This window comes from Paracoccus sp. SSK6 (genome assembly GCF_039770665.1).
Taxonomy (GTDB): Bacteria; Pseudomonadota; Alphaproteobacteria; order Rhodobacterales; family Rhodobacteraceae; genus Paracoccus.
In genome coordinates this window covers 1-55,722 of the sequence record NZ_JBDPNJ010000003.1, presented here as the reverse complement: position 1 = coordinate 55,722, position 55,722 = coordinate 1, and the positions used below count along the sequence as shown (strand labels likewise).

Sequence of the window (55,722 nt, the reverse complement as noted above, 5' to 3'; positions counted from 1 at the left end):
ATCTTGCCCGCGTCGTCCGATTTCAGCGATTCCTCCAGCGCACCGATGGCCAGCTCGATCGCCTCGACCGTCGAGCCATCGACCTTGTCGCCATGTTCCTCCAGCGATTTCCGGGTCGAATGGATCAGGCTTTCGGCCTGGTTCTTCGCCTCGACCAGTTCGCGGCGGGACTTGTCGGCGTCGGCATTGGCCTCGGCGTCCTTCACCATCCGCTCGATATCCTCGTCGGTCAGACCGCCCGAAGCCTGGATGGTGATGTTCTGCGTCTTGCCGGTGCCCTTGTCCTTGGCGCTGACGGACACGATGCCGTTGGCGTCGATGTCGAAGGTCACCTCGATCTGCGGCAACCCGCGCGGCGCGGGCGGGATGTCCTCAAGGTTGAACTGGCCCAGCAGCTTGTTGTCGGCCGCCATCTCGCGTTCGCCCTGGAACACCCGGATCGTCACGGCGTTCTGGTTGTCTTCCGCGGTCGAGAAGATCTGCGACTTCTTGGTCGGGATCGTGGTGTTGCGGTCGATCAGCCGGGTGAACACGCCGCCCAGGGTCTCGATGCCCAGCGACAGCGGCGTCACGTCCAGCAGGACCACGTCCTTCACGTCGCCCTGCAGCACGCCCGCCTGGATGGCCGCGCCAAGCGCCACGACCTCATCGGGGTTGACGCCCTTGTGGGGTTCCTTGCCGAAGAACTCGCTGACGGCCTCGATCACCTTGGGCATCCGGGTCATGCCGCCGACCAGGACGATCTCGTCGATGTCGGATTTCGACACGCCCGCGTCCTTGATGGCGTCGGCCACCGGCTTCATGGTGCGCTTGATCAGGTCGCCCACCAGGCTTTCCAGCTTGGCGCGCGTCAGCTTGATGACCAGGTGCAGCGGCGTGCCGCTGTTCTTGTCCATGCTGATGAACGGCTGGTTGATTTCCGTCTGCGAGGACGAGGACAGTTCGATCTTGGCCTTCTCGGCGGCTTCCTTCAGGCGCTGAAGGGCCATCTTGTCCTTGGTCAGATCGACGCCGTGTTCCTTTTTGAACTCGTCCGCCAGATAGTTGACGATGCGCATGTCGAAGTCTTCGCCGCCCAGGAACGTGTCCCCGTTGGTCGATTTCACCTCGAACAAGCCGTCGTCGATTTCCAGGATGGTGATGTCGAAGGTGCCGCCGCCGAGGTCATAGACCGCGATGGTCTTGCTGTCCTTCTTGTCCAACCCGTAGGCCAGCGCGGCCGCGGTCGGTTCGTTGATGATGCGCAGGACTTCCAGGCCCGCGATCTTGCCCGCGTCCTTGGTCGCCTGACGCTGCGCGTCGTTGAAATAGGCGGGCACCGTGATGACGGCCTGCGTCACCGGCTCTCCCAGATAGGATTCGGCGGTTTCCTTCATCTTCTGAAGGATCATCGCGCTGACCTGCGCGGGGGAATACTTCTCGCCCTTCACCTCGACCCAGGCATCGCCATTGCCGCCGTCCACGATGTTGTAGGGGACCAGCTTGCGGTCCTTTTCCACGGCCTCGTCATTGACGCGGCGGCCGATCAGGCGCTTGACGGCGAAAACGGTGTTGGTGGGGTTCGTGACCGCCTGGCGCTTGGCAGGCTGGCCGACCAGGCGCTCGCCATCCGTGAAGCCCACGATCGAGGGCGTGGTGCGGGCGCCTTCGCTGTTCTCGATGACCTTGGGCTGGCTGCCGTCCATGATCGCGACGCAGCTGTTCGTGGTGCCGAGGTCGATGCCGATGACTTTAGACATACATGTTTCCTTCTTGCGGCGATTGTCTGGACTTCGGGTCCGTTGCGGCCCCCGAGGCCCGATCCCAAAAACTTCGGTCAGGTCCGGGAACCCGGACGCTTCGGGGCTGTATATAGGCATGGTTTTCAGGCCCGCAAGCGCCGGATGCGGGCAATTTGCGCGGCTTCAGTCAGCCGCGCTCCAGCTCAGCGATTCGTATTTGCGGGTGGTGAAGTTGATCAGAAGGCCCAGCATCATCGCGGCCAGCGAAAACCACAGCGCGTAAAGCGGGTCGGTCTTCAGCGGCGTGTAGTTGATGAACAGAAAGCCCCGCTGCTGGTCGATGATGTGGAACAGGGGGTTCCAGATGAACCAGGGCAGCAGCATGTTGGGCAGCACGTTCGCCACGAACATCTTGCCCGATCCGAACATGTTGATGCGCTGGAAGACCGTAGTCATCAGCTTGGACGCGCGCGGCGACCAGGGACGGATGCCCAGGAACACAAGCCCGATGCAGGCGCCGGAAAACCACGACAGCAGATACATCGCCAGGCAGCCCGGCCAGTAGTCGAAATGGATCGGCGCGATCACCACGTGATACAGCCACAGGATCGCGATGGTGCTGATCGTCTGGCGGTACAGCACCGCAAGCGCGGCCGAGGCGATCAGGATCGCGGGGTTCAGCGGTTCGTGCTTGATCAGCCCGCCCGACACCGAATGGCTGCCCGCCACCGCGCCCGAGGCCTGGACATGGACCATGAACATGAAGATGCCCGACAGCAGGTACATCATGAAATCGCCCCGGATCGGCGAATTGCGCACCCCCATGACCAGGTAGATCAGCAGGAAGGCCATCAGGAAGACGCCCGACTGCAGGATGGTCAGCAACAGGCCCAGGATCGCGTTGCGATGGTCGTTGCGCAGGTTGTAGACCGTCTGGTGATAGATCAAGGCCAGCGTCGTTCCCGCAGCCTGGATGATCGTGTCGTTCTTCCGCCCGTTGAACAAAGCCTGCGCCCACCTTTCGCCGTCCAGCCTGCGGGCGCTTGCCCAAGCCGGCCGCCCCGAGCATAAGGGGATCCGGCCCCCGTCACAATCGGCGGGGCGGTGCCAGGCCGGTCGTCGCGGAAGGAAACTGGATGCAATTTGAACGACTGACGGGGGAAATGCGGCGCCTGGCCTTGCAGGCCGGGGCGCGCATCATGGAGATCTACGAGGCCGAAGATTTCGATGTCCGCGCCAAGTCCGACGATTCGCCCGTCACCGCCGCGGACGAGGCCGCCGACGCCCTGATCGCCGAAGGGCTGCGCGCGGCCTTTCCCGATATCCCCCTGGTGACCGAGGAACAGGCCGCCAGCCACGGCCAGTCGGCGCGCACCTTCCTGATCGTCGATCCGCTGGACGGCACCAAGGAATTCGTGCAGCGGCGCGGCGATTTCACCGTCAACATCGCCTATGTCGAAAACGGCGTGCCCCTGCGCGGCGTGGTCTATGCGCCTGCCAAGGGGCGGCTGTTCTATACCACCGCCGACGGCCGCTCGGTCGAGGAGCAGGGGCCCTTTGGCGACACGCCCGGCCAGTGTGTTCCCATCGGCGTCAATCCGATCCCCGACAATCGCGGGCTGATGGTGGTGGCGTCGAAATCGCACCGGGACGCGGCAACCGACGATTACATCGCGCAATACGCCGTGCGCGACATGACCAGTGCCGGATCCTCGCTGAAATTCTGCCTGGTCGCCACCGGAGAGGCGGATCTCTATCCCCGCCTGGGCCGGACCATGGAATGGGACACGGCGGCGGGCGACGCGGTCCTGCGCGGCGCGGGCGGAGAGGTCGTGCGCTTTGACGACCACACGCCCCTGACCTATGGCAAGCCTGGCTTCGAAAACCCGTTCTTCATCGCCTATGCGCCGGGCGTGTTGCTGGTGCGGGCCTGACATGTCGGTGCTGATCGTCATTCCCGCCCGCCATGCCTCGACCCGCTATCCGGGCAAGCCGCTTGTGGACCTGCGCGGCGCGTCCGGCCAGGCGCGCAGCCTGATCCGGCGCAGCTGGGACGCGGCCATGGCGGTCAGCGGCGTGGACCGGGTGGTGGTGGCCACCGACGACACCCGCATCCGCGACCATGCGGAAGGCTTCGGGGCCGAGGTGGTGATGACCAGCACGGCCTGCCGCAACGGCACCGAACGCTGCGCCGAGGCCGTGGCCAACCTGGGGCTTTTGCCCGAGATCGTGGTCAACCTGCAGGGCGACGCGCCCCTGACCCCCGCCTGGTTCGTCGAGGATCTGGTGGCGGGTCTTCGCGCCGATCCCGCGTCCGACGTGGCGACCCCGGTGCTGCGCTGCACGGGCCGGATGCGCGCCGACCTGATCGCCGACCGCCATGCGGGCCGCGTGGGCGGGACCACGGCGGTCTTCGGCCATGACCGCCAGGCGCTTTATTTTTCCAAGGAAGTGATCCCCTTCGCGGCAGGGGATTTCGGGGAGGATGATCCAAGCCCGGTCTTCCACCATGTCGGCGTCTATGCCTATCGACCCGCCGCCCTGGCCAAATACGCCGCCTGGGACGAGGGGCGGCTGGAACGGCTGGAAGGCCTGGAACAGTTGCGCTTTCTGGAACGCGGCCGCCGGATCCTTTGTGTCGAAGTCGAATCGCGCGGCCGCCAGTTCTGGGAACTGAACAACCCCGAGGATGTCCCGCGCCTGGAGGCCATGATGGGGGCGATGGGGCTGGACTGAGGCCGCCAAACCCGCAAACGGCCGCATTTGCTGAAATTCAGCCGCGGATCCTGGCGATTGCATTGGCGCCAAGCTGCCGATCCCGCTATGATCCGGCTTGCGGCATGCAGCCTTTGTGGGTGACTTGGCGTTATGCTGCGTTCAGCCCTCTGGCTGCCGCAAGGATCGAACAAAGGTGTCACGCATGACTCGTAAGGTAACCAAGGCCATCTTCCCCGTAGCTGGTCTGGGCACGCGCTTTCTTCCCGCCACCAAGAGCATCCCGAAAGAGATCATGACGCTGGTGGACCGGCCGCTGATCCAGTACGCGATCGACGAGGCGCGGGCGGCGGGCATCACCGAGTTCATCTTCGTCACCTCGCGCGGCAAGGGCGCGCTGGAGGATTACTTCGACCACGCCCATGAACTGGAAAGCAGCCTGAAGAAATCCGGCAAGACCGACCTGCTGGAAACCCTGCGTGGCACCAACATGGAATCGGGCGCCATTGCCTATATCCGCCAGCACAAGGCGCTTGGCCTGGGCCATGCCGTCTGGTGCGCGCGCCGGCTGCTGACCGATGACGAACCCTTCGCGGTGGTCCTGACCGACGACGTGATCATGGGCGAGCCGCCCTGCCTGCAGCAGATGATCGAAGCCTATGGCGAGACCGGGGGCAGCATGGTCGCCACCATGGAAGTGTCGCCCGAAAAGGCCTCGGCCTATGGCGTCCTGGACGTGGCCGAGGACATGGGCGCCATCGTCAAGGCGCGCGGCATGGTCGAAAAGCCCCCGCTGGGCACGGCGCCGTCGAACCTGGCGGTGATCGGGCGCTATATCCTGGCGCCGACCGTCATGCGGAACCTGAACAAGCTGAAGGCCGGATCGGGCGGGGAAATCCAGTTGACCGACGCCATCGCCGACGAGATCGAGGCCGGGCGCGGCGTCTATGGCCTGCGCTTCCGCGGCCAGCGGTTCGACTGCGGGTCGAAGGCGGGCTTCCTGCAGGCGACCGTGGCCTTCGGCCTGGAACGGGACGAGCTGAAGGAGGAGTTTTCGGAATACCTGCATGACATCATGTCGATGCGCCGGGCGGCCGAATAACGCATGTCGCAGACGGTTCTGGTAACGGGGGGTGCGGGCTATATCGGCTCGCACGCCTGCAAGGCCCTGACGCGCGCGGGTTACGCCCCGGTGACGTTGGACAACCTGTCCACCGGCTGGCGCGACGCGGTGAAGTTCGGCCCCTTCGTGCAGGCCGACCTGCTGGACCGCGCGGCGCTGGATGCGGCATTTGCCGAATACAAGCCCGTGGCGGTCCTGCATTTCGCAGCCCTCAGCCAGGTGGGCGAGGCGATGGCTGAGCCGGGAAAATACTGGCGCAACAATGTCAGCGGATCGCTGAACCTGATCGAGGCTGCCATTGACGCGGGCTGCCTGGATTTCGTCTTCAGTTCCACCTGCGCCACCTATGGCGACCGCGACGGCGAGGTTCTGGACGAGGACACGCCCCAAGCGCCGCTGAACGCCTATGGCGCCTCCAAGCGCGCGATCGAAGACATGCTGGCCGATTTCGGCGCGTCCCACGGTTTGCGGTCGGTGATCTTCCGCTATTTCAACGTGGCGGGCGCCGATCCTGACGGAGAGGTGGGCGAACATCACCGCCCCGAGACGCATCTGATCCCGTTGATCCTGGACGCCGTCGATGGCAAGCGCGCCGCGCTGACCGTGCATGGCACCGATTATCCGACGGCGGACGGTACCTGCATCCGTGATTATGTCCATGTGATGGATCTGGTCGATGCCCATGTGCAGGGGCTGGAATGGCTGCGCGCGGGGCGCGGCAGCCGGATCTTCTGCCTGGGCACGGGAACGGGCTTCTCGGTCCGAGAGGTCGTGGACGCCACCCGCCATGTCACCAACCGCCCGGTGCCGATGGTCGATGGCCCGCGCCGGGGGGGCGACGCGATCAAGCTGGTCTGCGGCAGCACCCGCGCCAAGGCCGAGCTTGGCTGGCAGCCGCACAGATCCACGATGCCGCAGATGATCGCGGACGCCTGGCGCTGGCACCAGAACGGCGCCTATCGGGCGTGAACGGTGGCCGCCCAAGGCCCGTGCGGCGGGCATGGTCGGCCTGGCGGCAGCGGTGGAAGCGGCGCAAGCTGCTGTGGCGCTGCATCCGGGCGGGGGGCGCCCTGACGCCGATGGCCGACCGCACGGCAGCGATCCGGCGGGGCGACATCCTGTGCTTTGTGACGGTGCGCAACGAGATGCTGCGCCTGCCGCAGTTCCTGGACCATTACCGCAGGCTTGGCGTCCGGCATTTCCTGATCGTGGACAATGGCAGCACGGACGGGACCGACGGCTTTCTGCGCGGCCAGCCGGACGTGTCGCTGTGGCGGTCGGCAGGCCCCTATCGCGCGGCACGCTTTGGCATGGACTGGCTGGGGGCGCTGCTGATGCGCCACGGACATGGCCATTGGTGCCTGACCGTCGATGCCGATGAACTGCTGATCTATCCCGATTGGGACCGCCGCCCGCTGCCCGATCTGGTCGCCCATCTGGACGCCATCCGCCGCCCCGCCATGGGCGCGATGATGCTGGACCTGTACCCCAAAGGCCCCTTGGGCAGCGCCGAGGCCGGTCCTGAAGCCCCGTTGGCCCAGCAACTGCCCTGGTTCGACGCCGCGCCCTATCGCTGCGAAATCGTGCCCCCCAAGCGCAACCGCATCCTGCGGGGCGGGGTGCGCGAACGGGTGTTCTTTCCCGATGCGCCCGCACGCGGGCCGACGCTGAACAAGCTGCCGCTGGTGCGCTGGCATTGGCGATACGCCTATGTCAATTCGACCCATTCGGCTTTGCCGCCGCGCCTGAACGACGAATATGACGGTCCCGGCGATCCGCGCCTGTCGGGCATCCTTCTGCATGGCAAGTTCCTGCCCGACAGCGCCGCCCGCGCGGCCGAGGAACTGGGGCGCGGCCAGCATTTCATCGACCCCGGCGCCTATCGCGACTATCATGCCGCCGTCGCGAGGGCGCCCGTGTTGTGGCACGAAGGCTCGGCCCGGTATCGCGACTGGCGGCAACTGCTTGATCTGGGGCTGATGGGAACGGGGGATTGGCTGGACCCCAAGGGTTGAACAGGTCCGAACAGGCTTGCCAAATACGTGCAGTCGCTGCATTCCGGTCACCATGACAGGCACAGGAAACGGTTCTTGCGGGCAGGGGTGGCAATGCGGGGTCTAGGCGCGCATCCCATCGTGACCCGCTTTCGTCGCCGGGTCCAGCGCCAGCGCCTGATCGGGCGGGCCATCCGCCGCAGGCGTGCGCTGCGCCCTTTGTCCGACCGCACGAAACGGATCGCCCCCGGCGACATCCTGTGCCTTGCCACGCTGCGCAACGAACGCGCGCGGCTGCCCTGGTTCCTGGACTATTACCGCGCCCTGGGGGTGCGGCATTTCCTGATGGTGGACAATGCCAGCACGGATGGCAGCGCCGAATACTTGCGCGCCCAGCCGGATGTGTCGCTGTGGTGGACGGACCACAGCTACAAGGGTGCGCGCTTCGGCATGGATTGGATCAACTGGCTTTTGCTGCGGCATGGCCGGGGCCATTGGTGCCTGACCGTCGATCCCGACGAATTCCTGGTCTATCCGCACATGGATCAGCGCCCGCTGGCCGCGCTGACAAGCTGGCTGGACGCCACCGGCCGCCGGTCCTTTCCGGCCATGCTGCTGGACATGTATCCCAAGGGCCCGGTCGAGGACGCGGTCTGCGCCGAAGGCCAGAACCCGTTCGAGGTGGCCCGCTGGTTCGACCCCGCCAATTATTCCATCCAGAAGAACGACTATTTCGGCAACCTCTGGATCCAGGGCGGTCCCCGAACGAGGGCCTTTTTCACCCAGGATCCGCTGGCCGGGCCCGCGCTGAACAAGATCCCGCTGGTCAAGTGGCACTGGCGCTATGCCTATGTCAGCTCCACCCACATGCTGCTGCCGCGCGGGCTGAACCTGACCTATGAAGAGGATGGGGGCGAACAGATCTCGGGCTGCCTGCTTCACGCCAAGTTCCTGTCCTCCTTCGCGGTCAAGTCGGCCGAGGAACTGGACCGCCGCCAGCATTACGGGGGCAGCCAGGAATACCGCGCCTATCACGCGGGCCTGCATCGGGGCGTGCAGCTGTGGTGCAGCGAATCGCGTGAATACGATGGCTGGCAGCAGCTGGAAGACCTGGGCCTGATTTCCCGCGGGAACTGGGCATGACGGGGCCGGTGCGCCTTGGCGTGGTGCTGCTGTGCCACACGGACCTTCGCCTGGCGGCCCGGCTGGCGCGGGTCTGGACCGATGGGGGCGCGCGGGTGGCGGTCCATGTCGATGCCAAGGTCGGGGCCGCGCAACTGGCCGGGCTGCGGGATGCGCTGAAGGATTGCGGCGGGGTCGTCTTCAGCAGGCGCCACCGCTGTTCCTGGGGCCGCTTCAGCCTGGTCCGCGCGACCCAGGACGCGGCGGCGGAACTGCTGCGGCAATTTCCCGATACGACGCATGTCTATCTTGCCTCGGGCGCCTGCCTGCCCTTGCGGCCGATATCGGATCTGGTCGCCTATCTGGCGGCCGACCCGGACCGCGACCATATCGAAAGCGTCAGCGCCCATGATGTCGGCTGGACCGTCGGCGGGCTGAACGAGGAACGCTTCACGCTGTTCTTCCCCTTCGACTGGAAGAAGCAGCGCTGGCTGTTCGACCGCTTCGTGGACTGGCAGCGCAGGCGCGGCATCCGGCGGAAGATGCCCGCCGGGCTGTCGCCGCATCTGGGGTCGCAATGGTGGTGCCTGACGGCCCGGACCTTGCACGCGATCCTTGACGACCCGCGCCGGGCGGAATTCGACCGCTTCTTCCGCTTTGCCTGGATCCCCGACGAAAGCTATTTCCAGACCCTGGTGCGGCGTCATTCCACGCGGGTCGAAAGCTGGTCGCTGACCATGGCCAAGTTCGACCATACCGGGCGCCCCTATCTGCTTTACGACGACCATATCCCGATGCTGGCCGAATCGCGCTGCTTCGTGGCGCGCAAGGTCTGGCCCGGCGCCGCGCGGCTGCTGGCGCATTTCCCGCAGCCGGACGAAGGCCACCGCCAAGTCGATCCGCCGCAGCCCGCGCGGATTTCGCGCATCATTAACCAGACTGTGCGCCGCCGGGTGCTGGGCAGGCCCGGCCTTTACATGCAAAGCCGCTTTCCCCGGAAGGACGCGGAAAACGGCAAGACCTCGGCGCCTTACGCGGTCATCCAGGGGGCGGGCGACATCTTCCACGGGTTCGAGGGCTGGCTGCGCCGTCACCTGTCCTGCGAGGTCCATGGCCACCTGCTGGGGCCGGAAGGGGCCGAATTTGCCGGACGGACAGCCACCGGGCCGGGGGCGATCTCGGCGGACGCGCGGATACGCGACCGCGACCCGCAGGGATTTCTGACCTCCCTGATCCGCATCACCGAACGGATGCAGGTGTTCCAGTTCGGCCCGCGCGACAACCAGGCGCTGAACTGGTTCATGGCGACCGATCCCAATGCGCATATGCTGGTCGTGACCGGCGCCTGGAAGCTGCCGCTTCTGCATTCCGCGATGCCCTTCGACGACGTGCGCCGCATCTTCGCGCAGTTGCAGCGGATCGAGCTTGAGCATCTGGACGTGCTGAATTCCGTCTGGGTCCGCGCCCGGCTGCATCAATACGACCTGGGCGAGTTCCTGATGAACCCCAAGCCGATCCTGCAGGACTTCATGCTGCAGATCGACCCCCATTCCGCGCCCGTGACCACGCTGCCCGCGATGCGCGACCTGACGGGGCTGGACGGGATGCTGCGACGGCTGCGCAATTCGGGCCTGCGCCCGCGCCTGACGGGCGAGGATCTGCCCCCCATCGAACTTCTGACCAATGAAAGGGCGGCCGCAGAATGACGCAAGGCTTCCGCAGCTTCGTGATCTTTGCCGGGATGCGCACCGGGTCCAACCTGCTTGAGGCGACGCTGAACGCCGTCAAGGGCGTCACCTGCTTTGGCGAGGCCTTCAACCCCTACATGATGGGCTGGCCCGACAAGGACGAGATGCTGGGGGTCTCGCGCGCGGAACGCGAGGCCGACCCGCTGCCCCTGCTGGCGAAGCTGACCGACAGGCCGGGGCATCTGGCGGGCTTCCGCTATTTCCACGACCACGATCCCCGCGTGCTGGACCCGATCATCGGGGACCGGGCTTGCGCCAAGATCTTCCTGTCGCGCAATCCGCTGGACAGCTATGTCTCGACCCGGCTGGCCTGGGAAACGAACCAGTGGAAGCTGAACGAGTCGGAAACCCCGATCCCCGCGCGCATCACCTATGACGGGGAGGAATTCCGCCGGATGCTGTCGGCGGCGGATGAATTCCGGCTGCGCGTCGTCAACCGGCTGCAGGCCACCGGGCAGGCCGCGTTCCACCTGGATTACGACGACCTGCGCGACGCCGAGGTGATGACAGGCCTGCTGCACTGGCTGGGCCGCACCGATCTGGAACGGGTGGAGCCCGGCCGCGACCAGGTGCCCCAGAACCCCCAGGAACTGGCGCAGAAGGTCGCGAATTTCGACGCCATGCAGGACGACCTGCGCGAGATGGACCCGTTCCTGCTGCATCGCGTGCCGGTCTTCGAGCCCCGGCGCGGTCCCGCGGTGCCCAGCTTCATGGCCGCCGATGCGGGCCGGGGGCTGCTGTTCATGCCGGTCAAGGGCGGGCCGGAGCAGGCGATCCGCAAATGGCTTGGAAGGCTTGGGCCGGTCGAGGGCAGCTTCACCCAGTCCACCCTGCGCCAGTGGAAGCGCGCCCGCCCCGGCCATCGCAGCTTTGCCGTGCTGCGCCATCCCCTGCTGCGGGCCTGGGAGGCCTTCGATCATCTGCTGACGCGCGGCAATCCCGAGCAGCGCGAGGTGCTGCGCCGGTTGCACCGCGTGGCCCTGCCGCCCGAGGATGGGTGGGCCGGGCTGTCGGGCGATGCGCGCGTGGCCGTCTTTGCCGATTTCCTGGCCTTCCTGCGCCGCAACCTGAACGGCCAGACATCGCTGCCGACCCCTCCGATCTGGGCCAGCCAGACCGAGGTGCTGTCGGGCTTTGCCCGCTTTGTCACGCCCGACATGGTGGTGCGAGAAGACCGGCTGGCCGAGGATCTGGAGCATCTGACCCGCGCGGCGGGGATCAAGGACGCCAAGCTGGACGGGGTAAAGCCCGCCTCGGTACCGGACGCGCTGCGCGATCCGAAGCTGGCCGAGGCCGCGCAGGCGGCATACCTGCGCGACTACATCACCTTCGGGTTCGAGCTGATGCCTTAGGTCTGCTGGCAAAGGCCATCGCCTCCGCCAGATAAGGGCAGCATGCCCGGTTCTCCGGAGGGTGGGGTAGAACCCCACCCTACCAAGCTGGTAATCCAGTCACCGATTGGCGAAGGCGATTGCCTTCGCCGACTCGGCGTCAGCCCTGCAACAAAGCAGCCAGTTCCGCTTGCTTTTCGCGCACAAGGGCCGCGTCGCCGTCCGATTCCAGGTTCAGCCGCACCACGGGTTCGGTGTTCGATTTGCGCAGGTTGAAGCGCCAGTTGCCGAAATCCAGCGACACGCCGTCCAGGTCGTCGCGGCCCTGTGCCTGCGGTTCATACTTCGCAATCAGCCGGGCAATCGCCGCGTCGGGGTCGTCGATGTGATAGTTCGTCTCGCCCGAGGACGGATACAGCCGCATCCGCTCCTCCAGCAGTTCGGCCAGCGTCTGGCCCTTGCGGGACAGCAATTCGATCATCAGCAGCCAGGGGATCATGCCGCTGTCGCAGTAATAGAAGTCGCGGAAGTAATGATGCGCCGACATCTCACCGCCATAGATCGCGCCCACGTCGCGCATCTTGCGCTTGATGAAGGCGTGTCCGGTCTTGCTGACCACGGCCTCGCCGCCCGCTTCCTCGATCATGGCGCGGGTGTTCATGATGACGCGGGGGTCGTGGACGATCTTCTCGCCCGGGGATTTTTCCAAGAAGGCCGCGCCCAGAAGGCCCACGATATATTCGCCGGGGATGAAGCGGCCGTTCTCGTCGAAGAAGAAGCAGCGGTCGAAATCGCCGTCCCAGGCCACGCCCAGATCGGCGTTTTCGGATTTCACCTTTTCCACCGTCACCGGCTGGTTTTCCGGCAGCAGCGGGTTTGGAATGCCGTTCGGGAAACTGCTGTCCACGTTGTGGTGCATCCGCACGAAAGTCAGCGGGGCGCCGCGCTTCAGCAGTTCGTCGGCAATCGCGTCAAAGGTCGGCCCCGCCGTGCCGTTCCCGGCGTTCACCACGATCTTCATCGGCTTCAGCACCGAGACATCCACGAAATCCGCCATGGCCTTGGCATATTCGGCGCGGGCACCGCTGAAATCGGTCACGCTGCCCTTGGTGGCCGGCGCGAACTGGCCGCTGGTCGCAAGCTCCACGATCGGCGGCAGCTCGGTCGCCGGATCCAACGGCGCCGATCCGCGCCCCACGATCTTCATGCCGTTGTAGTTGATCGGGTTGTGGGACGCCGTGACCTCGATCCCGCCATCGGTGTCGTGGAATCCGGTGTGGAAATAGACCTCCTCGGTCCCCGCCAAACCCAGGTCCAGCACGTCGGCGCCGCCATCGGTCAGCCCCTCGATCAGCGCGGCGGCCAGTTCCGGCGAGGTTTCGCGGCTGTCGCGGCCCACTACCACGCGCTTGGCCGCGCGCGCCTGGGCGAAGGCGCGGCCGATCCGATAGGCCACGTCCGTGTCGAGGTTCTTGCCCAGTTCGCCGCGAACGTCGTAAGCCTTGAAGCAGGTGATCTCACGATGGCCAAGGTTGGATTTGTTGATCATGGGCGCGAATCCTTTATGCGCAATGGTTGGTTCAAGCGCTAGCAGCTTGGCCCGGTTTTTCAAGGGATTGGTCCCTTCGGACCAAGTGACGCGGGCCGCGCCTTGCGCTAGAGGATGGCAAACGCACGAGAGGGGCAAATGGACACAAAATCTTTGATCGCCGCCTATTACGATGCCTTCAACGCGGGCCGCACCGACGACATGCTGGCCTTGCTGCACGACGATGTGGAACACCACGTCAACGAAGGCGGCATCCGGCGCGGCAAGGCGCTGTTTTCCGAATTCAACGCCCATATGACCAGCAGCTACAAGGAAACCCTGACCGACATGGTGATCTTCGCCAACGAGGCGGGCGACCGCGCGGCGGCGGAATTCGTGGTGAACGGCACCTATCTGAAGACCGACGAAGGCCTGCCGCCCGCCAGGGGCCAGACCTATCGCCTGCCCGCCGGGACGTTCTTCACCATCCGCGACGGCAGGATCGCGCGGGTCACGACCTATTACAACCTGGCCGACTGGACGCGGCAGGTCAGCCAATGAGCGTCACGACGCGCGTCCTGACCGGAGAGGCGCTGGCCGCCGCGCTGGAAGATGTCGCGCGTCTGCGCATCCGGGTGTTCCGCGATTTCCCCTATCTCTATGACGGGGACCAGGATTACGAACGCGACTACCTGCGCGCCTATCAGTCGCCGGGCGCGGTGGTTGTGGCCGCGATGGACGGCACCCGTGTCGTCGGCGCCGCGACTGGCGCGCCCATGGCCGATCACGCCGCCGATTTCGCGGCGGCCTTTGCCGACCGTCCCGAACCCCTGGACCAGATCTTCTATTGCGCCGAATCCGTGCTGCTGCCCGACTATCGCGGCCAAGGCATCGGCCATGCCTTTTTCGACGCGCGCGAGGCCCATGCGCGCGACCTTGGCCTGACCTACAGCGCCTTTTGCAGCGTGATCCGCCCCGCCGATCATCCGGCGCGTCCCGAAGGATACCGCCCGCTGGACGATTTCTGGCGCAAGCGCGGCTATCAGCCCCTGCCCGGCGTCATCGCGCATTTCTCCTGGAAGGATCTGGGCGACGAGGCCGAGACCGAAAAGCCCCTGCAATTCTGGATGCGCCACCTGTGAAGATCGCCGCCGCCGCCTATCCGATCGACTGGTTCGACAGCTTCGCCGATTACGAGGCCAAGCTGGCCCGCTGGGTTGCGGATGCCGCAGGCGCCGACCTGCTGGTCTTTCCCGAATACGGCGCGATGGAGCTTGCATCGCTGGGCGGACGCGAGGTCGCGGGCGATCTGGAAGCCTCCCTGCACGAGGTGGCAGAGCATTGGGACGCGGTCCATGCGCTGCACCTGCGGCTGGCGGCGACGCATGACTGCCATATCCTCGGCGCCTCGGGCCCGGTCTTCGACGGGCCGCGCCCGGTCAACCGCGCGGTCCTTTACGGTCCCCAAGGCATGATCGGCCATCAGGACAAGCAGATCATGACCCGGTTCGAGCGCGAGGACTGGGATGTGACAGGCGCCCCTGGCCTGCGGGTCTTCGACACGGCCCTGGGCCGGATCGGCATCCTGATCTGCTATGACAGCGAATTCCCGTTGCTGGGCCGTGTGCTGGCGCAGGCGGGGGTCGAACTGTTGCTGGTGCCAAGCTGCACGGACACGGTCGCGGGCTTTAACCGCGTCCGCATCGGCGCCATGGCGCGTGCCCTGGAAAGCCAGTGTGTCGTGGTCCAGGCGCCCACCGTCGGCGCCTGCGACTGGATGCCCGCCCTGGATGAAAACCGGGGGCGGGGGGCGGTCTATGGCCCGCCCGACGGGTTCTGGCCGGAAACCGGGATCATCGCGGAAGGCGCGATGGACCAGCCGGGCTGGGTTTTCGCCGATGTCGATCTGTCCCGCGTCGCTAGAAGCCGCAACGACGGCGCGGTGCTGCCCTTTGCCCATTGGCCGGAAAGCTGCGGGGTCGGGCTGACGCCCTGACAGGGGCGCAACCCTTTCTTGACCAATTACGTTTCATGATGGGCGGCGCTTTTCACGCCGTCTTTTTTGCGCGATATTTCCCGGCCATGCTGCATGTCACCGACACCATCACCATCGAGGAATGGGAACTGACCGAACAGTTCACCAGATCCCAGGGACCGGGCGGGCAGAACGTCAACAAGGTCGAGACCGCGGTCGAACTGCGGTTCGAGGCCGCGCGGTCCCCCAACCTGTCCGATCTCGTCAAGCGCCGCCTGGAACGGCTGGCCGGGCGGCGCTGGACCCGCGACGGCGCGGTGGTGATCCTGTCGCAGGAAACCCGCAGCCAGGCGCGCAACCGCGAGATCGCGCGCGAACGGCTGGCCGAACTGATCGGGCGCGCGGCCGAACCCGTCAAGCGCCGCGTGGCCACCAAGCCCACCTGGGGCAGCCAGCAGCGCCGCCTGAAAGCCAAGGCCACGCGAGGAGAGGTCAAGGCCCTTCGCGGCCGGGTGGAGGACGGGGAATGAAGCCTTGGCGCCAATCGCTGCGCTTTCTGCTGGGCTGGCGTCCCCCCGCCATGCAGGTCGGCGCGCTCTGCCGCTGCCCGGCGACGGGCGATGTCCTGCTGATCACCAGTCGGGGCACCGGCCGCTGGGTCATCCCCAAGGGCTGGCCCATGAAGGGCAAGACCCTGCCCGGCGCCGCCGCCACCGAGGCTTGGGAGGAGGCGGGGGTTCAGGGCCGTGTCCATGACACCGAGATCGGCCGCTACCGGTATGACAAGGAACAGGACAGCGGCTATGCCATCCCGGTCGAGGTGCGGGTTTTCCTGATGGATGCCGACCGCCTGCGCCCCGACTTTCCCGAAGCCAGGCAACGCAGGCACCGCTGGTTTTCCCCGCAGGAGGCCGCGCGGTTGGTGGCCGAGCCGGGCTTGAGGGAAATCCTGCTTGCATTGCCGCCGCCGCCCGGCTGACATGCGGGGATGACCAGGCCAGACCGCGACTTTCGCACGCTCGACAAGGACTTGGGGCGGATCACGGTTGCCGAATCCGCCCTGTTTCATGCCGTGCGCCCGATCCTGCGCCTGGGGGCGGGCATCCTTCTGGCGGTGTCGCTGATCTTCCTGACCCTGGGCGTCACCGGCCAGCAGCCCGGCCTGGTCGCCATCGGCGGGGGCTTCATCGTGGCGGGCTGGCTGGGCCTGTCGATCGGGGCCAATGACATCGCGAATTCGCTTGGGCCTGCGGTGGGGGCGGGCGCTATCGCCGTCGGACCCGGCCTTGTGCTTGTGGGCCTGGCCGAGATCGCGGGCGCCACGCTGGCGGGCCAGGCCGTCACCCACCGGCTGGCCGAGGGAATCGTGGACATCGCGGTTCTGTCCGGCGCGGGCGGGCAGATTGTCATGCTGGCCGCGCTGATCGCGGCGGCGGGCTGGATCACGGTCGCCACGGCGGCGAACCTGCCGGTCTCGACCTCTCACTCCATCGTGGGCGCGATTGCCGGGGCGGGGCTGGCTGCGGCCGGGGCCCAGGCCATGTCCTGGGGCGGGATCGCGGCCATGGCGCTGGCCTGGATGCTGACGCCCCTGGCGGCAGCGGCCTTGGCCGGGGCGCTGCTGGCGCTCTTGCGCATCAAGGTGGCCGAGGCGCCGGATCGCGGCGCTGCGGCCCGCGCCTGGCTGCCGCCGATGATCGGCGCGATGGTCGGGCTGTTCGTGGCCTTTATCGTGACGCTGCTGCCCGTCCTGTCGCTGCGCCTGCCCGCGGCCCTGCTGCCCGGTGCGGTGGCGGGTCTTGCGACCGCGGCCCTGATGCGCCGCCGCGTCGGCCGCATCCTGGCCGAGGCCTCGGGTGACAGGCTGGGCATGAAGCGCCTGTTGCGCCAGCCCCTGCTGTTTGCCGCCGTGATGATGGCCTTTGCCCACGGGGCGGGCGATGCGGGCAATGTCGCCGGGCCGCTGCTGGTGATCCTGACCCCGGCGCATCAGGCGCCGCTTCCGGTGCCCTTGCTGCTGCTGGCGGTGGCGGGCACTTTCATGGCGCTTGGCGGGCTGCTGTTCGGGCGGCAGCTTGTGGGCGTCATCGGTGAGGGGATCACCCGGCTGAACCCGGCCCGCGCCTTTTGCATCACGCTGGCGACCGCGATGATCGTGCTGATCGCCTCCAGCCGGGGGTTGCCGGTGTCATCCACCCATGTGGCCGTGGGGGGCGTCTTCGGCGTGGGCTTCGTGCGCGAGATGCTGGACCGCCGGGCCGAGCGCAAGCGCGCCGACCTGCCGGTCGAGGAACGCCGCCGCCGCCAGCTGATCCGCCGCAGCCATGTGGTCACGATCACCGCCGCCTGGGTGGTCACCGTGCCGGTCACGGCCTTGCTGAGCGGGCTGTGCTGCCTGGCGATGCTGCGGCTGGCGGGGATCTAGCCCGTCAGACCACCACGTCCAGCCGCGCCTGCTGGTCCACGCCGAAAACCCGGCGATAGCGCGCGATTTCCGCAGCCGGGCCGGTCGCCTTGGCGGGGTTGTCCGACAGCTTGACCGTGGGGCGGCCATTGGCGGACACCGCCTTGCAGACCAGGCTGAAGGGCGCCAGCCCGTCGCCCGCGACAAGGCCCCGGAAGTCGTTGGTCAGCAGCGTGCCCCAGCCGAAGCTGACCTTGACGCGGCCGTGGAACTGGTGGTGCAGTTCGACGATCTTGTCCACATCCAGCCCGTCCGAGAAGATCACCAGCTTCTGGCGCGGATCCTCGCCGCGCTCCTGCCACCAGCGGATCGCGGTTTCCGCGCCCGCCGCCGGATCGCCGCTGTCGATGCGGATGCCGGTCCAGCCTGCCAGCCAGTCGGGGGCCCCTTTCAGGAAGCCTTCGGTCCCGTAGGTATCGGGCAGGATCATGCGCAGGTTGCCGTCATGCTCCTCGTGCCAGTCGGCCAGAACCTCGTAGGGGGCGCGGCGCAATTCCTCGTCCGTGTCGGCAAGGGCTGCATAGACCATGGGCAGTTCGTGCGCATTGGTGCCGATGGCCTCGATGTCGCGGCGCATGGCGATGAGGCAGTTCGATGTGCCGGTGAAGCGCTTGCCCAGGCCTTCGATCATGGCCTGCACGGCCCAGTCCTGCCACAGAAAGCTGTGGCGGCGGCGGGTGCCGAAATCGGCGATCAGCAGGTCGGGCAGGGTGCGCAGCACCTCGATCTTTTCCCAAAGGCGGGTCATGGCGCGGGCGTAGAGCACCTGCAACTCGAACCGCCCCAGGGTTTGCAGGACGGCGCGGGACCGCAATTCCATCAGGATCGCAAGCGCCGGGATTTCCCACAGCATCACCTCGGGCCAGCGGCCCTCGAAGGTCAGTTCATACTGCCCGTTGCGCTTTTCCAGGTGATAGGGGGGCAGGCGCAGGTTTTCCAGGAACTCCATGAAATCGGGGCGAAACATCTGGCGCTTGCCATAGAAGGTATTGCCGCGCAGCCAGGTCGATTCCCCGCGCGTCAGCGACAGATCCCGGACGTGATCCAGTTGCTGGCGCAGTTCGGCCTCGTCGATCAGGTCGGCCAGGCGGATGGACCTGGTGCGGTTGATCAGGCGGAACTGGACGGTCGTGTCGGGCCGGTTGCGAAAGATCGACTGGCACATCAACAGCTTGTAGAAGTCGGTGTCGATCAGCGACCGGATGATCGGGTCGATCTTCCAATGGTGGTTATAGACGCGGGTGGCGATATCGACCATCGGCTTACTCCAGAATGACGCCGGCGGCGCGCATGTCGGCGCGGGCGCGGTCGCGGCTGCCGTCCAGGTCGATGGCGCGGGTCGCGCCTTCGATCACCGTGGCGGTGAAGCCCAGCTTTGCCGCGTCGATCGCGCTCCAGGCGACGCAGAAATCTTGGGCAAGGCCCACGAAGGACAGATCCGTCAGGCCCCGGTCGCGCAGGTATCCGGCAAGGCCGGTGGGGGTCCGGCGGTCGTTTTCGAAGAACGCCGAATAGCTGTCGATCTGCGCCCGGAACCCCTTGCGGATCACCAGATCGGCGCGCGACAGATCCAGGCCGGGGTGGAAATCCGCGCCCGTCGTGCCGATCACGCAATGGGCGGGCCACAGCACCTGCGGACCATAGGGCATCTGCGTGACGCTGAACGGATCGGCGCCCGGATGGTTGGCCGCAAAGCTGGCGTGGTCCGCCGGATGCCAGTCCTGGGTCAGCACCACCGCGTCGAAATCGCCCATCAGCGCGTTGATCGGAGCCATGATCTCATCGCCCCCTGCCACGGCCAGGGCGCCGCCGGGGCAGAAATCGACCTGCATGTCGATCACGATCAATGCGCGTGCCATCCTGCCCCCTTACACGATTGTGACAATGCCTAGAAACTGATGCGCGCGGGGTCAATGGTCCTGTCTTGAAAGGGCAGGGATTGCTGGCTATGGCCCGGCCCATGCTGATCGTCGCCGCGCTGTATCACTTTACCCGCTTTCCCGATCCCGCCGCCCTGAAGGGCCCGCTGGCATCGGTCGCCTGCGCCTATGGCGTGCGCGGCACGCTGCTGCTGGCGGCTGAAGGCATCAACGGCACCATCGCCGGCCCGCGCGAGGGGGTGGACGCGATGCTGGCCCATATCCGCGCCCTGCCGGGCTGCGCGGGTCTGGACTGGAAGGAAAGCACGGCGGAAACCATGCCCTTCGGCAAGATGAAGGTGCGCCTGAAGCGCGAGATCGTGACCATGGGCCAGCCCGATGTGGACCCCCGCGGGGCGGTCGGGCATTACGTCGATCCCGCCGACTGGAACGCGCTGATCGCGGCGCCCGACGTGGCGGTGATCGACACCCGCAACGACTACGAGGTCGAGATCGGCACATTCGCGGGCGCCGTCGATCCCGGCACGCGGTCCTTCCGCGACTTTCCCGCCTGGTGGCAGGCCAATGCGGACCGTTTCGCGGGCAAGCGCATCGCCATGTTCTGCACCGGCGGCATCCGCTGCGAGAAATCGACGAACTGGCTGCTGTCGCAGGGGGTCGAGGAGGTCTTTCACCTCAAGGGCGGGATCCTGAAATACCTTGAGGACGTGCCCGAACAGGACAGCCTGTGGCAGGGCGAATGCTTCGTCTTCGATCAGCGGGTCAGCCTGACCCACGGCTTGCAGCAAGGCCGCCACGGGCTTTGCCACGCCTGCCGCCGCCCGCTGGCCCCCGAGGACCGCGACCGCCCGGAATACGAGGACGGCGTGTGCTGCCACCGCTGCGCTGGCGAATATGACGATGCCGACCGCGCGCGGTTCCGCGAACGCCAGCGGCAATTCGCGCTGGCCATGGCGCGCGGAGACGGGCGGCCGTGACATCCTGGCCGCTGCCCGTCGCGTCGTTCTGGGCCGGGGAAGACCTGTCCTTTGTCGAGCAGATGGTGATCCGGTCCTATCTGGACCAGGGCGCGGATTTCACGCTGTATCTGGGCCATCCGGTCGGCGGCATCCCCGAGGGCGTGCGCATCGAGGATGCGGCCACGATCCTGCCCACGCCGGGCTTCGCATCGGATGGGCCGGGGCGCAAGCAGCTTGCCGTCTGGTCCGACCTGTTCCGGGTCGCATTGCTGCGGCAAAGGCGGATGATCTGGGTCGATATGGATGCCTATTGCGTGGCGCCGTTCGCGCTCCGCGACGGCTATGCCCTGGGCCTCAACAACGAGGGCACGGTCCTGTCCGGCGTCATGGCGATGCCATCCGAATCGCCCGCGCTGTCCTTCATGGCGAATGTCCTGTCGCGTGACCGGATCGAGCCCCCCTGGGCGGACGAGGCCTGGCTGGCCCGCAAGCGCAAGCAGGACAGGCTGGGGCCGCAGGATCTGCCTTGGGGCGATACCGGCCCCCGGCTTCTGGGCCATGCGCTGCGGGAAAGCGGCGAAATCGCCCATGCCGCCCCGCCGCAGGTCTTCTATCCCCTGTTTCGCGCAAGCCTGCCCCTGCTGTGGCGCCCAGGCGTGCCGGACGCGATGATCCAGCATCCCGACACCCGGTCGGTCCATATCTTCGGCTATACCAAGCGCTATCTGTGGACCCACCATCGCGGGCTGCCGCCGGCCGGCACCTGGCTGGCCCGCGCCGCCGCGCGGCACGGGATCGATCCGGCCCAGGCCCCCGCCAAGGGCGAGCCTCTCGCCTGATCCGTCAGCGGGCCGTTCCCAGTCCGCCTGCCGAAATCGCCGCCATGTTCAGGATGTCGTTCACCGTCGAGGTGGTGGAACAGATCTGGATCGGCTGCGGCACGCCCGTCAGGATCGGGCCGATCACCGTGGCGCCCGCCATTTCCTGCATCAGCTTGACGCTGATGGATGCCGAATGCCGCGCGGGCACCACCAGCACGTTCGCCGGTCCCGTCAACCGGCTGAAGGGATAGCGCGCGGCCGATTCCATGTTCAGCGCCACGTCCACGGTCATCTCGCCCTCGTATTCGAAATCGACGACGCGGCGGTCCAGAACCTTCGGCGCCTCGGCCATCTTGATGGCGCGTTCGCTGATCGGGTGGCCAAAGGTCGAGAAGGACAGGAAGGCCACGCGCGGCTCCAGGCCCAGGCCCCGCGCCACGGCGGCGCCCCGGATGGCGATGTCGGCCAGATCCTCGGCCTCGGGCCATTCATGGACCAGCGTGTCGCCGATCAGCACGATCCGGCCCTTGTGCAGCACGGCGCTGATGCCCACCGCGCCATCCTGCGGGCGCAGGTCGAAGACATTGCCAAGCTGCGCCAGGACATGCGCGTTCTTGCGCGTGGCGCCGGTCACCAGCCCGTCGCCATGGCCATGGGCCAGCATGAGGGCGCCAAAGATATGGCGGTCGCGATTGGCCAGCTTCAGCACATCCTCGCGGTCCACGCCCCGGCGCTGCAGGCGGGCGTAAAGGAATTCGTGATAGGCATCCAGATGCCGGGAATTGGCGGCGTTCACCACCGTCAACTCACGGATGGCGTCCCCCAGGCCGGCGGCTTCCAGTTCGGCCTTCACCTCGGCCTCGCGCCCGACGACCAGGGCCTGGCCCATGCCGCCGCGCTGCCAGGCAACGGCGGCGCGCAGCACGCGGGGATCGTCGCCCTCGGCGAAGATCATGCGGGCCTGGCTCTGGCGGGCGCGGGCATGGATGCCCTGCAGGATCGCGGCTGTCGGATCCATGCGGTTCTTCAGCGCCTGGACATAGCCCTCCATGTCGATGATCGGGCGGCGGGCGACCCCGGTCTCCATCCCCGCACGCGCCACGGCAGGCGGCACCACATGGATCAGGCGCGGATCGAAGGGCGTCGGGATGATGTAGTCGCGCCCGAACTGCAGCTTGCGGCCATAGGCCACGGCGACCTCGTCCGGGACATCCTCGCGCGCCAGTTTCGCCAAGGCCTCGGCGCAGGCGATCTTCATCTCATCGTTGATGGCGCGGGCGTGGATGTCCAAGGCACCGCGGAACAGGTAGGGAAAGCCCAGGACGTTGTTCACCTGGTTCGGATAATCGGACCGGCCCGTGGCGACGATGGCGTCGGGGCGGACGGCATGGGCGTCCTCGGGCGTGATCTCGGGGTCGGGGTTCGCCATGGCGAAGATCACCGGGTTCTCGGCCATGCTTTCGACCATCGCCTGCGTCACCGCGCCCTTGGCGCTGACGCCCAGGAACACGTCGGCGCCCTTCATCGCGTCCTCCAGCGTGCGGGCATCCGTCACGACCGCATGGGCCGATTTCCACTGGTTCATCCCCTCGGTCCGGCCCTGGTAGATGACGCCCTTGGTGTCGGCCATGATGCAGTTCTCATGCCGCGCGCCCATGGATTTCAGCAGTTCAAGGCAGGCGATCCCGGCGGCACCCGCGCCGTTCAGGACGATCCGCACGTCCTCGATCTTCTTGCCCGACAGTTCCAGCGCATTGAGCAGGCCCGCCGCGCAGATCACCGCCGTGCCGTGCTGGTCGTCATGGAAGACCGGGATGTCCATGATCTCCTTCAGGCGCTGCTCGATGATGAAGCATTCGGGCGCCTTGATGTCTTCCAGGTTGATGCCGCCGAAGGTCGGACCCATCAGGCGGACGGCGTTGATGAATTCGTCGGCGTCCTCGGTGTCCAGTTCGATGTCGATGGCGTTCACGTCGGCGAAGCGCTTGAACAGAACCGCCTTGCCTTCCATCACCGGCTTCGAGGCCAGCGCCCCCAGGTTCCCCATCCCCAGGATGGCGGTGCCGTTGGAAATCACGGCGACCATGTTGCCCTTGGTGGTATAGTCATAGGCCGTCTCGGGCCGGTCGGCGATGGCCTGGACGGGAACGGCGACGCCCGGCGAATAGGCCAGCGACAGGTCGCGCTGCGTCGTCATGGGGGTGGATGCGACCACGTCGAATTTCCCCGGACGCGGCTCCATGTGATAGGCCAGCGCCTCTTCGGGGGTGATGCGGGCGCGGTTGCCGGTCTTTTCGCTCATGGGGATCCTCCGGGATGGTGGACCCGTTTAACGTCGCGTCACGCGCGGCTCAACAGGCTTTGCAGGCAAATCTGTGTTGCCGTGACGCGCGGAATTCAGATGCTGACCTTGACGAAGCTGTCGCGCAGGGCGGCAGACCAGGCCGCGCTCATCCTGGCGAAATCGGCATCGCCCTCCATGATGCGGCGGCGGCTGGTGACGGCGCAGGCGCCCGCCTCGATGACCGCCAGATCCAGCGGCATTCCGACCGACAGGTTCGACCGCAGCGTGGAATCCATCGACAGCAGCACCGCCTTTTGCGCGTCGGCCAGACTGGTCGCGGGCGTGACCACGCGGTCCAGGATCGGCTTGCCGTATTTGTGCTCGCCGATCTGCAGGAAGGGCGTGTCCTCGGTCGCCTCGATGAAATTGCCCTCGGGATAGATCAGGTACATGCGCATGTCGCCGCCGCAGCGCTGGCCCGCGACGATCATGCTGGCCGAGGCCTGCTGGCGCAGGTCGCGGCATTGTTCCGCGATCTCGCGCCGGGTGCGCGACAGCGTGTCGCCGATGATCGTGGCGACCTGCAGCATGGTCTGCGCCTTCATGATCGAGGTCGTCTCGTCCGCCATCTCGTCGTTGATGGCCTCGTTCAGCCGGGCCAGGGTGGTCTGGGTGACGGACAGCGATCCGGCGGTCATCACCACGATGGCGCGTTCGCCCGGCTGTTCGAAGAAGAACATCTTGCGATAGCAGGCGATGTTGTCCAGGCCCGCATTGGTGCGCGTGTCCGACAGCAGCACCAGTCCGGCATTCAGCTTCAAGCCGACGCAATAGGTCATGGCTGCGTCTTTCCCGTTCTCGATCGGCCCGCAATCTAGTCGGCACGGGGCCGGGTCGCAATCATGCTTTCGCCGGACGCGACTGCCTGCGCGTCAGCTTTGTGTCTGACTCTGGCTCTGGAAACGCTCGACCTCCTCGACATTGACGGCCACGTCCAGCGTCTCGGTCCCCCGGCCCGCCGCGATACCCCGGATGGGGGCCGCGTCGGACGCATCCAGCCCCGATCCCAGCCGGACATAGCGTTCGTCGGGACAGCAGCGGTTCGCGGGATCGAAGCCCACCCAGCCAAGCCCTTCCACATGGATCTCGGCCCAGGCATGGGCGGCCTCATGCGCCTGCCCCGAAGCATCGGCGTGCAGATAGCCCGACACATAGCGCGCGGGCAGGCCGCGCTGGCGGGCCACCGCGATCAGGGCATGGGCATGGTCCTGGCAGACGCCTTCGCCCTGCGCCAAGGCCTCGGCCGCCGTGGTGTGGAAGCCGGTCTGGCCGGGCACATAGGCGATGGCATCCGCCACGGCAGCCGACAGCCTGTGCGCCAGGTCCAGCGGATCGGCGGCATCCGTGACCGATGCCGCCAGTTCGCGCAGCGCCGCGTCGGGTCGGGTCGCGGCCGTATCGCGCCCATAGGCCAGCGGGTGGATCAATTCGCGGTGGCCGCGCAACACGCCCGCCGTGTCGCGCGTCTCGACCCGGCCGGTGATGGTGACGACGACCTCCTCGGTCGGGCCGCGCAGGGTCCAGCCCTCGATCCAGTCGCCGGCGCCGTCGCGGAAGCCGGGGCCGCGGAGGCCGCCGGTCACGTCGATCGCCCAATCATGCGTCCGCTGCCCTTCGAAGACCGAGGGCGTCAGCCGCAGGCTTTGCACCAGGTTCCTGACCGGCCGGTCATAGCGGTAAACCGTCTGGTGAACGATGCGCAGCTTCATCACGATCCCCCCAGCAGGTAATCCTCGTGCACCAGGTTCGAGATCGTGCCGATCTCGGTAATGAACCAGGTCAGGAATTCGTGCAGCCCTTCGTCGAAGATCATGTCGATGTCATGGGCCTGCAATCGGCCCAGCACCTCGCGCGCCTTGTCCCGCGCGGTGGTGGGCACGGTTTCCCCGTATCGCTTGGCGAGGCCCTCCAGGTTCCAGACCGCCTCGTAAAGCGAGGTAATCAGCGACCGGGGACTTTCCCCGTTGAGGATCAGGAAATCCGCGACCCGTCCCGCCGTGATGTCGCCGCCATATGCCCAGTGATAGGACCGGTGCGCCGACAACGCCCGCAGGATCACCTGCCATTGATAGGTGTCCAGTCCCGATCCCACGAATTCGATCCGGGGCAGCAGGACGTAATACTTCACGTCCAGCAGCCGCGCCGTCGCATCCGCGCGTTCCAGCCCATAGCCCAGGTTCATGAAATGCCAGCCGTCGTTGCGCAACTGCGTGGCGTTGATCGCGCCGCGCACCGTCGAGGTGTGGCTGGTCGTGAAATCCGTCAGCGAGCCCGTGTCCAGCCGGTCGCGCGGCGTCTTCTCGATCTTGCGCAGCTCCTGATAGGCGACGTTCAGCGCGTCCCAGACCTGGCTGGTCAGGGCGGTGCGCACGATCCGCCCCGCCTCGCGCGCCTTTTCGACGCAGCACAGGACCGATGACGGGTTGTCGCGGTCGAAGAAGATGAACTCCTCGATGTTTTCCTGGCTGATCTCGCCGTATTTTTCGGCGAACAGGTTGGCGGTGCCGGACGCCTGCAACAGCGAGTTCCATTCGTTCTGATAGCCCGCGGCGGTGTTGGGCAGCAGCGTGATGCGCTGGCCCACGTCCAGCAGGCGGGCGGCGGTGTCGGCGCGCTCCAGGTGGCGGCCCATCCAGAACAGGTTGGCGGCGGTGCGGCTGAGCATGTCTGGACCCCCTTATTCCGACAGAACCCAGGTGTCCTTGACGCCCCCGCCCTGCGACGAGTTCACGACAAGGCTGCCCTCGCGCAGCGCCACGCGGGTCAGGCCCCCCGGCACAAGCTCGATCCGGTCGCCGCAGAGGCAATAGGGCCGCAGGTCCACATGGCGCGGCGCCAGGCCTTCCTCGACGAAGGTGGGGCAGGTGGACAGCGCCAGCGTCGGCTGGGCGATATAGTTGCCGGGATTAGTCTCGATCTTCTTGCGGAAGGTCTCGATCTCCTCCTTGGTGGATTTTGGGCCGACCAGCATGCCATAGCCGCCCGATCCATGGACCTCCTTCACCACCAGGTCGGGCAGGTTCTCCATGACGTATTTATAGTCGTCGTCCTTCCACAGCGTCCAGGTCTGGACGTTCTGCAACAGGGGTTCTTCCCCCAGATAGAAGCGGACCATTTCGGGGACAAAGGTATAGATCGCCTTGTCATCCGCCACGCCCGCGCCCGGCGCCGAGCAGATCGACACGCCCCCGGACCGATAGACATCCATCAGCCCCGGCACGCCCAGCATCGAATCGGGGCGGAAGCACAGGGGATCCAGGAAGGGATCGTCGATCCGGCGATAGATGACATCGACGCGCTTCGGTCCCTGGGTCGTGCGCATGAAGACGAACTCGCCGTCCACGAACAGGTCGGCCCCCTCGACCAGTTCGACGCCCATCAGGTTGGCCAGGAAGCTGTGCTCGTAATAGGCGCTGTTGAAATGGCCGGGCGTCAGGATCACGCAGGTGGGGCGGTCGTGGCACTTGGCGGGCGCGACCGATTCCAGCGTGCGGCGCAGAAGATCGGGATACTGGTCCACGGGCTCGATCCGGTTGCCGCGGAACAGGCCGGGGAACATGCGCATCATGATCTCGCGGTTTTCCAGCATGTAGCTGACGCCCGAGGGCGTGCGGCAGTTGTCCTCCAGCACGAAGAACTCGTCCCTGGCGGTGCGCACCAGGTCGATGCCGATGATGTGGCTGTAAACGCCGCGCGGGGGCACGACGCCCACCACGGCCTTTTCATAGGCGTCGTTCTGGTAAACCAGCCGGGCGGGGATGCGGCCCGCGCGCACGATCTCGGCCCGGCCATAGACGTCGCGCAGAAAGGCGTTCAGCGCCCGCGCCCTCTGCTTGATACCGCGTTCCAGACGGCGCCATTCGGCCTGTTCGAAGACGCGGGGCATCATGTCGAAGGGAATCAGCCGGTCTGGGTCGCCGCCTTCGCCATAGACCGCGAAGGTGATGCCGATTCGGCGGAACAGGGCCTCGGCCTCGGCCTGCTTCATCTGCCGGAAATCGCCCGGCATGGTATCGACCCACTGGCTCAGGCGCGCATAGGGTCCGCGGACCCGCGATCCCTCATACATCTCGTTGTAATACGTCATCAATCCACCCGCTGACACCGGACCCTTCGCAGGCCTCTTTCCCCGATGATCGGGGACGGTTTTTGCCAAGTCCAATGGGAAAAGGCGGATGCTGCGCGAAAGTTCCGCAGGGGCAACCCGGAACATGGGCATCCGTCAGGGGAAAGCAGCCATCATGCCGAAGTTTCGGGCAGGATGGGATCGGTCAGGACCGCGAATGCAAATCCGCTGCCGCGCTTACCGGATGGTAACCTTTTTTCCGTAAGGCTGGTGACGGAAGCGCAGGGGAACAAGATGCAGCTGATCGTCACCGAAACCGAAGCCCAACTGGTCGTCATCGTCGATGAAGCGCGCATCGACGCGGCCATCGCCACCCGGTTCAAGGACCGCCTGCGCGAAATCGTGCTGCGCGGGAAGAAGCCGGTCCGGCTGGACATGCGCCGCGTCGATTTCATGGACAGTTCGGGCCTGGGGGCGATGATCGCGGTGCGCAAGGCCCTTCCCGAAGCCCTTCCGCTGGTCCTGGACGGGCTGACCCCCAATGTGGAACGCGTGTTCCGGCTGACGCGGATGGACAGTGTCTTCGACATCCGCCCCGTCGCCACCCAACAGGAGTAGAGTAACGATGCCCCATACCGAACGGCAGAATGCCGGGTCCAGTCCGCAGCCGGCGCCGCGGGTCCAGCCGATGTTCCATCGCGTGCTGCAGGCCGATCCCCATGATGTCCGCCAGGCGCTGACCGACCTGCGCGCCCGTTTCGCGGCGGCGGTCGATGCCGATGCCCTGGGCCGTCTGGAGCTGGTCCTGGCCGAGGTGATGAACAACGTGGCCGAACATGCCGCCACCCAGGGCGTCGGTTCAGGGTCCATGCATCTGTGCATCGTCATGCAGGACAGCGGCCTGTCCTGCGCGATCACCGATGACGGCGGCAAGCTGCCCGCCGATTGCCTGAAGCCGCGCAGCCTGCCCGCGCTTGATCCGCTGGACCTGCCCGAAGGCGGCTTCGGCTGGTTCCTGATCCAGGGGCTGACGCAGTCGCTGTGCTATTACCGCGAAGGCCACCGCAACTGCCTGGCCTTCACCGTGCCCTACGCCCCCGTCAGTTGAGCAGGCCCGCCAGCGGATAGCGCCCGTCCTCGAAGTCGCCGAACATTTCCTCGACATCGGGATGATCTAGCGGCTCGCCCGAATGGTCGGGGACGAGGTTCTGCTCGGACACATAGGCGACATAGTAGGTCGCCTCGGTTTCGGCATAAAGGTGGTAGAAGGGCTGGTCCTTGGCCGGGCGCACATCCTCGGGGATCGAATCGTACCATTCCTGGGTATTGGCGAATTCGGGATCCACGTCGAAGATCACGCCCCGAAACGGCCGGTTCCGGTGACGGACGACTTGACCCAGGCCGTATTTGGCGATTCGATGATGTGCCTGCATGGATGTTCCACTGTGCTGGGGACAGGACTGACGGGCGTTCTAATCCCGCCGGGCGATTCTGTCCACCAGATCACCAGCATTTGCACGATTTCGTGGGCGGCCGCGTCCCAAGGGCCACAGGCCGAAGGCCCTAGTCCGCCGGCCCCTCCGCCTTGTCCGCCCCCAGGGGCACCGTGGACATCGCCATCTTGGCCGACCCTTCGCTCAACTCGCTGGCATGGACCAGATAGACCAGCACCCGGTTTTCGGCGTCATAGATGCGCTTGACCCGCAGCGACTTGAACAGCAGCGACCGCCCTTCGCTGAACACGTCCTCGGGGCGACCGGGGCGAAGCTTGCTGACATCGACGGGGCCGGTGCGGCTGCACTGGATCGCGCTGTTCGAGGGATCCTCGAACCAGTTGCCCTGGCTGAGGCGGTCCAGGACCGAGCGTTCGAAATAGGCCAGATGGCAGGTCACGCCGCCCACGTCGGGGTCGTGGATGGCCTCGATGACGATGTCGTTGCCGACCCAGTCCACGCCGACCTTGGCGATTTCCTCGGCCTGGGCCAGGACGGGCAGCAGCATCAGCGCGGCGGCGATCATTCGCATGGCAGGTTCTCCGGTTCCAGGGGGACGCGGCCTTCGTCGGTCAAGAGATGCACCGCGCCCTTTTCGATCACCACCGCGCAAAGCGGACGACCGTAAGCTGCGCCGCCATCGACGTTCAGGCGGTTGCCGTAATGGGTGGCAGACTGGATGGCGGTATGGCCGTGGACCACCAGCGGGCCGTGATCCACGGGGCTGTTCAGGAAGCCCTGCCGGATCCAGACCAGATCCTCCTCGACCTGGTCCTGCAGATCGACGCCGGGGCGGATGCCCGCATGGACCACCAGTGCCAGCGGGTGCAGGAAATAGAGCGGCAGCGAGGCAAGGTATGTCACATGCTCCGCAGGCACCGCACGCTTCGCCTCGGCCAGCATCCGTTCGGGCGGCAGGGCGGTATCGACGCCATAGGAGCGCAGCGTCTCGGGCGCGCCAAGACCCGAATGCAGTGTCCAGTGCAGCTTGGAACTCAGCCCCGGATCGACCCAATCGGGCTGCAGCAGGTATTGCGGCAGGAAGCGGTCGTGATTGCCCCGCGTCACGGTCCAGGGGCGCCCCTGATCCTGGCCGGTCATCAGGTATTCGACGACACCGCGCGAATCCGGCCCCCGGTCGATCAGGTCGCCCACATGGGCGATGACCGCGTCCCGGCCGCCATCGCGGAAGATGCGCTCATGCGCTGCCTTCAGCTTGTCCAGATGCCCGTGGACATCGCCAATGACATAAAGCCGCATCACCGCCCCGCTGCATCACGCGGCGAAAAGGCCGCGCCCTCCTTGCGTAAGGGGACGCGGCGGGATCGTCAAACGGCGAACTGCAAGCGGCGGGCCTGCAGGAACTTGCCGGTCTTCTGCAACGCGGCCAGGGCCTCGTCGCTGATCGGCTCGTCCAGGTACAGGATGGCGATGGCGTCGTTGCCCTGTGCCGACCGGCCCAGGGTGAAGTTCGCGATGTTCACGCCCAGATCGCCCAGGGTCGTTCCCAGCGCGCCGATCACCCCCGGCACGTCCTTGTTGCGGGTGTAGAGCATGTTCGCGCCCACCTCGGCATCGACATTGATGCCGCGGATCTGGATGAAGCGCGGCTTGCCGTCGCTGAAGACCGTGCCCGCGATGGACCGTTCGCGCGAGTCGGTGACGACCGTCAGCTTGATATAGCCCTCGAAGACGCCGGCCTTGTCCTGGGTGGTGGTGGCCACCTGCACGCCGCGTTCCTTGGCCATGACCGGGGCCGAGACCATGTTCACGTCCGGGTTCGTGGCCTTCATCACCCCCGCGATGACCGCCGCGTTCAGTGCGTTCAGGTTCATCGTGGACGCGACGCCATCGTAAAGTACGTTGATTGCCTTGATCGGCTCATCGGTCATCTGGCCCACGAAGGCGCCCAGATGGCCCGCCAGCTTGATCCAGGGGCCCATGACAGCGGCTTCCTCGGCCGTGACCGAGGGCATGTTCAGCGCGTTCTGCACCGCGCCGGTCAGCAGGTAATCCGACATCTGCTCGGCTACCTGCAGGGCCACGTTCTCCTGCGCCTCGGTGGTGGATGCGCCCAGATGCGGCGTGACGACCACGTTCGGCAGGTTGAACAGCGGGCTTTCGGTGGCGGGCTCGACCGCGAAGACATCGAATGCGGCACCGGCGACGCGGCCGTCCTTCAGCGCCTCGGCCAGGGCCTCCTCATCCACCAACCCGCCGCGGGCGCAGTTGATGATGCGCACGCCGGGCTTCAGCCTGGCGATGGCCTCGCGCGACAGGATGTTCTTCGTCTTTTCGGTCAAGGGGACGTGGAAGGTAATGAAGTCCGCACGGCCCAGCAGGTCGTCCAGTTCCACCTTGGTCACGCCGATCTCCTTGGCGCGCTCGGGCGACAGGAAGGGGTCATAAGCCAGCACCTTCATGTGCAGCCCCAGGGCGCGGTCGATGACGATGGACCCGATATTGCCCGCGCCGATCACGCCCAGGGTCTTGTTGAACAGCTCGACCCCCATGAAGCGGTTCTTTTCCCACTTCCCGGCATGGGTGGAGGCGCTGGCTTCGGGCAGTTGCCGGGCCACGGCGAACATCATGGCGATGGCATGTTCGGCGGTGGTCACGCTGTTGCCGAAGGGCGTGTTCATCACGATCACGCCCTTTTTCGACGCCGCCGGAATATCCACGTTGTCCACCCCGATCCCGGCGCGGCCGATCACCTTGAGGTTGGTGGCGTTCTCCAGCAGCTTTTCCGTCACCTTGGTGGCAGACCGGATCGCCAGGCCGTCATATTGCCCTATCACCTGGGCCAGCTTTTCCTTGTCCTTGCCCAAGTCGGGCAGGTAATCGACCTCGACTCCGCGGTCGCGGAAGATCTGGACGGCGGTTTCCGACAGCTTGTCGGAGACGAGAACCTTCGGCATGTCAGTTCATCCTCATATGCCGCACCCTTCACCCAAGGGCGCTATTCATCTTCTGTGGGGGTCCGGGGGCTGGCCCCCGGTTTTCGCTTATGCCTGCGCGGCCAGTTCGGCGCGATAGGCCCACTCGATCCAGGGCATCAGCGCCGCGACATCGCTGGCCTCGACGGTCGATCCGCACCAGATCCGCAGGCCCGCGGGCGCGTCGCGATAGGCGCCGGCGTCAAGCGCCACGCCCTCCTTCTCAAGCCGCTTGGCGACGGCCTTGGCAAAGGCCGCGCCGTCCTTGATGACCGGATCGGTGAAGCGCAGGCAGACGCTGGTGTTGGACGCGGTGGCGGGATCCTCGGCCAGATCCGCGATCCAGTCCTTGTCCGCGATGAAGTCGCGCACGGCGGCGGCATTGGCATCGGCGCGCGCGATCAGCGCCTTCACGCCGCCGATTTTCTGCGCCCATTTCAGCGCGACCAGATAATCCTCGACCGCCAGCATGGACGGCGTATTGATCGTCTCGCCCTTGAAGATACCTTCGATCAGCTTGCCGCCCTTGGTCATGCGGAAGATCTTGGGCAGCGGCCAGGCAGGGGTATAGGTTTCCAGCCGTTCCACCGCGCGCGGCGACAGGATCAGCATCCCATGCGCGCCTTCGCCGCCCAGAACCTTCTGCCAGCTGAAGGTCACGACATCCAGCTTGTCCCAGGGCAGGTCCATGGCAAAGGCGGCCGAGGTCGCGTCGCAGATGGTCAGGCCCGCGCGGTCTGCCGGGATCGCATCGCCATTCGGCACGCGCACGCCGCTGGTCGTGCCGTTCCAGGTGAAGACGACGTCCTTGTCAAAGTCCACCTGCGCGAAATCGACGATCCTGCCGTAATCGGCCTTGCGGACGGTCGCGTCCAGCTTCAGCTGCTTGACGGCATCCGTGACCCAGCCTTCGCCGAAGCTTTCCCAGGCCAGCATCTCGACGGGCCGTGCGCCCAGCAGGGACCACATCGCCATCTCGACCGCGCCGGTGTCGGAACCGGGGACGATGCCGATGCGGTAACCTTCGGGAACGCCCAGGACCTCGCGCGTGAGGTCGAACGCCTCGGCCAGCTTCGCCTTGCCGATGGCGGCACGGTGCGAGCGGCCCAGAGGGGCATCCGACAACAGGTCCAGGGTGTAATGGGGAATCTTGGCGCAGGGGCCAGAGGAGAAGCGCGGATTGACCGGGCGCGCAGCCGGGATCGTCAGATCCTTCATGTCAGCCTTCCAGCTAAAAGCCCTTCGTTGGGGAAGGGTGTCCCGCCGCCGGGAATACGCGGGACCATGACATTTCGCAAGAAGAAATTAGCCGTAGTCACGCGCCCCGAAGATCGCCGATCCGACGCGCACATGGGTGGCGCCCTCGGCGATGGCGGTCTCGAAATCCGCGCTCATGCCCATGGAGAGATTCGGCAACCCGTGATCCTGCGCAAGCGCGCGCAGAAGGCGGAAATGGGACAAGGGATCCTCGTCCTCGGGCGGGATGCACATCAGGCCCTGGGGCAACAGGCCCAGGTCGCGGCAGGAGGACAGGAAGACCGGCAGTTCATCGGCCAGGATCCCGGCCTTCTGCGGCTCGTCCCCGGTATTGACCTGGATGAACAGCTGCGGGCTGCGGCCCTGCTGGGCGATCTGCTGCGCCAGCTTGCGGGCCAGCGTCATGCGGTCCAGCGTATGGATGGCGTCGAACAGCTCGACCGCAGCCTTGGCCTTGTTGGATTGCAGCGGGCCGATCATGTGCAACTCGACCCCCGGCCAGCGGGCGCGCCAGCCGGGCCATTTGCCCTGCGCTTCCTGCACGTAGTTTTCGCCAAAGACGCGGTGCCCGGCCTCCAGCACGGCGGTCACGCGATTCGGCGGCTGCACCTTGCTGACCGCGATCAGCGTGACGCTGCCGGGCGCGCGTCCGGCCCGTTCCTCTGCCGCGCTGATGCGGCGCTTGATGTCATCCAGTCCCATGAGGGGACAAGACAAAAAGAAAAGAGCGGGCGCAAGGCCCGCTCCTCAAGTTTGACGACCGATCCGGGGATCAGAAGTCGAAGCGCACGCCCATGTCGGCGGTCACGCGCTCTTGGTAGTCGCGCTGGATCGAAGCACCCAGACGGGCACCGCCCAGGTCGTAGTTGACGCCGATACCGAACGAGTTGTCGGTTTCTTTCGCAGCCCAGTCACCGCTGTTGTTGGCGATATAGGCTTCGATGTTGGTCAGGCCGTCGGCCAGGGTGTAGTCGCCATACAGGGCGACGGTGTTGCCCAGGTCGTCGTTTTCAGGATCGAAGTCCGGGTCGCTGGAGGTCTGGCCTTCGTAGTCGCCGGCATCGCCGTTGTCGATCCAGTTCAGACCGATGCGGGCGTTTTCCATGACGGCATAGCGGGCACCGACGAAGTACACGTCGTGGTCGTCATTGCCAGCGCCGTTCAGAGCGAAGCCGCCCGACAGTTCCAGACGCTCGTTCCAGGTGTAGTCCACCGAGAAGCTGTATTCTTCTTTGACGTCGCCGAACAGGTCCGCGTCTTCGACAGTGCCGGTCTGATCCGGGTCGATGTACGACGCGCGAACTTCGAGGTTGTCGAGGGCATACGACGCGAAGACGCCCAGGCGGTCCTCATCGGCATAGGCTTCGCTTTCGTAGGCGAAGAAGGCACCCAGGGCGTTGCCGCCGACCGAGCGGTCGTACGAACCCAGTTCGGTGGCGTAGAGCAGGCCGGCCGAGTCCAGAGCGGTTTCGGTGTTGCCGACTTCGACGGTCAGGCCGCTGGAGGTGATATACAGCTTGCCGGCGTTCAGTTCACCGGCGTTGTCGCTGTTCTGGTCCCACTGGATGCGGAAGCGGGCACCGAAGTCAACGCCTTGGTCGGTCGAAGTCGCGGCGTCGATGTTCATCCGCAGGCGCGAGATCACCTGGGTGTCGCTGCCTTCTTCGCCGAAAGCGTCGAGGCCGGTCTGCTGAGCGTCTTCGTAATAGATCACGCCGGTGCGGCCGTAACCCGAGATGGTCACGTCGGCGGCGGCGGCACCGGCGATCAGGACCAGCGCGGTGGAGGCGATAAGAGCCTTTTTCATGTCAAGTTCCCTCTTGTCTCTCTGATGCCCAAACCGGCATTACCGCCTTGGGTATGCTGCCTTGTTTCCCCCTTCCGTTCCCATGATGCAACGGAATCGCGCGGCGCCCCCAGCCTTAGCCAAAGCTGTGATGCACAAGGGCCACACCTTCTTGTGAAGGAAAGCGGGACAGGAGCAGGCCCCGCAGTCCAAGCCGCTTGTAGGGCGGGGGCGATCCACGCTAAAGCGGGACCTGACGCGAAAAACGGGGGACCGCATGAAAACCGCACAAGCCGCGCGCCTGATGATCGCAGCGACGCTTTGCGCAGGACTGGCTGCCTGCGGCAGTGCCGGCGGCGGTCGGAAAGCAGACGATTTCAACGGCTCCGACATGCGCCCCGAGGTTCGGCGCACCACCATCTGGGATGTCTTCAAGAGTTCGGAAAATCCCAACACCACGGTCGGCGTGAACAAGTACCTGTGGAACGCCAGCCTGGAAGTGCTGAACTTCCTGCCGGTGCAGACGGTGGATCCCTTTACCGGCGTGATCCAGACCGGATACGGCACGCCGCCGGGCGGCGGGCGGTCCTATCGCGCGACGATCAAGATCGCCGATCCGGCGCTGGACGCGCGCAGCCTGAAGCTGTCGCTGCAAGGGCCGGGGGGCGCGGCGGTCGAACCCGGCACCGTCCGCGCGGTCGAGGACGCGATCCTGACCCGCGCGCGCCAGCTGCGCATCCAGGACGGGCGTTTGTAGGGCGGGGTGGGGTAGAACCCCACCCTACGGTATGGACCCGTCCTGCCGCGCCGTATAAACCGAGGCGCGACGAATGATGCCAAAGGTCCGCCGCGATGCCCTATGATCCTTCCAGCCTTGAACCCCGGTGGCAGAAAGCCTGGGGGGATGCGGGCAGCTTTGCCGCGATCCGCGACGAACGGCCGAAATACTACGTGCTGGAGATGTTCCCCTATCCGTCCGGGCGCATCCACATGGGCCATGTGCGCAACTACACGATGGGCGACGTTGTGGCCCGCTTCAAGCGCGCACAAGGGTATTCGGTCCTGCACCCGATGGGTTGGGACGCCTTCGGGATGCCTGCGGAAAACGCGGCGATGGAACAGGGCGGCCATCCGCGCGACTGGACCTATGGCAACATCGCCACGATGAAGAAGCAGTTGAAGCCGCTGGGCCTGTCTATCGACTGGTCCCGCGAGTTCGCCACCTGCGACGACGATTACGTCCACCAGCAGCAGGCGATGTTCCTGGACATGCTGGAGGCTGGCCTTGTCACTCGCAAGTCGGCCCAGGTGAACTGGGACCCGGTGGACATGACGGTGCTTGCCAACGAACAGGTCATCGACGGCAAGGGCTGGCGGTCGGGCGCCACGGTCGAGCGGCGCGAGCTGACGCAATGGTTCTTCCGCATCTCGGATTATTCCGACGAATTGCTGGCGGCGCTGGACGGACTGACCGGCTGGCCCGAGAAGGTGCGGCTGATGCAGTCGAACTGGATCGGCAAGTCGCGCGGGCTGCAATTCCGGTTTGAAACCGTCAATGCGCCCGAGGCTTTTGCCGAGATCGAAGTCTATACCACCCGCCCGGATACGCTGTTGGGGGCGTCTTTTGTGGCGCTGTCGCCGGATCACCCGCTTGTGCGCGACCTGACGGCAGCGGACCCGAAGGTCGCCGCCTTCGTCGAGGAATGCCGCAAGATCGGCACGACCGAGGAAGCCATCGAGACCGCGCCCAAGCTGGGCTTCGACACCGGCCTGACCGTGCGGCACCCGCTGGATGCGGACTGGCAACTGCCGATCTGGATCGCGAATTTCGTGCTGATGGATTACGGCACCGGCGCGATCTTCGGATCCCCGGCCCATGACGAACGCGACCACGAATTTGCTACGAAATATGGCCTGCCGATCCGCGCGACCTTTGGCGAGCGCGGCATGGATCTGGCCGCTGCCGATGCGATGGTCGCCAAGGCGCCCTACGTTCCGCTGAAGTCCGAAACCGTCACCTATGTGCGCGGCTTCGCGGGCCAGGCCGACCAGACCGGAGAGGCGGCGGTGGACGCCGCCATCGCCCATGCCGAGGTCCATGGATATGGCGAGGGCGTCACGAAATTCCGCCTGCGCGACTGGGGCATTTCGCGGCAACGTTACTGGGGCTGCCCGATCCCGGTCCTGCATTGCGACAACTGCGGCACGGTGCCCGAGGCCAAGGGGAACCTGCCCGTCCTGCTGCCGCAGGATGTCACCTTCGACGTGCCCGGCAACCCGCTGGACCGCCACCCGACCTGGCGGCAGGCGACCTGTCCGAAATGCGGCGGCGCGGCGCGGCGCGAGACGGACACGATGGACACCTTCGTCGATTCGTCCTGGTATTACGCGCGCTTCACCTCGCCCCATGCCGCGACGCCGACCGACCGGGCGGATGCGGATTACTGGATGAACGTGGACCAGTATATCGGCGGCATCGAGCACGCGATCCTGCACCTGCTGTATTCGCGCTTCTTTGCCCGCGCGATGGTCAAGACCGGGCATCTGCCGGACAGCGCGAAAGAGCCGTTCGACGCGCTGTTCACGCAAGGCATGGTGACGCACGAGATCTACATGACCCGCGATGACCGGGGCCGCCCGGTCTATCACCTGCCCGAGGATGTGACGGACGGCAGGCTGGCAGATGGCACGGTGGTCGAGGTGATCCCCTCGGCCAAGATGTCGAAGTCCAAGAAGAACGTGGTCGATCCGGTCAATATCGTCGCCAATTTCGGGGCCGATACCGCGCGCTGGTTCATGCTGTCCGACAGCCCGCCCGAGCGTGACGTGGAGTGGACCGCCGCCGGGGCCGAGGCCGCGAACAAGTTCCTGGCCCGCGTCTGGCGTCTGGCCGAGGAGGCGGGCGAGGGGGCCGAGGATCCCGACCTGACCCGCGCCGCGCATCGGGCGATCAACGATGTCACCAAGGCCATCCAGGGCTTCGCCTTCAACAAGGCGGTCGCCAAGATCTATGAACTGGCCAATGCCGTCGGCAAATCCAGGGCGGGCGGCGAATCGCGCAAGGCAGCGCTGCGCATCATGGCGCAGTTGATGGGGCCGATGGTGCCGCATCTGGCCGAGGATGTCTGGGCCATGGCGGGCGGGCAGGGGCTGCTGGTCGATGCGCCTTGGCCCAAGGCGGATCCGGCCATGCTGGAGGACGATACCGTCATCCTGCCGATCCAGATCAACGGCAAGCGCCGGGCCGAGATCAGCGTCGCCAAGGACATGCCCAAGGACCAAATCGAGGCGATGGTGCTGGCCGACGAAACCGTGCGCCGCTTCCTGGAAGGCGCGGCCCCCAAGAAACTGATCGTCGTGCCGGGGCGGATCGTCAATGTGGTCGCCTGACCGCCGGACCGCCCTTCTGGGGCTGCTGGCACTGGCGGGCTGCGGGCTGACGCCGGTCTATGGCCCGAACGGCGCGGGCCGGCGGCTGTTCGGCAAGGTGCGTCCGCGCGATCCCCAGACCTATCAGGATTTCGCCTTCAACCGCCGCCTGGGCGAACGCCTGGGGGGCGAGGGGACGGATTACGATCTGGATTACCGCATCACCGTCGGCGTCGTCCCGCAGGCGATCACCACCGACGAGGTCACGAACCGCTATTCCCTGAACGGCACCGCCGATTTCGTGCTGACCGACCGGGCGGGCCGGGTGCTGGCGCAGGGACGGGTCAGCAACTTCACCTCGTACTCCACGACCGGCACCACCATCGCCACGCTCTCGGCCGAAGGCGATGCCCGGTCGCGGTTGGCCGAGATGCTGGCCGACCAGGTGGTCACGCGGCTGCTGGCGGCATCCGCGCAACTGCCCGAATGATTCTGAAGGGCGCGGAAATCGCGCGCTATCTGGCGCGGCCCGATCCCTCGCGTCCGGCGCTGCTGATCTATGGCCAGGACGCGATGCGCGTGGCGATGAAGCGGGCCGAGGCGGTCAAAGCCCTGGTGGGCGAGAAGGCCGATGAGGAAATGCGCCTGACGCGCCTGCCGGGCGCGGGGCTGCGCAAGGATCCCGCGCAACTGCTGGACGCGGTCAAGGAGGTCGGCTTCTTTCCCGGTCAGCGGGTCGTGCTGGTGGAAGATACGCCGGACACCGCCACTGACGCGATTCGCGCCGCGCTGTCGGACTGGAGGCCGGGCGATGCCGTGGTGGTGGTGACGGCGGGGGCCTTGGGCAAGGCCTCGGCCCTGCGCAAGCTGTTCGAGCCGCACCCGACCGCCGTGACCGCGCCCATCTATGACGACCCGCCCGGAGAGGAGGAGGTTTCGCGCTGGCTGGCCGATGCCGGGCTGCGGCAGGTTCCGCCAGCGGCGATGAGGGACATGATGGCGCTGGCCCGCGCGCTGGATCCCGGTGACCTGCGCCAGACGATCGAGAAGATCGGGCTTTACAAGCATGGCGACGACACGCCCCTGACGGCGGACGAGATTGCCCTGATGGCCCCCGCCACCATCGAGGCCGACCTTGACGAGCTGATCCACATCGTCGCCGAACGGCGAGAGGCCGAGTTCGGCGCGATGATGCGCCGGATCGAGGGGCAGGGCGTGAACCCCGTCACGCTGTGCATCGCCGCCCTGCGCCATTTCCGCGCGCTGCATCTGGCCGCCGCCGATCCTGCCGGGCCGGTCGCGGCGCTGTCGCGGATGCGTCCGCCGGTCTTCGGCCCGCGCCGCGACCGCATGGCCCGGCAGGCCCAGGCCTGGGGCATGGGCCCGCTGGAGGAGGCGGTGCGGTCTCTGCTGGACTGCGACCTGACCCTGCGCAGCACGACCCGCGCGCCGCAGATGGCGTTGGTCGAACGGGCGCTGATCCGGCTGGCCATGGCGCCGCGAGGGCGGCGGTGACGGAAGCCGTCGATGCGCTGGTCATCGGCGCGGGCCCGGCCGGGCTGATGGCTGCCGAGGCTCTGGCCGCGCCGGGACGCCGCGTCGTGGTGGCCGAGGCGATGCCCACGCCCGCGCGGAAATTCCTGATGGCGGGGAAGTCGGGGCTGAACCTGACCAAGGACGAGCCGTTCGAGGCGTTCGCGCAAAGGTTCAGCGTCGGCACCGGGGCGCTGCCCGCTGGCCAACGGTCCTCGGACCGATGGCGGACGCGTCGGCCAGCCCCGGGATATTTGCACCAAGGTGAGATGGCCTTCGGACCTGCCGAAGTCATGGCCTGGGCGCGCGGCCTGGGGATCGCGCTGTTCACCGGATCCACGGGTCGGGTGTTTCCGGTGGGCATGAAGGCCTCGCCCCTGCTGCGGGCCTGGCTGGGGCGGTTGCAGACGGGCGGGGTGGAGGTGCGGACCCGCTGGCGCTGGATCGGCGGCGGGTTTCGGTTCCACACACCCGAAGGGCTGCGGGTGATCCGGCCGCGCGTCGCGGTGCTGGCGCTTGGCGGGGCAAGCTGGCCCCGGCTGGGATCGGACGCGGCCTGGGTGCCGTGGCTGCAGGCGGCGGGAGTGCAGGTGGCACCGTTCCGGCCCGCGAACATGGGTTTCCGGGTGGCCTGGTCGGCGCCCATGGCGCGGCATTTCGGGGCGGCGGTCAAGGGCACCGCGTTGTCGGCGGGCGGTCTGGTCAGCCGAGGCGAATGGATCATCGGGCGCCACGGGATCGAGGGCGGCGGGATCTACGAGATCTCGGCCCCGCTGCGCGACGGGGCGGCGGGTCATGTCGATCTGGCGCCCGATCTGGATCACGCGGCCCTGGCTGCGCGATTTGCGAAGGCGAAGGGAAAGCTGTCCCTGGGCAACTGGCTGCGCCGCGTCCTGGACGATCCGGTCAAGGTAGCGCTGCTGCTGGAATGGGGCAGGCCGCTGCCCGACGATCCCGATGGCTGGGCTGCCTTGGCCAAGGCCCTGCCGCTGCGCCACGAGGGGCCGATGGGGATCGAGACGGCCATATCCTCGGCCGGCGGGGTGACCTGGGGTTCGCTGACCGATGACCAGGAACTGCGCACCATGCCCGATGTCTTCGTCGCGGGCGAGATGCTGGACTGGGAGGCGCCGACCGGCGGCTATCTGCTGACCGCCTGCCTTGGCAGCGGTTTGCACGCGGGACGGGCAGCCGCCGCACGGCTTGCCGCCTTGGGACAGGGCTGACGTCCAATGGCCTTCGACCGGCTTGATAGGGCATAAGGTATGATCTATCTAACAGTCATGGGAGGAAACCACCCACTGCCAGGGAAAGGGTTTCCAATGGCTTACACGATCACGCATGTCGCGCCCGAGACGCGCAGCCGCCTTGGTGCCTTCTTCAACCGCTTGGGCCAGGGCATGAACGCCTATGCCGAATCGCGTTCGCGCCAGAAAGAGATCGAGGCGCTGGAGGCGAAGTCCGACGAGGAACTGGCCCGCATGGGCCTGACCCGCGACCGGATCATCGCCCATGTCTTTCGCGATGTCCTTTGGCTCTGACCGGGCCTAGTCCTTCCAGTCGATCACCATCTGGGTCTGGGTGACGATCGCCGCCACCTTGCCGTCGCCCCGCGTGATGGTGGTCTGCCAGACCTGCATCGTGCGGCCGATATGCAGGGGCAGGGCGGTGGCGCGGGCCACGTCGCCCAGGCGGATCGGGCGCAGGAAGTTGGTCTTGCTTTCCAGCGTGGTGGTCGATTTCCCGTCGGGCAGGTTCAGGAAGGTGCCGGTGCCGCCGGCAGTGTCGGCAAGCCCCATGATCGCGCCGCCATGCAGCACCCCGTTGCGGTTGGCGAGCGCCTGCGTCACCGGCATGTCGAACTCGACCCGTTCAGGCCTGGCCGAGACCAGCCGGGCGCCGATATGGATGGCGAAATCCGGCTGGTTGTCGGCCACCTGCTGCAATCGCTGATCGTCGTTCATCCGCATGTCCCTCCGCTGTCCCGGCCATATCGCCTGGGCCGGGGGCAAAGGGCAAGCCGTCACCCCTTGCGGCAGGCCACCAGTTGCGCGCGATACATCGCCGCCCGCTGGCCGACCTGGTTGGCCACCCGCACCAGCCAGGGCTTGGACAGATAGGACTGGCGCGCGAAACCCGACCGGCCTTCGTGATAGGCCAGGTATTGTCCCGTCGCGTCCCACTTCGAGATGCCGAGCCTGCGCGAGGAGTTGTGCATGTACCAGCCCATGAAATCCGTCGCGTGGCGGATATTGTCGCGCTTGGCGCGGCGGTTGCCGGTTTCCTTCTGGTATTCCTCCCAAGTGCCGTCGAGAGCCTGGGAATAGCCGAAGGCGCTGGACTGCCGCCCGATGGGGATCACGCCAAGCGCGTATTGATGCGGCGTGCGCGCATCGCCGATGAACTTCGATTCCTGGTGGATCGCGGCCATCTGCACATGGATGGGGACGCCCCATTTCCGCTCGGTCGCCTTCATTGCCCGGTAATAGGCGGGCCGTTCGGCCACGATGGCGCAGGCGTTGTCCAGCTGCCGGGGCGCCGAATAATTGCCGCCGCCGCATGACGCCACCAGCCCGACAATCGCGAGTTTCAGAAGCCTGCTCATCCTGCCCTCTTGTCGTTTTCGGGCGATCTTACGGAAAATCATGGGCGGGTGAAATCACAAAGCGGGAAGGTCAGACCGACAGCACCGCCTGCACCGCCCTTTGCCAAGCGGAGTATCGCCGATCGCGTTCCCCGTCGGCCATGGCCGGTTCGAACCGGCAGTCAAGCCGCCAGGCCTTGGCGTAATCCTGGGGCGCCGGGCACAGGCCCGCGCGATAGCCCGCCAGCCAGGCCGCCCCTTGGGCAGTGGTTTCCGTGTTCCGTGGCCGGTCAACGGGCGCGCCCAGGATATCGGCCAAAAACTGCATCGCCGGTTCGCTGGCGGTCATGCCGCCATCGACGCGCAGCACCGCATCGCCCGCCTGGGGCCAGTCGGCGCGCATCGCTTCCCACAGGTCGCGGGTCTGGAAGCCCACGCTTTCCAGGGCGGCGCGGGCGAATTCGGCGGGGCCGGTGTTGCGCGTCAGGCCGAAGACCGCGCCCCGCGCGGCGGGCGCCCAATAGGGCGCGCCGAGGCCGGTGAAGGCCGGGACCATGATCACCTGCTGGCTGTCGTCGGCCTGCCGGGACAGGGTCTGGGTCTCCCTGGCTTCGCGGATGATCTTCAGCCCGTCGCGCAGCCATTGCACCACGGCGCCCGCGATGAAGATGCTGCCTTCCAGGGCATAGGTGGTCCTGCCGTCCAGCCGATAGGCGATGGTGGTCAGCAGCCGGTTTTGCGACCGGACCGCCTGCTCGCCCGTATTCAGCAGCGCGAAGCAGCCCGTGCCATAGGTCGATTTCATCATCCCCGGCTGGAAGCAGGCCTGCCCCACGGTCGCGGCCTGCTGGTCGCCCGCGACGCCCGTGATCGGGATCTCGCGCCCGAACAGGTCCGCGCGGGTGGTGCCGAAGTCGTCGGCGCTGTCCCTGACCTCGGGCAGCAGGTCGCGGGGCACGCCGAACAGGCGGCACATGTCGTCGGACCAATCGCCCTTGTGGATGTCGTAAAGCAGGGTGCGGCTGGCATTGGTGGCATCCGTGACATGCGCCCGCCCGCCGGTCAGTTTCCAGATCAGGAAGCTGTCGATGGTGCCGAAGGCCAGTTCGCCCGCGCGGGCCCGGTCGCGTGCGCCTTCGATGTTGTCCAGCAGCCAGGCGATCTTGGTGGCGCTGAAATAGGGATCCAGCAGCAGGCCGGTGGTGTCCGTCACCTGATCCTCGGCCCCTTCGTTGCGCAGCCGGTCGCAGATGTCGGCGGTGCGGCGGTCCTGCCAGACAAGGGCGCGGTGGATCGGCTGGCCGGTCTTGCGGTCCCAGATCACCACGGTTTCGCGCTGGTTGGTGATGCCGATGGCGTCGATGCGGGGAGCGCCCGCCTTTTCGATGGCGGCGCGGGCGGTTCCGGCGCTGGAGGTCCAGATGTCGTTCGGGTTGTGTTCCACCCAGCCCGAGCGGGGGAAATGCTGCGGGAATTCGTGCTGCGCCGTGGCCTGCACCCCCAGGTCGTCGCTGAACACCACCGCCCGGGACGAGGTCGTCCCCTGGTCCATCGCCAGAATCGTCATGCACCGCTCTCCTTCATCAATGCGCCGATGGCCGCCAGGTCGGCGGCGCCCCCCTCGCGCAGCAATCGTTCCAAGGCATCATAGTGATGCAGCACCCGTTGGCCCGTGGGGGTCACCGTGGCGCCCCCGCCGCCCGCGCCGCCCCGGCTGCTGTCCACCAGCGGCTGGGCGAAGGCCGCATTCATCTCCTCGACCAGGGACCAGGCGCGCTTGTAGCTCATCCCCATGCGGCGGCCCGCGGCCGAGATCGAGCCCAGTTCCGCGATCAGCCGCAGAAGCTCCGCCTTGCCCGGCCCCAGCACCAGGGGCGCGTCGTATTCCAGCCGCAGCTTGATCCGGGGGCCGTCCCTGTCCATCGCGATTCGGTTTCCTGTCTTTCCCGCAGGTTAGCCGCGCCGCGCGGGCGGGTGCAAACGACGCCACGATCCGCTTGCCGGACGGTCCCCCGCGTCTATGCTAGCTGAAAACCACAAGGGGGTTCACCATGTCCGAGATCGTCATCCTGTCCGGCGCCCGCACCGCCATTGGCACCTTCGGCGGCAGCCTGGCCGCGATCCCGCCCATCGATCTGGCCGCCACCGTGACGCGCGCCGCGATGGAACGCGCGGGCATCGCGCCCGACCGGATCGGGCAGGTGGTCTTCGGCCATGTCATCAACACGGAACCCCGCGACATGTACCTGTCGCGCGTGGCGATGCTGGATGCGGGGATCCCCGACACCACGCCTGCCATGAACGTGAACCGGCTTTGCGGGTCGGGGGCGCAGGCCATCGTGTCCGCCGCCCAAGCGCTGATGCTGGGGGATGCCGATTTCGCCGTCGCGGGCGGGGCCGAAAGCATGAGCCGCGCGCCCTATGCGGTCAGTTCCGCGCGCTTCGGCGCCAAGATGGGCGACCAGCGGATGCTGGACATGATGACCGGCGCGCTGACCTGCCCGATGGGCACCGGGCACATGGGCGTGACGGCTGAGAATGTCGCGGGCGAGCACAACATCAGCCGCGAGGCGCAGGACGAATTCGCCATGGAATCGCAGCGCCGGGCGGCGGCGGCCATCGCGGCGGGACATTTCCGCGACCAGATCGTTCCGGTCGAGGTGAAGGGCCGCAAGGGGCCGGTCGTCTTTGATACGGACGAACATCCCAAGGAAACCAGCCTTGAGAAGCTGGCGGGGCTGAAGGCGGTCTTCAGGAAGGACGGCAGCGTCACGGCGGGCAATGCCAGTGGCATCAACGACGGCGCGGCGGCCCTTGTGCTGGCGCGGGCGGATGCGGCGCAGGCGGCGGGGCTGGCGCCTCGGGCGCGGATCCTTGGTTATGCGGTGGCGGGCGTACGGCCCGAGGTGATGGGCATCGGCCCGATCCCGGCGGTGCAGCGTTTGCTGGAGAAAACGGGCCTGTCGGCAGGCGATTTCGACGTGATCGAATCGAACGAGGCCTTTGCGGCGCAGGCCCTTGCGGTGAACAAGGGGCTTGGCCTCGACCCGGCCCGCGTGAACCCGAATGGCGGCGCAATCGCGCTTGGCCATCCGGTCGGCGCGACAGGGGCGATCATCACCGTCAAGGCGCTGTATGAGTTGGAGCGCATCGGCGGCAAGCGCGGGCTGATCACCATGTGCATCGGCGGCGGGCAGGGGATTGCGCTCGCGATCGAGCGGGTGTGACCCTCAGGCCGGTTGCACGGGCTGGCGCTGACGGGACAGGCGCAGGGCGGCGGTTCCGGCCAGGATGATCACGATGCTGCCGATGATCGTCCAGCGGTCGGGGTTTTCGCCGAAGAGCGCGATGCCCGCCATCATCGCGAAGATCAGCCGGGTATAGCGGAAGGGCGTGACCGCGCCGACCTGTCCGGTGCGCATCGCGACGGTCAGGAAGGTATAGGCGCAGACCCCCATGGCCGAGGCCCCCAGCAGCGCCAGCCAAGTCGGGGCTTCGGGCGCGGCCATCGGTCCGCCGAAGGGCAGCACGATCAGCCCGGCCACGATCAGCATGGAAAAGCCCACCACGCCCAACTGCCGGAAGGACAGCGACACGGGCGCGGCGCGGGTCGCGAGATCCCGCCCGGCGAATCCCAGCATCGCCATGATCGCCAGCAGCGACAGCGGTCCGAAACCCCTGGTCCCTGGCCGCAGGATCAGCAGCACGCCCGCAAAGCCGAAGGCCACGGCCGGCCAGCGGCGCGGGCCGATCCGTTCCCCGAACAGCAGGGCCGCGCCCACCATCACCACCAGCGGCGTCGCCTGCAGGATAGCCGAGGCGGTGGATAGCGGAGTCAGCGCGATGGCCAGCATGAAGAACAGCCGTCCCGTCACCTCGGACAGGGACCGCAGGATCATCGCGCGGCCCAGCATGGCGCGGGTCAGGGGCGGCTCGCCCGCCATGAGCGACAGGACGGCGAAGGTCGCGGTGCCAAGAAGGCCGAAGGTGATCAGCACCTGTCCCGGCGGCAGGCTGGCGGCGGCCGTCTTCAGCAGCGAATCCTCGACGGCGAAACCCCCCATGGACAGCACCATGAAGACAGCCCCCCGCAGGTTGTAGGCGGGTCCGAGTCGGGGGTTGTGGTGGGACATGAGCGGCCTTCGACTTGGACGTGAACGGGAGCAGCAGTTCCCCATCCGCGCGGCCAAGGCAAGCCGTGCAAAAGGAACGGGCCGCCCAGATCAGGCGACCCGCGAGATCCACGGAGATGGTCCGGTTAGGGATGGCGGATGGTCCGGTCCCAACCAGGGTTTACGACCCTTGGGGCTGCCCTCAGGCCACGGCCCCCCTGACTGTTCCGACACCTCTCTCCAATATCACTCTCGACACTGGACCACCTCCTTTCAATTGGTTGCCGTTATAAGGACGATGGTGCCACAGACCGAAGGGGTGTCAATCAGATTGTTCGCTGGGCCCGCAACAAATTGCGGACGATAAGGCGGAAGGGCACAAGGGCCAGTATCGCCAGGCTCATCTTGACCAGCCAGTCGGCAGTCGCCAGCGAAACCCACAGCGCGGTGACCGGGCCTTGGCCAAGCAGCGGAACGGCCTCGTTCGCCCAAGCAGTATTGGCGTCGGGGGGCAGGGCCGCGCTGAAGGCGACGGTGAAGAAGATCGCCGTGTCCAGCACCGAGCCGACGGATGACGACATCAGCGGCGCCACCCACCAGTTGCGGTTCCGCAACGCGTTGAAGACCACGATGTCCACCAGTTGCGCCGCAAGGAAGGCCGCGCCCGAGGCAATGGCGATTCGCACCGTCGTCTTGTCCAGGCCCGCCGCGACGACGGAACACAGCACGCCCACCACGAAGCCCGCCAGAACCACCCGGCGGGCCGCAGAGGGGCCGTAGACGCGGTTCATCACCTCGGTCACCAGGAAGGCGAAGGGATAGGTGAAGGCCCCCCAGGTCAGCCAGAGGCCTGCCGTGAATTGCACAAGGATGTTCGAGGCCACGACGATGATGGCCATGGCAAGGATGCCGGGCAGATAGCGGGTCATTGATCTCTTTTCCGTTTTACAAGGTCGCGGAACAACTCGGCCCCGCATCCTGCGGGACAGCGCGGGCCTTAGGCGCAGGGGTGGGGGCTTGTCAATCGCGCAGCCGGTATTCGACCAGTTCGGTCCGCTGCAGCGCCAGGAAGTTGTCGTCCGAGATCATCGTCAGCCGGATCCCCTGCCCGTCATGCCAGACCGCCAGCCCTTCCAGATTGTCGTATTGCAGGGGGCGGGTGGTCAGAAGGATTTCCTCGTTCACGGGGCCTTCGTCAGTCAGCTGCATCCGCCGCACGCGCGAGGCGAAGCCCAGGATCCCCCGGAAGTCGCGTTCCAGCAGGTAGAACCAGCCGTCCGGCCCGAAATCGGCATCGACCGCCAGCCAGCGGGGATCGCGCCTAATTTCCCCTGCTTGGCCCCACTGGTTGTCGCGGAAGGTCAGGATGGGAAAGGGCTGGTCTTCGCGCGCCGACCGTTCGGGGACCGCATAGACGGTATCGCCGCGGATCGCGATCGCCTCCATCCCCGAATTGATCCGCATCCAGGGCTGCTTCGGCGGCAGGCGGCGGCGGGCGGCGGGGGCATCGGGGTTTTCATAAAGGGCGATGCGGTCGAAGCCTTCGAAACTGACCCAGATCCGCCCGTCCTCGCCGATGGCCAGGCCTTCGCTGTCGCCGTGATAGCCGGGGGGCAGGGGATCGCCTTGCCGGTCCTTCAGATGGGCGCGCCCGGCGATGTTCATGGCGCGGATGACGCCCTGCGAATCGCGGTCGATGCTGCCCCAGTAAAGATGCGCCCGATCGGTCAGCGCATGGAAGCGGGTGCCGTCCTTGCTGAGTTCAAGGCCGGAAAAGCCGCCGAAGCTGTCGTCGCCATCGCGCCAGACAAAGGTTCCGACATAATCCAGCGATGCGGCCGGCGCAGGAACGCCGGCCGCGATCACAAACAGCGACAGCACTGCGCCTAGGGCGCGCCGGCGACGGTTCGGCATTGGGACGGCAGTTCGCTGAGCCGGAAGGTCCGGGGATGGCGATAGTTCGGATCGGGCGGCGTGGGTTCGACGCGGCTGGGGTCGATGCGGTTCCTGATCCATTCGGCGGCCTCGGCGCAGCCATCACCCGGCGGGGGCGCGGGCTGCCGGTCGCAAATCGAGCCGCGCGGGCAGGACAGCCGAACGTGGAAGTGATAGTTGTGAGCGTTGATCGGCCGGACTTTGCGCAGCCAACTGCGGTCGCCCCGTTCCATCTGGCACATGGCGACCTTGGCGACGGGATCGACCAGGATTCGTTCGACGCGCGGGTCGCGGGCGGCGGCGCGCATGATCGCCATATGCCCGCCGTTCCAGACATTCGTCAGCCCGACGCCCCGCCTGTCGGTGATCGAGACCGAGGACAGGTTTTCCCGCTGCGACGGCGACAGGTTCAGGGACGAGGGCGGCAGCATCCAGATATCGGCATCCAGTCCCAACTGATGGCTGGCGTGCCCCGATGTCATCGGCCCGCCGCGCGGCTGGCTCATGTCGCCGATATAAAGGCCGCGCCAGCCCGCCTGCTGTGCGGCCTGGGACAGGCCGATCAGGAAGTTGACCAGGTCCGGGTGGCCCCAGTTGCGGTTGCGGGACAGGCGCATGGCCTGCCAGCTTGGCCCGCTTTCGGGAAGCTGGACGAAGCCCTGCCCGCAGCCCTTGGAATAGAAGCCGATGGACACGGCCGGCCCCTGGGACGCGGCCCGGAAGCTGCCGAAGACATCCTTGGCCAGCGGATCGGCCCATGCGGGCATGACAAGGCCGGCCACGATGGCGGCGGCGGTCAGGAACTTGCGGATCACTGCTCTACCTCTCCGTCGGGTTTGACCCAGACTAGCAGAACAAGCGACAGGATAAACAGCGCGATCAGCGGCGAGATGCCGAGGCGCTGGTTCCCGCTGATGTCGGTGACGACCGCGATCAGGAAGGGGGCCAGGAAGGCCGTGGCCTTGCCGGAAAGCGCATAAAGGCCGAAGCCCTCGGTTGCGCGGGCTTCGGTGGTGTGGCGGACCATCAGGGTGCGGCTGGCGGCCTGCAGGGCGCCGCCTGCGCCCCCGATCAGCGCGCCGCAGCCGAAGAACACCAGGTCGGGCACGTAGAGGCGGCCAAGGACAGGGTTCGACGGCACCGCCATGCCGAACAGGGTCTGGCGGTCCATGCCGACGACGACCACGCAGACGGCGGTCAGGATCAGGGTGGTGGCGGCGACCACGGGCTTTGGTCCCCAAGCCCGGTCGGCGCGTCCGCCTGCCCAGCTGACGATGGCCGCGGCGATGGCGCTGACGACGCCGAAGACGCCCGCCAGGAAGACGGGCCAGCCCAGCACCGTACCCGCATAGACGCCGCCGAATCCGTAAAGCGCGTTCAGCGCGTCGCGCGACAGCATGGACGACGCCAGCCAGGCGGCCAGGCTGCGGCGGTGGCGCAGGCTGCGGATCAGCGCCCAGAGGTCGCGCATGGCGGCGCCGATGCGGACAGGCTGGCGCGGGCCGCGCGGCTCTCGGACCCAGAGGAAGAAGGGGATCATGAAGACCACGTACCAGATCGCCACGAAGGGGCCGACGAAGCGCGTGCCCTGGCGTGCCGCCGGGTCCAGGCCGAACAGCGGGGCGATCCCGATCAGCGTCTTGCCCGACGGCGTTTCCTGGAACAGCGCCAGCATGACGGCCAGCGACAGCACGCCGCCCAGATAGCCGAAGGCATAGCCGGACCCGGACAACCGCCCGATCTCGGTTCGCGGGGCAAGGCCCGGCAGCAGGGCATTGGTGAAAATCGTCGCGAATTCCACCCCGATCAGGCCGATGCCGAACAGGACGACCGCCTGCACCAGGGCGGGCTGCTGCGGCATCAGTCCCCACAGCCCGGCGGACCCGACCACATAGAGGATCGAGAAGAACCAGATCCAAGGCATCCGCCGCCCGGACGTGTCGGCGACGGCCCCCAGGACCGGAGCGCAGAGGGCGATGATGATGCCCGTGACCGACAGCCCGTAACCCCACAGGGCCTGCGCCTGCGCGCCCGCCAGCCGCAGGTCGCCGCTGACGGTCAGGAAATGGCGCTGCGCGATCTCGGCGAAATAGACCGAGAAGATGAAGGTCAGCAGAAGCGTATGAAAAGGCTGGCTTGCCCAGTCGAAGAACCACCAGCCCCAGATCCGTTTGCGGTCCATCCGCCCCCCAAGCGCGCGTTCGCGGCCATAAGGCCGAAGGGCGGTCAGGCTGGCAAGTGGGCTTTTGCGTCAGGGGGAAGCCGGGGCGGCCAGGGACGCTGGCTGTCCGCGTCAGACCAGGCGGTGATCCAGCCGGGCAGGGGCGGGCTTTCAGGCGAGGCGCCAAGCGCCGCCATGACCTCGGCTGGCGGGACGATGCCGCTGGGGGAGGTGATGGCCGCGCGGATCAGCACCTGGTTGCAGCAGTCGGTCCCTTTCCACATGGACTGGTCCATGTAGATGAAGCGGTGATCCCAGCCTGCCACGCGGGAAAACATCGTGAAGCGGTCGAAGGCGCGGATGCGGCGGCGATAGCGGACGGAACTGCCCGCCACGGTGATGCCCCATTTGCGGTCGCGCAGGATCGGGATCAGCCCGCTGCGCTGCGCCATGGGAATGCGGCCCAGGTCGAACAGGGTCAGCGTCCGGCCGTTGTTCAGCTCGATCCAAGGATCCAGATCCCAGGGCCAGCAGACATGGGTCGAGACATGGGTTCCCGTCACGTTCAGGCGCGGGGCGTTGCGGAACTTGACCATCTCCTTGGCGAAGCGGAACAGGGGATACATGGGGGATCCTTCGGTTGCTGGCGCAAGGGGGTGGCCGCGCCCCACGCGATCGTCAACGGGGGACGCTGCGGCAACTTGCTTGCGAAGGGGGTCGCGCATCCCCATAACAAGCCCGAACGAAGAACCGAGGGGCATGATGGGAACGCTTTACGAGGCCTTGCAACTGATCCTGCAAGTGGTGTGGTTCGTGATGATCGTCCACATCATCATGTCCTGGCTGATCAACTTCCAGGTGCTGAACCTGCGCCAGCCGCTGGTCGCGCAATTGTGGGACGGGCTGAACCGGCTTCTGGAACCGCTTTACCGCCCGATCCGCAACATGCTGCCCAATACCGGCGGGCTGGATCTGGCGCCGCTGGTCGTCTTCATCGCCATCATCATCCTGCAGCGCGCCCTGGCGAACAACGCGGGCTTCTTCTACGGAATGTGATGCCCACGGATCTGCTGCGACAGGTCTGGGGCTTCGACGGTTTCCGCCCCGGCCAGCAAGAAATCGTCGAGGCCGTGGCCGAAGGGCGCGACGTGCTGGCGATCATGCCCACGGGCGGCGGCAAGTCGCTGTGCTTCCAGCTGCCCGCGCTGATGCGGGACGGTGTGACGGTCGTCATCTCTCCGCTGATCGCGCTGATGCGCGACCAGGTCCGGGCGCTGCGCGAGGCGGGGGTGGCGGCGGGCGCGCTGACCAGCGGCAACACGGACGAGGAAACGGATGCCGTCTTCGGGGCCCTGTCGCGGGGCGAGTTGAAGCTGCTGTATATGGCGCCGGAGCGGCTCGCCTCGGGCGGGACGCTGTCCCTGCTGCGGCGCGCGGGCGTGACGGCCATCGCCGTGGACGAGGCGCATTGCGTCAGCCAGTGGGGCCACGACTTCCGCCCCGACTACCTACGCATCGGCGACCTGAAGCGCGCGCTGGACGTGCCGCTGGCGGCCTTTACCGCGACGGCGGACCCGGAAACGCAGGCCGAGATCGTCACGCGCCTGTTCGGCGGCAAGCAGCCCGTCACCTTCCTGCGCGGCTTCGACCGCCCCAACCTGCGCCTGGCCTTCCAGCCCAAGGACAGCCCCCGCAAGCAGGTGCTAAATTTCGTGGCCGCCCGGCGCGGCCAGTCCGGCATCATCTATTGCGCCAGCCGCGCGCGCACCGAAACCCTGGCCGATGCGCTGACGCAGGCGGGCCACGCCGCCGTCGCCTATCACGCGGGGCTGGAGACTGAGACGCGGCGGCAGGTCGAGGCGCGGTTCCAGCGCGAGGACGGGCTGATCGTGGTCGCCACCATCGCCTTCGGCATGGGCATCGACAAGCCCGACATCCGCTGGGTGCTGCATGCCGACCTGCCCAAGTCGATCGAGGGCTATTACCAGGAAATCGGCCGCGCGGGCCGGGACGGCGATCCGGCGGATACGCTGACGCTTTACGGCCCCGACGACATTCGGTTGCGCCGCACGCAGATCGACGAAGGCCTGGCCGAGCCTGCCCGCAAATCCGCCGACCACGCGCGCCTCAACGCGCTGCTGGGCCTGGCCGAGGCGACCGGCTGCCGCCGCCGAAAGCTTCTGGCCTATTTCGGCGAGGCTCTGGCCGAGGATTGCGGAAATTGCGACCTGTGCCAGACACCGCCCAGGCTGTTCGACGCCACGCAGGCGGTGCGCAAGGCGCTGTCGGCCATGGTGCGCACCGGCGAATGGTTCGGCGCCACGCATCTGATCGACATCCTGACCGGCAACACCACCGAGAAGATCCGCGAGCGCGGCCATGACCGCCTGCCGACCTTCGGCGTGGGCCGCGAACACAGCCGTGCGCAATGGCAGGCGATCTTCCGGCAGATGATGGGCCGCGACCTGTGCCGCCCCGACCCCGAACGCCATGGCGCCCTGCACCTGACCGAGGCCGCCCATCCCGTCCTGCGCGGCGAGGAAAGCGTGACGCTCCGCCACGACACTACGGCCTCGAAGCCCGCCACCGTCCTGCGCACCCAGGTCAGCGAGGAGGACGAGCCGCTGCTGTCTGCGCTGAAGGCCAAGCGCCGGGCCCTGGCCGAGGCCGCGCGCGTTCCCGCCTATGTCATCTTCCCCGACCGCACCCTGATCGAGATGGCCGAAAAACGCCCCCAGACCCTGGACCAGATGGCCCAAGTCGGCGGTGTGGGCGCCAAGAAGCTGGAAAGCTATGGCCGCGACTTCCTGTCGGTGATCGCGGGCGAGGTGCCTGAGATGCACCCCATGCGCCGCAAGCTGGCGGGCCGCCCGGAAGGCGCGCTGTTCGACCGGCTGGTCGCGGTGCAGGCCGATCTGCTGCGCGGACCCGACGGGACCGAAAAGCCGCTGTCCTGTTCCACCGCCCAGATCCGCCGCATCGCCGAGGCGAAGCCCGGCGACGAAGCAGGCCTTGCCCGTCATCTGGACCAGGCGCGGCTGGACCGCTTCGGCGCCGCCTTCCTGCGGGAAATCACGGCAGCCTGACATCTGCGTGGTGTCAAGTGAACGTGATGCCCTGCCTTGGCTGGTTCTGCATCACTATCTTCCGCGTTGCACGCTTGTGCCTGATGGGAGGAAGCCATGACGCTTCGCTGGTCCGACGTTACGCCGAAAGCCGCCTTTCTGAACCGCCGCGCCTTTATCGCCGCTGGCGCCGCCGTCATCGCCTCGCCCGCCCTGGCGCTGACCGGCAAGCCTTCGGCCTATTCGACGGACCAGAAGCCCAATACGCTGGAAGAGATCACCAACTATAACAACTTCTACGAATTCGGCATGGACAAGACCGACCCGGCGCGCCACGCGGGCGCCCTGGTCACCGATCCCTGGTCGGTCGAGATCGGTGGCATGGTGGATCGCCCCGGCAGCTATGGACTGGAGGATCTGGCGCCGAACAACGCGCTGGAGGAGCGTATCTATCGCCTGCGCTGCGTCGAGGCCTGGTCGATGGTGATTCCCTGGATTGGCGTGCCGCTTGCCGGCGTTCTGGACAAGGCGGGCGTGCAGCCGGGCGCGAAATTCGTGGCCTTCGAGACGGTTTATCGTCCCGAGCAGATGCGGGGGCAGGCCTATCCCCTGCTGGACTGGCCATATCGCGAGGGCCTGCGCCTGGACGAGGCGATGCATCCGCTGACGATCCTGGCGACCGGGCTTTATGGCGAGGTGCTGCCCAACCAGAACGGCGCGCCGATCCGGCTGGTGGTGCCGTGGAAATACGGCTTCAAGTCCATCAAGTCGGTCGTGAAGATCACGCTGACCGATCGTCAGCCGGTCGCGACATGGCAGGCGATGCAGCCTTCGGAATACGGGTTCTATGCCAATGTGAACCCGCAGGTCGATCACCCCCGCTGGAGCCAGGCCACCGAACGCCGCATCGGCGCGGGCCTGTTCGGCGGGCGCGAGGAAACGCTGATGTTCAACGGCTATGCCGACCAGGTCGCCTCGCTTTATGCCGGAATGGATCTGGCGAAGGACTATTGATGCGCGGCCTGGTGAACGGCTGGCTGCGGCGCATCCCCGTCTGGGCGCTGTGGCTGGGCGGGCTGATCCCCCTGGCGCTGCTGGTCTGGGACACGCTGGCCGGGGGCCTGGGGATCGATCCGATCCGCGACATCGAGCACCGGCTGGGGCGGACGGCGCTGTATTTCCTGGTGGCCAGCCTGGCGGTGACGCCGGTGCTGCGCATCACGGGCATCAGCGTCATGCGGTTCCGCCGCGCACTTGGGCTGCTGTGCTTCACCTATGCCGGCCTGCATGTGCTGGCCTGGGCGGTGATGGACATGGCCCTGCTCTGGACGGCCATGGCGAAGGACGTGGTGAAGCGGCCCTATCTGGTCTTCGGGATGGCGGCCTTCGTGATGCTGCTGGCCCTGGCGGTGACCTCGAACGCTGCCTCGATCCGTCGCATGGGGGTACCGGGCTGGCGCCGGCTGCATCGTCTTGTCTACGTTGCTGGGCCTTTGGTTACGCTTCACTGGGTGTGGGAGTTGAAGACGTTTCCTGTGGAGCCTGTTCTGTGGCTGGCCGCGATTCTTGTTCTTTTGGGGCTGCGGGTTGCGGTTCCGCGTCCGCTCGGCTGGGGCATGGCTGCGGGGGCCAAGTAAGAAGCGTTTAGGATCAGAGGCTTGCCTGAAAAATGACGGTTTTGCGAAAAAACTTGCGGAAAG

56 protein-coding genes (1 of these 56 only partly in view) are annotated in these 55,722 nt (G+C 66.7%); 29 read left to right on the top strand and 27 right to left on the bottom strand.

Annotation, left to right across the window (positions count from 1 at the left end; genetic code table 11):
* Together dnaK and AAIL68_RS03410 are read right to left on the bottom strand one after the other, a co-directional pair.
* Positions 1–1,739, bottom strand: the 5' portion of a protein-coding gene (gene dnaK, locus AAIL68_RS03415) for a molecular chaperone DnaK (protein WP_347138097.1). 178 nt of this gene lie to the left of the window's left edge; the window shows 1,739 of its 1,917 coding nt (coding positions 1–1,739); the start codon lies at positions 1,737–1,739; its stop codon lies off the left edge, out of view.
* A gap of 165 nt (positions 1,740–1,904) precedes the next feature.
* Positions 1,905–2,726 carry an ABC transporter gene (locus AAIL68_RS03410; RefSeq protein ID WP_347138096.1) on the bottom strand — a complete coding sequence of 274 codons (822 nt, stop codon included), beginning with the start codon at positions 2,724–2,726 and terminating at the stop codon, positions 1,905–1,907.
* Between the two features lie 131 nt (positions 2,727–2,857).
* On the opposite strand from AAIL68_RS03410, the gene cysQ reads away from it, so the two are divergent.
* From cysQ to AAIL68_RS03370, 8 genes are all read left to right on the top strand, one after another.
* Positions 2,858–3,655, top strand: a complete 798-nt coding sequence (gene cysQ / locus AAIL68_RS03405; RefSeq protein ID WP_347138095.1) for a 3'(2'),5'-bisphosphate nucleotidase CysQ — start codon at positions 2,858–2,860, stop codon at positions 3,653–3,655.
* Between the two features lies 1 nt (position 3,656).
* Complete coding sequence (locus tag AAIL68_RS03400; protein WP_347138094.1) at positions 3,657–4,457, top strand: manno-octulosonate cytidylyltransferase; 801 nt, start codon at positions 3,657–3,659, stop codon at positions 4,455–4,457.
* A 184-nt stretch (positions 4,458–4,641) separates the two neighbouring features.
* On the top strand, positions 4,642–5,538 hold the full coding sequence (locus AAIL68_RS03395; RefSeq protein WP_347138093.1) for a UTP--glucose-1-phosphate uridylyltransferase: 897 nt from the start codon (positions 4,642–4,644) through the stop codon (positions 5,536–5,538).
* A gap of 3 nt (positions 5,539–5,541) precedes the next feature.
* Positions 5,542–6,528 carry a UDP-glucose 4-epimerase GalE gene (gene galE, locus AAIL68_RS03390; RefSeq protein ID WP_347138092.1) on the top strand — a complete coding sequence of 329 codons (987 nt, stop codon included), beginning with the start codon at positions 5,542–5,544 and terminating at the stop codon, positions 6,526–6,528.
* Positions 6,525–7,574, top strand: a complete 1,050-nt coding sequence (locus AAIL68_RS03385) for a glycosyltransferase family 2 protein (RefSeq protein WP_347138091.1) — start codon at positions 6,525–6,527, stop codon at positions 7,572–7,574. The genes galE and AAIL68_RS03385 overlap by 4 nt, the downstream gene beginning before the upstream one ends.
* Positions 7,575–7,667: 93 nt before the next feature.
* On the top strand, positions 7,668–8,696 hold the full coding sequence (locus AAIL68_RS03380; RefSeq protein WP_347138090.1) for a glycosyltransferase family 2 protein: 1,029 nt from the start codon (positions 7,668–7,670) through the stop codon (positions 8,694–8,696).
* Entirely contained in the window at positions 8,693–10,381 is a 1,689-nt protein-coding gene (locus AAIL68_RS03375) for a beta-1,6-N-acetylglucosaminyltransferase (RefSeq protein ID WP_347138089.1), read from the top strand. Before AAIL68_RS03380 ends, AAIL68_RS03375 begins: the two co-directional genes overlap by 4 nt.
* Positions 10,378–11,775, top strand: coding sequence for a hypothetical protein (locus AAIL68_RS03370; protein WP_347138088.1), 1,398 nt, complete (start codon positions 10,378–10,380; stop codon positions 11,773–11,775). Before AAIL68_RS03375 ends, AAIL68_RS03370 begins: the two co-directional genes overlap by 4 nt.
* 139 nt (positions 11,776–11,914) lie before the next feature.
* Here AAIL68_RS03370 and AAIL68_RS03365 read toward each other — a convergent pair whose 3' ends face one another.
* Positions 11,915–13,303, bottom strand: coding sequence for a phosphomannomutase (locus AAIL68_RS03365; RefSeq protein WP_347138087.1), 1,389 nt, complete (start codon positions 13,301–13,303; stop codon positions 11,915–11,917).
* A 138-nt stretch (positions 13,304–13,441) separates the two neighbouring features.
* Here AAIL68_RS03365 and AAIL68_RS03360 point away from each other — a divergent pair, with 138 nt between their 5' ends.
* The 6 genes from AAIL68_RS03360 (at position 13,442) to AAIL68_RS03335 (ending at position 17,682) form a co-directional block, all read left to right on the top strand.
* Positions 13,442–13,843 (top strand): ketosteroid isomerase-related protein, encoded by a 402-nt coding sequence (locus AAIL68_RS03360; protein ID WP_347138086.1) that lies wholly within the window; start codon positions 13,442–13,444, stop codon positions 13,841–13,843.
* Positions 13,840–14,424 carry a GNAT family N-acetyltransferase gene (locus AAIL68_RS03355; protein WP_347138085.1) on the top strand — a complete coding sequence of 195 codons (585 nt, stop codon included), beginning with the start codon at positions 13,840–13,842 and terminating at the stop codon, positions 14,422–14,424. Before AAIL68_RS03360 ends, AAIL68_RS03355 begins: the two co-directional genes overlap by 4 nt.
* Complete coding sequence (locus AAIL68_RS03350) at positions 14,421–15,278, top strand: carbon-nitrogen hydrolase family protein (protein WP_347138084.1); 858 nt, start codon at positions 14,421–14,423, stop codon at positions 15,276–15,278. The genes AAIL68_RS03355 and AAIL68_RS03350 overlap by 4 nt, the downstream gene beginning before the upstream one ends.
* An 86-nt stretch (positions 15,279–15,364) precedes the next feature.
* A complete protein-coding gene (gene arfB / locus AAIL68_RS03345) occupies positions 15,365–15,787 on the top strand; it encodes an alternative ribosome rescue aminoacyl-tRNA hydrolase ArfB (RefSeq protein WP_347138083.1) in 423 nt (140 codons plus the stop codon).
* On the top strand, positions 15,784–16,236 hold the full coding sequence (locus tag AAIL68_RS03340; RefSeq protein WP_347138082.1) for an NUDIX hydrolase: 453 nt from the start codon (positions 15,784–15,786) through the stop codon (positions 16,234–16,236). Before arfB ends, AAIL68_RS03340 begins: the two co-directional genes overlap by 4 nt.
* Before the next feature lie 9 nt (positions 16,237–16,245).
* Entirely contained in the window at positions 16,246–17,682 is a 1,437-nt protein-coding gene (locus AAIL68_RS03335) for an inorganic phosphate transporter (RefSeq protein WP_347138081.1), read from the top strand.
* Positions 17,683–17,686: 4 nt separating this feature from the next.
* On the opposite strand, the gene pncB is transcribed toward AAIL68_RS03335, so the two are convergent.
* Entirely contained in the window at positions 17,687–18,979 is a 1,293-nt protein-coding gene (pncB, locus tag AAIL68_RS03330; protein ID WP_347138080.1) for a nicotinate phosphoribosyltransferase, read from the bottom strand.
* Between the two features lie 4 nt (positions 18,980–18,983).
* Positions 18,984–19,580 (bottom strand): bifunctional nicotinamidase/pyrazinamidase, encoded by a 597-nt coding sequence (pncA, locus tag AAIL68_RS03325; protein ID WP_347138079.1) that lies wholly within the window; start codon positions 19,578–19,580, stop codon positions 18,984–18,986.
* 101 nt (positions 19,581–19,681) lie between these two features.
* Between pncA and AAIL68_RS03320 the strand changes: the two genes are divergently transcribed.
* Together AAIL68_RS03320 and AAIL68_RS03315 are read left to right on the top strand one after the other, a co-directional pair.
* Positions 19,682–20,578 carry a rhodanese-related sulfurtransferase gene (locus AAIL68_RS03320; RefSeq protein WP_347138290.1) on the top strand — a complete coding sequence of 299 codons (897 nt, stop codon included), beginning with the start codon at positions 19,682–19,684 and terminating at the stop codon, positions 20,576–20,578.
* A complete protein-coding gene (locus AAIL68_RS03315; RefSeq protein ID WP_347138078.1) occupies positions 20,575–21,399 on the top strand; it encodes a hypothetical protein in 825 nt (274 codons plus the stop codon). The genes AAIL68_RS03320 and AAIL68_RS03315 overlap by 4 nt, the downstream gene beginning before the upstream one ends.
* Positions 21,400–21,403: 4 nt before the next feature.
* On the opposite strand, the gene AAIL68_RS03310 is transcribed toward AAIL68_RS03315, so the two are convergent.
* From AAIL68_RS03310 to AAIL68_RS03290, 5 genes are all read right to left on the bottom strand, one after another.
* On the bottom strand, positions 21,404–23,683 hold the full coding sequence (locus AAIL68_RS03310; protein ID WP_347138077.1) for an NADP-dependent malic enzyme: 2,280 nt from the start codon (positions 23,681–23,683) through the stop codon (positions 21,404–21,406).
* 95 nt (positions 23,684–23,778) lie between these two features.
* The gene (locus AAIL68_RS03305) at positions 23,779–24,504 is read right to left on the bottom strand and encodes a peptidase (protein WP_347138076.1); all 726 of its coding nucleotides are present in this window, start codon (positions 24,502–24,504) and stop codon (positions 23,779–23,781) included.
* 93 nt (positions 24,505–24,597) lie between these two features.
* Positions 24,598–25,434: a transglutaminase family protein gene (locus AAIL68_RS03300; RefSeq protein ID WP_347138075.1), complete on the bottom strand. Its 837-nt coding sequence runs from the start codon at positions 25,432–25,434 to the stop codon at positions 24,598–24,600.
* On the bottom strand, positions 25,434–26,390 hold the full coding sequence (locus AAIL68_RS03295) for an alpha-E domain-containing protein (protein ID WP_347138074.1): 957 nt from the start codon (positions 26,388–26,390) through the stop codon (positions 25,434–25,436). Before AAIL68_RS03295 ends, AAIL68_RS03300 begins: the two co-directional genes overlap by 1 nt.
* A 12-nt stretch (positions 26,391–26,402) precedes the next feature.
* Complete coding sequence (locus AAIL68_RS03290) at positions 26,403–27,812, bottom strand: circularly permuted type 2 ATP-grasp protein (RefSeq protein WP_347138073.1); 1,410 nt, start codon at positions 27,810–27,812, stop codon at positions 26,403–26,405.
* Positions 27,813–28,085: 273 nt separating this feature from the next.
* Between AAIL68_RS03290 and AAIL68_RS03285 the strand changes: the two genes are divergently transcribed.
* Positions 28,086–28,409, top strand: coding sequence for an STAS domain-containing protein (locus AAIL68_RS03285; protein ID WP_347138072.1), 324 nt, complete (start codon positions 28,086–28,088; stop codon positions 28,407–28,409).
* A gap of 7 nt (positions 28,410–28,416) precedes the next feature.
* Positions 28,417–28,899 carry an ATP-binding protein gene (locus AAIL68_RS03280; protein ID WP_347138071.1) on the top strand — a complete coding sequence of 161 codons (483 nt, stop codon included), beginning with the start codon at positions 28,417–28,419 and terminating at the stop codon, positions 28,897–28,899.
* Here the strand turns inward: AAIL68_RS03280 and hspQ are convergent.
* The 7 genes from hspQ to AAIL68_RS03245 all read right to left on the bottom strand — a co-directional run bounded on the left by hspQ (position 28,892) and on the right by AAIL68_RS03245 (position 35,284).
* On the bottom strand, positions 28,892–29,224 hold the full coding sequence (gene hspQ / locus AAIL68_RS03275; RefSeq protein WP_347138070.1) for a heat shock protein HspQ: 333 nt from the start codon (positions 29,222–29,224) through the stop codon (positions 28,892–28,894). The two genes, AAIL68_RS03280 and hspQ, sit on opposite strands and share 8 nt — an antisense overlap.
* Positions 29,225–29,354: 130 nt before the next feature.
* Entirely contained in the window at positions 29,355–29,816 is a 462-nt protein-coding gene (locus AAIL68_RS03270) for a CreA family protein (RefSeq protein WP_347138069.1), read from the bottom strand.
* On the bottom strand, positions 29,807–30,544 hold the full coding sequence (locus tag AAIL68_RS03265) for a metallophosphoesterase (protein ID WP_347138068.1): 738 nt from the start codon (positions 30,542–30,544) through the stop codon (positions 29,807–29,809). Before AAIL68_RS03265 ends, AAIL68_RS03270 begins: the two co-directional genes overlap by 10 nt.
* Positions 30,545–30,612: 68 nt before the next feature.
* Positions 30,613–32,202, bottom strand: a complete 1,590-nt coding sequence (serA, locus tag AAIL68_RS03260) for a phosphoglycerate dehydrogenase (protein WP_347138067.1) — start codon at positions 32,200–32,202, stop codon at positions 30,613–30,615.
* Positions 32,203–32,289: 87 nt separating this feature from the next.
* Positions 32,290–33,438, bottom strand: coding sequence for a phosphoserine transaminase (locus tag AAIL68_RS03255; RefSeq protein ID WP_347138066.1), 1,149 nt, complete (start codon positions 33,436–33,438; stop codon positions 32,290–32,292).
* A gap of 87 nt (positions 33,439–33,525) precedes the next feature.
* On the bottom strand, positions 33,526–34,179 hold the full coding sequence (locus tag AAIL68_RS03250; RefSeq protein ID WP_347138065.1) for a YggS family pyridoxal phosphate-dependent enzyme: 654 nt from the start codon (positions 34,177–34,179) through the stop codon (positions 33,526–33,528).
* 70 nt (positions 34,180–34,249) lie between these two features.
* A complete protein-coding gene (locus tag AAIL68_RS03245; RefSeq protein WP_347138064.1) occupies positions 34,250–35,284 on the bottom strand; it encodes a porin in 1,035 nt (344 codons plus the stop codon).
* Positions 35,285–35,540: 256 nt separating this feature from the next.
* On the opposite strand from AAIL68_RS03245, the gene AAIL68_RS03240 reads away from it, so the two are divergent.
* The 6 genes from AAIL68_RS03240 (at position 35,541) to AAIL68_RS03215 (ending at position 41,706) form a co-directional block, all read left to right on the top strand.
* Positions 35,541–36,020 carry a DUF3576 domain-containing protein gene (locus AAIL68_RS03240; RefSeq protein ID WP_347138063.1) on the top strand — a complete coding sequence of 160 codons (480 nt, stop codon included), beginning with the start codon at positions 35,541–35,543 and terminating at the stop codon, positions 36,018–36,020.
* A 95-nt stretch (positions 36,021–36,115) separates the two neighbouring features.
* Positions 36,116–38,653, top strand: a complete 2,538-nt coding sequence (gene leuS, locus AAIL68_RS03235) for a leucine--tRNA ligase (protein ID WP_347138062.1) — start codon at positions 36,116–36,118, stop codon at positions 38,651–38,653.
* Positions 38,640–39,122, top strand: a complete 483-nt coding sequence (gene lptE / locus AAIL68_RS03230) for an LPS assembly lipoprotein LptE (protein WP_347138061.1) — start codon at positions 38,640–38,642, stop codon at positions 39,120–39,122. The genes leuS and lptE overlap by 14 nt, the downstream gene beginning before the upstream one ends.
* A complete protein-coding gene (gene holA, locus AAIL68_RS03225; RefSeq protein ID WP_347138060.1) occupies positions 39,119–40,147 on the top strand; it encodes a DNA polymerase III subunit delta in 1,029 nt (342 codons plus the stop codon). Before lptE ends, holA begins: the two co-directional genes overlap by 4 nt.
* A complete protein-coding gene (locus AAIL68_RS03220; protein WP_347138059.1) occupies positions 40,144–41,391 on the top strand; it encodes a TIGR03862 family flavoprotein in 1,248 nt (415 codons plus the stop codon). Before holA ends, AAIL68_RS03220 begins: the two co-directional genes overlap by 4 nt.
* Before the next feature lie 96 nt (positions 41,392–41,487).
* The gene (locus tag AAIL68_RS03215; RefSeq protein WP_347138058.1) at positions 41,488–41,706 is read left to right on the top strand and encodes a hypothetical protein; all 219 of its coding nucleotides are present in this window, start codon (positions 41,488–41,490) and stop codon (positions 41,704–41,706) included.
* Between the two features lie 6 nt (positions 41,707–41,712).
* On the opposite strand, the gene AAIL68_RS03210 is transcribed toward AAIL68_RS03215, so the two are convergent.
* The 4 genes from AAIL68_RS03210 to AAIL68_RS03195 all read right to left on the bottom strand — a co-directional run bounded on the left by AAIL68_RS03210 (position 41,713) and on the right by AAIL68_RS03195 (position 44,672).
* Entirely contained in the window at positions 41,713–42,129 is a 417-nt protein-coding gene (locus AAIL68_RS03210) for a PaaI family thioesterase (RefSeq protein ID WP_347138057.1), read from the bottom strand.
* A gap of 59 nt (positions 42,130–42,188) precedes the next feature.
* Entirely contained in the window at positions 42,189–42,770 is a 582-nt protein-coding gene (locus AAIL68_RS03205) for a lytic transglycosylase (protein ID WP_347138056.1), read from the bottom strand.
* Between the two features lie 70 nt (positions 42,771–42,840).
* The gene (glpK, locus tag AAIL68_RS03200) at positions 42,841–44,316 is read right to left on the bottom strand and encodes a glycerol kinase GlpK (RefSeq protein ID WP_347138055.1); all 1,476 of its coding nucleotides are present in this window, start codon (positions 44,314–44,316) and stop codon (positions 42,841–42,843) included.
* A complete protein-coding gene (locus tag AAIL68_RS03195; protein ID WP_347138054.1) occupies positions 44,313–44,672 on the bottom strand; it encodes a LysR family transcriptional regulator in 360 nt (119 codons plus the stop codon). The genes glpK and AAIL68_RS03195 overlap by 4 nt, the downstream gene beginning before the upstream one ends.
* A gap of 128 nt (positions 44,673–44,800) precedes the next feature.
* Here AAIL68_RS03195 and AAIL68_RS03190 point away from each other — a divergent pair, with 128 nt between their 5' ends.
* Entirely contained in the window at positions 44,801–45,976 is a 1,176-nt protein-coding gene (locus tag AAIL68_RS03190; protein ID WP_347138053.1) for an acetyl-CoA C-acyltransferase family protein, read from the top strand.
* Between the two features lie 3 nt (positions 45,977–45,979).
* On the opposite strand, the gene AAIL68_RS03185 is transcribed toward AAIL68_RS03190, so the two are convergent.
* The 6 genes from AAIL68_RS03185 to AAIL68_RS03160 all read right to left on the bottom strand — a co-directional run bounded on the left by AAIL68_RS03185 (position 45,980) and on the right by AAIL68_RS03160 (position 51,583).
* Positions 45,980–46,882, bottom strand: coding sequence for a DMT family transporter (locus AAIL68_RS03185; protein WP_347138052.1), 903 nt, complete (start codon positions 46,880–46,882; stop codon positions 45,980–45,982).
* Positions 46,883–47,187: 305 nt separating this feature from the next.
* Positions 47,188–47,790: a queuosine precursor transporter gene (locus tag AAIL68_RS03180; RefSeq protein WP_347138051.1), complete on the bottom strand. Its 603-nt coding sequence runs from the start codon at positions 47,788–47,790 to the stop codon at positions 47,188–47,190.
* A 91-nt stretch (positions 47,791–47,881) separates the two neighbouring features.
* Positions 47,882–48,742 carry an esterase-like activity of phytase family protein gene (locus tag AAIL68_RS03175; RefSeq protein ID WP_347138050.1) on the bottom strand — a complete coding sequence of 287 codons (861 nt, stop codon included), beginning with the start codon at positions 48,740–48,742 and terminating at the stop codon, positions 47,882–47,884.
* A 5-nt stretch (positions 48,743–48,747) separates the two neighbouring features.
* The gene (gene mepA, locus AAIL68_RS03170) at positions 48,748–49,611 is read right to left on the bottom strand and encodes a penicillin-insensitive murein endopeptidase (RefSeq protein ID WP_347138049.1); all 864 of its coding nucleotides are present in this window, start codon (positions 49,609–49,611) and stop codon (positions 48,748–48,750) included.
* Positions 49,608–50,978, bottom strand: a complete 1,371-nt coding sequence (locus AAIL68_RS03165) for an MFS transporter (protein WP_347138048.1) — start codon at positions 50,976–50,978, stop codon at positions 49,608–49,610. Before AAIL68_RS03165 ends, mepA begins: the two co-directional genes overlap by 4 nt.
* Positions 50,979–51,022: 44 nt before the next feature.
* On the bottom strand, positions 51,023–51,583 hold the full coding sequence (locus AAIL68_RS03160) for an acyl-CoA thioesterase (RefSeq protein ID WP_347138047.1): 561 nt from the start codon (positions 51,581–51,583) through the stop codon (positions 51,023–51,025).
* Positions 51,584–51,719: 136 nt separating this feature from the next.
* Here AAIL68_RS03160 and AAIL68_RS03155 point away from each other — a divergent pair, with 136 nt between their 5' ends.
* The 4 genes from AAIL68_RS03155 (at position 51,720) to AAIL68_RS03140 (ending at position 55,659) form a co-directional block, all read left to right on the top strand.
* Complete coding sequence (locus AAIL68_RS03155; RefSeq protein WP_347138289.1) at positions 51,720–52,013, top strand: YggT family protein; 294 nt, start codon at positions 51,720–51,722, stop codon at positions 52,011–52,013.
* Positions 52,013–54,043, top strand: a complete 2,031-nt coding sequence (gene recQ / locus AAIL68_RS03150) for a DNA helicase RecQ (RefSeq protein ID WP_347138046.1) — start codon at positions 52,013–52,015, stop codon at positions 54,041–54,043. The genes AAIL68_RS03155 and recQ overlap by 1 nt, the downstream gene beginning before the upstream one ends.
* A gap of 96 nt (positions 54,044–54,139) precedes the next feature.
* Positions 54,140–55,036, top strand: coding sequence for a protein-methionine-sulfoxide reductase catalytic subunit MsrP (gene msrP / locus AAIL68_RS03145; RefSeq protein ID WP_347138045.1), 897 nt, complete (start codon positions 54,140–54,142; stop codon positions 55,034–55,036).
* Positions 55,036–55,659: a protein-methionine-sulfoxide reductase heme-binding subunit MsrQ gene (locus AAIL68_RS03140; RefSeq protein WP_347138044.1), complete on the top strand. Its 624-nt coding sequence runs from the start codon at positions 55,036–55,038 to the stop codon at positions 55,657–55,659. Before msrP ends, AAIL68_RS03140 begins: the two co-directional genes overlap by 1 nt.
* Positions 55,660–55,722: the final 63 nt, after the last annotated feature.

Coding starts and splice junctions, on each gene's coding strand:
- cysQ (WP_347138095.1), top strand. CDS start 2,858: ATGCAATTTGAACGACTGACGGGGGAAATGCGGCGCCTGGCCTTGCAG.
- AAIL68_RS03400 (WP_347138094.1), top strand. CDS start 3,657: ATGTCGGTGCTGATCGTCATTCCCGCCCGCCATGCCTCGACCCGCTAT.
- AAIL68_RS03395 (WP_347138093.1), top strand. CDS start 4,642: ATGACTCGTAAGGTAACCAAGGCCATCTTCCCCGTAGCTGGTCTGGGC.
- galE (WP_347138092.1), top strand. CDS start 5,542: ATGTCGCAGACGGTTCTGGTAACGGGGGGTGCGGGCTATATCGGCTCG.
- AAIL68_RS03380 (WP_347138090.1), top strand. CDS start 7,668: ATGCGGGGTCTAGGCGCGCATCCCATCGTGACCCGCTTTCGTCGCCGG.
- AAIL68_RS03375 (WP_347138089.1), top strand. CDS start 8,693: ATGACGGGGCCGGTGCGCCTTGGCGTGGTGCTGCTGTGCCACACGGAC.
- AAIL68_RS03370 (WP_347138088.1), top strand. CDS start 10,378: ATGACGCAAGGCTTCCGCAGCTTCGTGATCTTTGCCGGGATGCGCACC.
- AAIL68_RS03365 (WP_347138087.1), bottom strand. CDS start 13,303: ATGATCAACAAATCCAACCTTGGCCATCGTGAGATCACCTGCTTCAAG.
- AAIL68_RS03360 (WP_347138086.1), top strand. CDS start 13,442: ATGGACACAAAATCTTTGATCGCCGCCTATTACGATGCCTTCAACGCG.
- AAIL68_RS03355 (WP_347138085.1), top strand. CDS start 13,840: ATGAGCGTCACGACGCGCGTCCTGACCGGAGAGGCGCTGGCCGCCGCG.
- arfB (WP_347138083.1), top strand. CDS start 15,365: ATGCTGCATGTCACCGACACCATCACCATCGAGGAATGGGAACTGACC.
- AAIL68_RS03340 (WP_347138082.1), top strand. CDS start 15,784: ATGAAGCCTTGGCGCCAATCGCTGCGCTTTCTGCTGGGCTGGCGTCCC.
- AAIL68_RS03335 (WP_347138081.1), top strand. CDS start 16,246: ATGACCAGGCCAGACCGCGACTTTCGCACGCTCGACAAGGACTTGGGG.
- pncB (WP_347138080.1), bottom strand. CDS start 18,979: ATGGTCGATATCGCCACCCGCGTCTATAACCACCATTGGAAGATCGAC.
- pncA (WP_347138079.1), bottom strand. CDS start 19,580: ATGGCACGCGCATTGATCGTGATCGACATGCAGGTCGATTTCTGCCCC.
- AAIL68_RS03320 (WP_347138290.1), top strand. CDS start 19,682: ATGCTGATCGTCGCCGCGCTGTATCACTTTACCCGCTTTCCCGATCCC.
- AAIL68_RS03310 (WP_347138077.1), bottom strand. CDS start 23,683: ATGAGCGAAAAGACCGGCAACCGCGCCCGCATCACCCCCGAAGAGGCG.
- AAIL68_RS03305 (WP_347138076.1), bottom strand. CDS start 24,504: ATGACCTATTGCGTCGGCTTGAAGCTGAATGCCGGACTGGTGCTGCTG.
- AAIL68_RS03300 (WP_347138075.1), bottom strand. CDS start 25,434: ATGAAGCTGCGCATCGTTCACCAGACGGTTTACCGCTATGACCGGCCG.
- AAIL68_RS03295 (WP_347138074.1), bottom strand. CDS start 26,390: ATGCTCAGCCGCACCGCCGCCAACCTGTTCTGGATGGGCCGCCACCTG.
- AAIL68_RS03290 (WP_347138073.1), bottom strand. CDS start 27,812: ATGACGTATTACAACGAGATGTATGAGGGATCGCGGGTCCGCGGACCC.
- AAIL68_RS03285 (WP_347138072.1), top strand. CDS start 28,086: ATGCAGCTGATCGTCACCGAAACCGAAGCCCAACTGGTCGTCATCGTC.
- AAIL68_RS03280 (WP_347138071.1), top strand. CDS start 28,417: ATGCCCCATACCGAACGGCAGAATGCCGGGTCCAGTCCGCAGCCGGCG.
- hspQ (WP_347138070.1), bottom strand. CDS start 29,224: ATGCAGGCACATCATCGAATCGCCAAATACGGCCTGGGTCAAGTCGTC.
- AAIL68_RS03270 (WP_347138069.1), bottom strand. CDS start 29,816: ATGCGAATGATCGCCGCCGCGCTGATGCTGCTGCCCGTCCTGGCCCAG.
- AAIL68_RS03265 (WP_347138068.1), bottom strand. CDS start 30,544: ATGCGGCTTTATGTCATTGGCGATGTCCACGGGCATCTGGACAAGCTG.
- serA (WP_347138067.1), bottom strand. CDS start 32,202: ATGCCGAAGGTTCTCGTCTCCGACAAGCTGTCGGAAACCGCCGTCCAG.
- AAIL68_RS03255 (WP_347138066.1), bottom strand. CDS start 33,438: ATGAAGGATCTGACGATCCCGGCTGCGCGCCCGGTCAATCCGCGCTTC.
- AAIL68_RS03250 (WP_347138065.1), bottom strand. CDS start 34,179: ATGGGACTGGATGACATCAAGCGCCGCATCAGCGCGGCAGAGGAACGG.
- AAIL68_RS03245 (WP_347138064.1), bottom strand. CDS start 35,284: ATGAAAAAGGCTCTTATCGCCTCCACCGCGCTGGTCCTGATCGCCGGT.
- AAIL68_RS03240 (WP_347138063.1), top strand. CDS start 35,541: ATGAAAACCGCACAAGCCGCGCGCCTGATGATCGCAGCGACGCTTTGC.
- leuS (WP_347138062.1), top strand. CDS start 36,116: ATGCCCTATGATCCTTCCAGCCTTGAACCCCGGTGGCAGAAAGCCTGG.
- lptE (WP_347138061.1), top strand. CDS start 38,640: ATGTGGTCGCCTGACCGCCGGACCGCCCTTCTGGGGCTGCTGGCACTG.
- holA (WP_347138060.1), top strand. CDS start 39,119: ATGATTCTGAAGGGCGCGGAAATCGCGCGCTATCTGGCGCGGCCCGAT.
- AAIL68_RS03215 (WP_347138058.1), top strand. CDS start 41,488: ATGGCTTACACGATCACGCATGTCGCGCCCGAGACGCGCAGCCGCCTT.
- AAIL68_RS03210 (WP_347138057.1), bottom strand. CDS start 42,129: ATGAACGACGATCAGCGATTGCAGCAGGTGGCCGACAACCAGCCGGAT.
- AAIL68_RS03205 (WP_347138056.1), bottom strand. CDS start 42,770: ATGAGCAGGCTTCTGAAACTCGCGATTGTCGGGCTGGTGGCGTCATGC.
- glpK (WP_347138055.1), bottom strand. CDS start 44,316: ATGACGATTCTGGCGATGGACCAGGGGACGACCTCGTCCCGGGCGGTG.
- AAIL68_RS03195 (WP_347138054.1), bottom strand. CDS start 44,672: ATGGACAGGGACGGCCCCCGGATCAAGCTGCGGCTGGAATACGACGCG.
- AAIL68_RS03190 (WP_347138053.1), top strand. CDS start 44,801: ATGTCCGAGATCGTCATCCTGTCCGGCGCCCGCACCGCCATTGGCACC.
- AAIL68_RS03185 (WP_347138052.1), bottom strand. CDS start 46,882: ATGTCCCACCACAACCCCCGACTCGGACCCGCCTACAACCTGCGGGGG.
- AAIL68_RS03180 (WP_347138051.1), bottom strand. CDS start 47,790: ATGACCCGCTATCTGCCCGGCATCCTTGCCATGGCCATCATCGTCGTG.
- AAIL68_RS03165 (WP_347138048.1), bottom strand. CDS start 50,978: ATGGACCGCAAACGGATCTGGGGCTGGTGGTTCTTCGACTGGGCAAGC.
- AAIL68_RS03160 (WP_347138047.1), bottom strand. CDS start 51,583: ATGTATCCCCTGTTCCGCTTCGCCAAGGAGATGGTCAAGTTCCGCAAC.
- AAIL68_RS03155 (WP_347138289.1), top strand. CDS start 51,720: ATGGGAACGCTTTACGAGGCCTTGCAACTGATCCTGCAAGTGGTGTGG.
- recQ (WP_347138046.1), top strand. CDS start 52,013: ATGCCCACGGATCTGCTGCGACAGGTCTGGGGCTTCGACGGTTTCCGC.
- msrP (WP_347138045.1), top strand. CDS start 54,140: ATGACGCTTCGCTGGTCCGACGTTACGCCGAAAGCCGCCTTTCTGAAC.
- AAIL68_RS03140 (WP_347138044.1), top strand. CDS start 55,036: ATGCGCGGCCTGGTGAACGGCTGGCTGCGGCGCATCCCCGTCTGGGCG.